General features: G+C 71.8%; 50 protein-coding genes (2 of these 50 running past the window's edge). 21 read left to right on the top strand and 29 right to left on the bottom strand.

All coding sequences use genetic code 11. From position 1 onward, the window contains the following. Positions 1-338, bottom strand: partial view of a helix-turn-helix transcriptional regulator gene (locus ACMATS_RS29095; RefSeq protein WP_390777482.1) — the 5' portion only. It extends 466 nt beyond the left edge of the window; 338 of the gene's 804 nt are visible here — the first part of the coding sequence; the start codon lies at positions 336-338; its stop codon lies beyond the left edge, outside the window. Between the two features lie 171 nt (positions 339-509). On the opposite strand from ACMATS_RS29095, the gene ACMATS_RS29090 reads away from it, so the two are divergent. The 3 genes from ACMATS_RS29090 to ACMATS_RS29080 all read left to right on the top strand — a co-directional run bounded on the left by ACMATS_RS29090 (position 510) and on the right by ACMATS_RS29080 (position 3,288). Next, positions 510-1,445 carry an ABC transporter ATP-binding protein gene (locus tag ACMATS_RS29090; protein WP_414169572.1) on the top strand — a complete coding sequence of 312 codons (936 nt, stop codon included), beginning with the start codon at positions 510-512 and terminating at the stop codon, positions 1,443-1,445. Continuing rightward, entirely contained in the window at positions 1,442-2,209 is a 768-nt protein-coding gene (locus ACMATS_RS29085) for an ABC transporter permease (protein WP_414169571.1), read from the top strand. The genes ACMATS_RS29090 and ACMATS_RS29085 overlap by 4 nt, the downstream gene beginning before the upstream one ends. A gap of 80 nt (positions 2,210-2,289) precedes the next feature. Beyond that, positions 2,290-3,288: a COX15/CtaA family protein gene (locus tag ACMATS_RS29080; RefSeq protein ID WP_390777485.1), complete on the top strand. Its 999-nt coding sequence runs from the start codon at positions 2,290-2,292 to the stop codon at positions 3,286-3,288. Here the strand turns inward: ACMATS_RS29080 and ACMATS_RS29075 are convergent. The 3 genes from ACMATS_RS29075 to ACMATS_RS29065 all read right to left on the bottom strand — a co-directional run bounded on the left by ACMATS_RS29075 (position 3,261) and on the right by ACMATS_RS29065 (position 5,727). Beyond that, positions 3,261-4,307, bottom strand: coding sequence for an amidohydrolase (locus tag ACMATS_RS29075; RefSeq protein ID WP_390777486.1), 1,047 nt, complete (start codon positions 4,305-4,307; stop codon positions 3,261-3,263). The two genes, ACMATS_RS29080 and ACMATS_RS29075, sit on opposite strands and share 28 nt — an antisense overlap. Positions 4,308-4,351: 44 nt before the next feature. Continuing rightward, complete coding sequence (locus ACMATS_RS29070) at positions 4,352-4,666, bottom strand: hypothetical protein (RefSeq protein WP_390777487.1); 315 nt, start codon at positions 4,664-4,666, stop codon at positions 4,352-4,354. A 119-nt stretch (positions 4,667-4,785) separates the two neighbouring features. Further along, complete coding sequence (locus tag ACMATS_RS29065) at positions 4,786-5,727, bottom strand: heme o synthase (protein WP_390777488.1); 942 nt, start codon at positions 5,725-5,727, stop codon at positions 4,786-4,788. Between the two features lie 385 nt (positions 5,728-6,112). Between ACMATS_RS29065 and tkt the strand changes: the two genes are divergently transcribed. The 5 genes from tkt to pgl are packed head-to-tail and all read left to right on the top strand — an operon-like array spanning position 6,113 to position 12,671. Then, positions 6,113-8,194 (top strand): transketolase, encoded by a 2,082-nt coding sequence (gene tkt / locus ACMATS_RS29060; RefSeq protein WP_414169569.1) that lies wholly within the window; start codon positions 6,113-6,115, stop codon positions 8,192-8,194. Positions 8,195-8,229: 35 nt separating this feature from the next. Then, the gene (gene tal, locus ACMATS_RS29055) at positions 8,230-9,345 is read left to right on the top strand and encodes a transaldolase (protein ID WP_390777490.1); all 1,116 of its coding nucleotides are present in this window, start codon (positions 8,230-8,232) and stop codon (positions 9,343-9,345) included. 1 nt (position 9,346) lies between these two features. Next, positions 9,347-10,870 carry a glucose-6-phosphate dehydrogenase gene (gene zwf, locus ACMATS_RS29050; RefSeq protein WP_414169568.1) on the top strand — a complete coding sequence of 508 codons (1,524 nt, stop codon included), beginning with the start codon at positions 9,347-9,349 and terminating at the stop codon, positions 10,868-10,870. Next, the gene (gene opcA / locus ACMATS_RS29045; RefSeq protein WP_390777492.1) at positions 10,867-11,892 is read left to right on the top strand and encodes a glucose-6-phosphate dehydrogenase assembly protein OpcA; all 1,026 of its coding nucleotides are present in this window, start codon (positions 10,867-10,869) and stop codon (positions 11,890-11,892) included. The genes zwf and opcA overlap by 4 nt, the downstream gene beginning before the upstream one ends. Then, the gene (gene pgl / locus ACMATS_RS29040; protein ID WP_390777493.1) at positions 11,889-12,671 is read left to right on the top strand and encodes a 6-phosphogluconolactonase; all 783 of its coding nucleotides are present in this window, start codon (positions 11,889-11,891) and stop codon (positions 12,669-12,671) included. The genes opcA and pgl overlap by 4 nt, the downstream gene beginning before the upstream one ends. 211 nt (positions 12,672-12,882) lie before the next feature. On the opposite strand, the gene pgi is transcribed toward pgl, so the two are convergent. The 12 genes from pgi to ACMATS_RS28980 all read right to left on the bottom strand — a co-directional run bounded on the left by pgi (position 12,883) and on the right by ACMATS_RS28980 (position 25,504). Continuing rightward, a complete protein-coding gene (pgi, locus tag ACMATS_RS29035; protein WP_391155437.1) occupies positions 12,883-14,517 on the bottom strand; it encodes a glucose-6-phosphate isomerase in 1,635 nt (544 codons plus the stop codon). A 130-nt stretch (positions 14,518-14,647) separates the two neighbouring features. Next, complete coding sequence (locus tag ACMATS_RS29030) at positions 14,648-14,983, bottom strand: RNA polymerase-binding protein RbpA (protein WP_079110552.1); 336 nt, start codon at positions 14,981-14,983, stop codon at positions 14,648-14,650. 159 nt (positions 14,984-15,142) lie between these two features. Beyond that, a complete protein-coding gene (gene secG / locus ACMATS_RS29025; RefSeq protein WP_336412438.1) occupies positions 15,143-15,379 on the bottom strand; it encodes a preprotein translocase subunit SecG in 237 nt (78 codons plus the stop codon). A 119-nt stretch (positions 15,380-15,498) separates the two neighbouring features. Continuing rightward, positions 15,499-16,275, bottom strand: a complete 777-nt coding sequence (gene tpiA, locus ACMATS_RS29020) for a triose-phosphate isomerase (protein WP_414169567.1) — start codon at positions 16,273-16,275, stop codon at positions 15,499-15,501. Positions 16,276-16,281: 6 nt separating this feature from the next. Beyond that, entirely contained in the window at positions 16,282-17,493 is a 1,212-nt protein-coding gene (locus ACMATS_RS29015; RefSeq protein ID WP_391155434.1) for a phosphoglycerate kinase, read from the bottom strand. 98 nt (positions 17,494-17,591) lie between these two features. Next, positions 17,592-18,596 (bottom strand): type I glyceraldehyde-3-phosphate dehydrogenase, encoded by a 1,005-nt coding sequence (gene gap, locus ACMATS_RS29010; RefSeq protein WP_414169566.1) that lies wholly within the window; start codon positions 18,594-18,596, stop codon positions 17,592-17,594. Positions 18,597-18,920: 324 nt separating this feature from the next. Beyond that, positions 18,921-19,919, bottom strand: coding sequence for a DNA-binding protein WhiA (whiA, locus tag ACMATS_RS29005; protein ID WP_171080226.1), 999 nt, complete (start codon positions 19,917-19,919; stop codon positions 18,921-18,923). After that, the gene (locus ACMATS_RS29000) at positions 19,910-20,938 is read right to left on the bottom strand and encodes a gluconeogenesis factor YvcK family protein (RefSeq protein ID WP_414169565.1); all 1,029 of its coding nucleotides are present in this window, start codon (positions 20,936-20,938) and stop codon (positions 19,910-19,912) included. The genes whiA and ACMATS_RS29000 overlap by 10 nt, the downstream gene beginning before the upstream one ends. Further along, positions 20,935-21,867, bottom strand: coding sequence for an RNase adapter RapZ (rapZ, locus tag ACMATS_RS28995; protein ID WP_390777498.1), 933 nt, complete (start codon positions 21,865-21,867; stop codon positions 20,935-20,937). Before rapZ ends, ACMATS_RS29000 begins: the two co-directional genes overlap by 4 nt. A 100-nt stretch (positions 21,868-21,967) precedes the next feature. Next, positions 21,968-23,953, bottom strand: coding sequence for an excinuclease ABC subunit UvrC (uvrC, locus tag ACMATS_RS28990; RefSeq protein WP_390777499.1), 1,986 nt, complete (start codon positions 23,951-23,953; stop codon positions 21,968-21,970). 103 nt (positions 23,954-24,056) lie between these two features. Then, on the bottom strand, positions 24,057-24,866 hold the full coding sequence (locus ACMATS_RS28985; RefSeq protein ID WP_414169564.1) for a hypothetical protein: 810 nt from the start codon (positions 24,864-24,866) through the stop codon (positions 24,057-24,059). A 5-nt stretch (positions 24,867-24,871) separates the two neighbouring features. Further along, positions 24,872-25,504, bottom strand: a complete 633-nt coding sequence (locus tag ACMATS_RS28980) for a papain-like cysteine protease family protein (RefSeq protein ID WP_414169563.1) — start codon at positions 25,502-25,504, stop codon at positions 24,872-24,874. A gap of 227 nt (positions 25,505-25,731) precedes the next feature. On the opposite strand from ACMATS_RS28980, the gene ACMATS_RS28975 reads away from it, so the two are divergent. Further along, positions 25,732-26,676 (top strand): hypothetical protein, encoded by a 945-nt coding sequence (locus tag ACMATS_RS28975; protein WP_414169562.1) that lies wholly within the window; start codon positions 25,732-25,734, stop codon positions 26,674-26,676. Positions 26,677-26,679: 3 nt separating this feature from the next. On the opposite strand, the gene ACMATS_RS28970 is transcribed toward ACMATS_RS28975, so the two are convergent. Further along, positions 26,680-27,108 carry a Rieske (2Fe-2S) protein gene (locus ACMATS_RS28970; protein WP_390777503.1) on the bottom strand — a complete coding sequence of 143 codons (429 nt, stop codon included), beginning with the start codon at positions 27,106-27,108 and terminating at the stop codon, positions 26,680-26,682. Positions 27,109-27,187: 79 nt separating this feature from the next. Here ACMATS_RS28970 and ACMATS_RS28965 point away from each other — a divergent pair, with 79 nt between their 5' ends. Further along, entirely contained in the window at positions 27,188-28,084 is an 897-nt protein-coding gene (locus ACMATS_RS28965) for a carbohydrate kinase family protein (RefSeq protein WP_390777504.1), read from the top strand. A 256-nt stretch (positions 28,085-28,340) separates the two neighbouring features. Here the strand turns inward: ACMATS_RS28965 and uvrA are convergent, their stop codons facing one another. Then, complete coding sequence (gene uvrA / locus ACMATS_RS28960) at positions 28,341-31,361, bottom strand: excinuclease ABC subunit UvrA (RefSeq protein WP_414169561.1); 3,021 nt, start codon at positions 31,359-31,361, stop codon at positions 28,341-28,343. A gap of 200 nt (positions 31,362-31,561) precedes the next feature. Here uvrA and ACMATS_RS28955 point away from each other — a divergent pair, with 200 nt between their 5' ends. The 3 genes from ACMATS_RS28955 (at position 31,562) to ACMATS_RS28945 (ending at position 34,351) form a co-directional block, all read left to right on the top strand. Next, entirely contained in the window at positions 31,562-32,248 is a 687-nt protein-coding gene (locus ACMATS_RS28955) for a maleylpyruvate isomerase family mycothiol-dependent enzyme (protein ID WP_391155419.1), read from the top strand. 10 nt (positions 32,249-32,258) lie between these two features. Next, entirely contained in the window at positions 32,259-32,915 is a 657-nt protein-coding gene (locus tag ACMATS_RS28950; protein WP_336412452.1) for an MBL fold metallo-hydrolase, read from the top strand. A 149-nt stretch (positions 32,916-33,064) separates the two neighbouring features. Continuing rightward, the gene (locus ACMATS_RS28945; RefSeq protein WP_391155567.1) at positions 33,065-34,351 is read left to right on the top strand and encodes an MFS transporter; all 1,287 of its coding nucleotides are present in this window, start codon (positions 33,065-33,067) and stop codon (positions 34,349-34,351) included. A 36-nt stretch (positions 34,352-34,387) separates the two neighbouring features. Here the strand turns inward: ACMATS_RS28945 and ACMATS_RS28940 are convergent, their stop codons facing one another. From ACMATS_RS28940 to uvrB, 3 genes are all read right to left on the bottom strand, one after another. Beyond that, the gene (locus tag ACMATS_RS28940; protein ID WP_336412453.1) at positions 34,388-35,392 is read right to left on the bottom strand and encodes a TerC family protein; all 1,005 of its coding nucleotides are present in this window, start codon (positions 35,390-35,392) and stop codon (positions 34,388-34,390) included. A 111-nt stretch (positions 35,393-35,503) separates the two neighbouring features. Next, positions 35,504-36,085 carry a TerD family protein gene (locus ACMATS_RS28935; protein ID WP_390777508.1) on the bottom strand — a complete coding sequence of 194 codons (582 nt, stop codon included), beginning with the start codon at positions 36,083-36,085 and terminating at the stop codon, positions 35,504-35,506. Positions 36,086-36,258: 173 nt separating this feature from the next. Further along, complete coding sequence (gene uvrB / locus ACMATS_RS28930; protein ID WP_390777509.1) at positions 36,259-38,373, bottom strand: excinuclease ABC subunit UvrB; 2,115 nt, start codon at positions 38,371-38,373, stop codon at positions 36,259-36,261. A 320-nt stretch (positions 38,374-38,693) separates the two neighbouring features. On the opposite strand from uvrB, the gene ACMATS_RS28925 reads away from it, so the two are divergent. From ACMATS_RS28925 to ACMATS_RS28915, 3 genes are all read left to right on the top strand, one after another. Continuing rightward, a complete protein-coding gene (locus ACMATS_RS28925; RefSeq protein WP_414169560.1) occupies positions 38,694-39,623 on the top strand; it encodes a glycerophosphodiester phosphodiesterase in 930 nt (309 codons plus the stop codon). Between the two features lie 209 nt (positions 39,624-39,832). Beyond that, positions 39,833-40,375 (top strand): methylated-DNA--[protein]-cysteine S-methyltransferase, encoded by a 543-nt coding sequence (locus ACMATS_RS28920; RefSeq protein WP_391155413.1) that lies wholly within the window; start codon positions 39,833-39,835, stop codon positions 40,373-40,375. Positions 40,376-40,432: 57 nt separating this feature from the next. Next, positions 40,433-40,705, top strand: coding sequence for a DUF6343 family protein (locus tag ACMATS_RS28915; RefSeq protein ID WP_390777949.1), 273 nt, complete (start codon positions 40,433-40,435; stop codon positions 40,703-40,705). Positions 40,706-40,756: 51 nt separating this feature from the next. Here ACMATS_RS28915 and ACMATS_RS28910 read toward each other — a convergent pair whose 3' ends face one another. The 4 genes from ACMATS_RS28910 to rpsA all read right to left on the bottom strand — a co-directional run bounded on the left by ACMATS_RS28910 (position 40,757) and on the right by rpsA (position 44,435). Then, positions 40,757-41,122 (bottom strand): tetratricopeptide repeat protein, encoded by a 366-nt coding sequence (locus ACMATS_RS28910; RefSeq protein ID WP_336412458.1) that lies wholly within the window; start codon positions 41,120-41,122, stop codon positions 40,757-40,759. 68 nt (positions 41,123-41,190) lie between these two features. Then, a complete protein-coding gene (gene coaE / locus ACMATS_RS28905) occupies positions 41,191-41,814 on the bottom strand; it encodes a dephospho-CoA kinase (protein ID WP_390777512.1) in 624 nt (207 codons plus the stop codon). Between the two features lie 25 nt (positions 41,815-41,839). Then, entirely contained in the window at positions 41,840-42,784 is a 945-nt protein-coding gene (locus ACMATS_RS28900) for a PAC2 family protein (RefSeq protein ID WP_414169559.1), read from the bottom strand. A 160-nt stretch (positions 42,785-42,944) separates the two neighbouring features. Further along, a complete protein-coding gene (rpsA, locus tag ACMATS_RS28895) occupies positions 42,945-44,435 on the bottom strand; it encodes a 30S ribosomal protein S1 (protein ID WP_171080203.1) in 1,491 nt (496 codons plus the stop codon). A gap of 367 nt (positions 44,436-44,802) precedes the next feature. Between rpsA and ACMATS_RS28890 the strand changes: the two genes are divergently transcribed. Together ACMATS_RS28890 and hrpB are read left to right on the top strand one after the other, a co-directional pair. Then, positions 44,803-45,618, top strand: coding sequence for a class I SAM-dependent methyltransferase (locus tag ACMATS_RS28890; protein WP_390777514.1), 816 nt, complete (start codon positions 44,803-44,805; stop codon positions 45,616-45,618). A gap of 59 nt (positions 45,619-45,677) precedes the next feature. Then, a complete protein-coding gene (gene hrpB, locus ACMATS_RS28885) occupies positions 45,678-48,224 on the top strand; it encodes an ATP-dependent helicase HrpB (protein ID WP_414169558.1) in 2,547 nt (848 codons plus the stop codon). A gap of 208 nt (positions 48,225-48,432) precedes the next feature. Here the strand turns inward: hrpB and ACMATS_RS28880 are convergent, their stop codons facing one another. The 4 genes from ACMATS_RS28880 to polA all read right to left on the bottom strand — a co-directional run bounded on the left by ACMATS_RS28880 (position 48,433) and on the right by polA (position 52,669). Further along, the gene (locus ACMATS_RS28880; protein WP_390777516.1) at positions 48,433-48,624 is read right to left on the bottom strand and encodes a hypothetical protein; all 192 of its coding nucleotides are present in this window, start codon (positions 48,622-48,624) and stop codon (positions 48,433-48,435) included. A gap of 16 nt (positions 48,625-48,640) precedes the next feature. Further along, the gene (locus tag ACMATS_RS28875) at positions 48,641-49,645 is read right to left on the bottom strand and encodes a DUF3068 domain-containing protein (protein ID WP_414169557.1); all 1,005 of its coding nucleotides are present in this window, start codon (positions 49,643-49,645) and stop codon (positions 48,641-48,643) included. Between the two features lie 17 nt (positions 49,646-49,662). After that, positions 49,663-49,797, bottom strand: a complete 135-nt coding sequence (locus tag ACMATS_RS28870) for an SPW_0924 family protein (RefSeq protein WP_390777518.1) — start codon at positions 49,795-49,797, stop codon at positions 49,663-49,665. Between the two features lie 157 nt (positions 49,798-49,954). Further along, positions 49,955-52,669 carry a DNA polymerase I gene (gene polA, locus ACMATS_RS28865; protein WP_390777519.1) on the bottom strand — a complete coding sequence of 905 codons (2,715 nt, stop codon included), beginning with the start codon at positions 52,667-52,669 and terminating at the stop codon, positions 49,955-49,957. A 161-nt stretch (positions 52,670-52,830) separates the two neighbouring features. Here polA and ACMATS_RS28860 point away from each other — a divergent pair, with 161 nt between their 5' ends. From ACMATS_RS28860 to ACMATS_RS28850, 3 genes are all read left to right on the top strand, one after another. Then, the gene (locus tag ACMATS_RS28860; RefSeq protein WP_414169556.1) at positions 52,831-55,143 is read left to right on the top strand and encodes an FdhF/YdeP family oxidoreductase; all 2,313 of its coding nucleotides are present in this window, start codon (positions 52,831-52,833) and stop codon (positions 55,141-55,143) included. 72 nt (positions 55,144-55,215) lie between these two features. After that, the gene (locus tag ACMATS_RS28855) at positions 55,216-55,689 is read left to right on the top strand and encodes a PaaI family thioesterase (protein WP_390777521.1); all 474 of its coding nucleotides are present in this window, start codon (positions 55,216-55,218) and stop codon (positions 55,687-55,689) included. A 420-nt stretch (positions 55,690-56,109) separates the two neighbouring features. Continuing rightward, a protein-coding gene (locus ACMATS_RS28850; protein WP_414169555.1) for a branched-chain amino acid ABC transporter substrate-binding protein crosses the window boundary here: on the top strand, positions 56,110-56,963 show its 5' portion. 382 nt of this gene lie beyond the right edge of the window; the window shows 854 of its 1,236 coding nt (coding positions 1-854); the start codon lies at positions 56,110-56,112; its stop codon lies off the right edge, out of view.

The raw sequence follows: 56,963 nt of genomic DNA, 5'->3' as shown, positions 1-56,963 counted from the left end.
GCGTCGCGCCCGCAGTCGGTGAGCGCGAAGACCTTGGCGGGACGGCCGCGGCCGCGCGCTCCGTAGACCCGCTTCTCCCGGGCCTCGACGACGCCCTCGGCCAAAAGGGTGTCGAGGTGGCGGCGGACGGCCGCGGAGGTGAGCTCCAGGCGCAGGGCCAGCTCGGCCGCGGTCGACGGGCCGTGGTCGAGGATGGAGCGGGCGACGCGGTTGCGCGTGCCGCGCTGCTCGTCGTGGGCGCGGTGCTCCTCCCGCGCGGGCACGGGCGTGCCGCGCCCGGCGGCCCGGCCTCCCGGCCCGGCCACGGGGCCCTGTGGAGCCTCGCCCGCGTATTTCACAACACCATTGTTGCGTAATTGCCGGGAAGGCGACAAGCCTCGTCCGGGGGACCCGGCGGTGGTTTCGATCACTTAGGGTCACCTAACCGCCACCGGTGTGGATCATCGCGGGGCGGGTTCCGCACACCCCGGCGGGGTCCGCGGCGGCTTTGGGTTCGTAGACTTCCCGCCATGCGCAGCGCCAGTTCAGAGCCCGCCGTCGAGGTCCGCGGCCTCGTCAAGCGGTACGGGACGAAGACCGCGGTGGACGGGCTCGACCTGACCGTCGCGGCCGGCGGCCTGACCGCCGTCCTCGGCCCCAACGGGGCCGGGAAGACCACCACCATCGAGACCTGCGAGGGCTACCGCCGCCCCGACGCCGGCACCGTCCGCGTCCTGGGCCTCGACCCCGTCGCCGACGCGGCCGCCCTGCGCCCCCGCGTGGGCGTGATGCTGCAGAGCGGCGGGATCTACGCGGGCGCCCGCGCGGAGGAGATGCTGCGGCACATGGCGTCGCTGCACGCCCACCCGCTGGACGTGGACGCCCTGGCCGACCGCCTGGGCCTCGGCTCCTGCGGCCGCACCCCCTACCGGCGGCTGTCCGGCGGACAGCAGCAGCGCCTCTCCCTCGCCATGGCCGTCGTCGGCCGGCCCGAGCTGGTCTTCTTCGACGAGCCGACCGCGGGCCTGGACCCGCAGGCCCGGCACGCCACCTGGGACCTGGTGCGCGACCTGTGCGCCGACGGGGTGACGGTCGTGCTGACCACGCACCACATGGACGAGGCCGAGGCGCTGGCCCGGGACGTCGCGATCATCGACGGCGGCCGGGTCGTCGCCCAGGGCAGCCCCGAGGAGCTGTGCCGCGGCGGCGCCGAGAACACCCTGCGCTTCAACGGCCGCCCCGGCCTGGACCTCGCCGGCCTCCTCAAGGCCCTGCCCGCCGAGTCCGCCGCCGTGGAACTGACCCCCGGCAGCTACCGCGTCAGCGGCGAGGTCGGCCCCCAGCTCCTGGCGACCGTGACCACGTGGTGCGCCCAGCACGGCGTCATGCCGGACCGCATAACGGTGGAACGGCACACGCTGGAGGACGTTTTTCTGGAGCTGACCGGTAAGGAGCTGCGGGCATGACCGCCACCGGAACCTTCACCCCGAAGCCCGGCGCCGCCCCGCTCCCCCGGATGATCCGGGCGCAGGCCGCGCTGGAGACGCGGATGCTGCTGCGCAACGGCGAGCAGCTGCTGCTCACCGTCGTCATCCCCACCCTGCTGCTGGTGCTCTTCAGCACCGTCGACGTCATCGACACGGGCAAGGGCAAATCCGTCGACTTCCTCGCCCCCGGCATCCTGGCGCTGGCCGTGATGTCCACCGCCTTCACCGGCCAGGCCATCGCGACCGGCTTCGAGCGGCGGTACGGCGTGCTCAAGCGGCTCGGCGCCTCGCCGCTGCCGCGCTGGGCGCTGATGACGGCGAAGACCTGCTCGGTGCTGGTCACCGAGGTCCTGCAGATCGTCCTGCTGACCGTGATCGCCTTCGCCCTCGGCTGGTCGCCGCACGGCAACCCGCTGGCCGTCCTGCTGCTGCTCGTCCTCGGCACGGCCGCGTTCTCCGGGCTCGGGCTGCTGATGGCCGGCACGCTCAAGGCCGAGGCGACACTGGCCGCGGCGAACCTGGTCTTCCTGCTGCTGCTCGTCGGCGGCGGGGTGATCGTGCCGCTGGAGAAGTTCGGCGCCGCCCAGGAGGTGCTCCGGCTGCTGCCGGTCTCGGCCCTGTCCGGCGGGCTGCGGGACGTGCTGCGCGACGGCGCGGGCATGCCGTGGGCCGACCTCGGGATCCTCGCGGGCTGGGCCGTCCTGGGCCTGGGTGCGGCGGGACGGCTCTTCCGCTGGGAGTGACGGCCGGCAGCGACGGCACAGCGGGGGCGCAACGGGGGGCCTCGTGAATCCGTGCACAAGCGGGCCTCTACGATGAGCCCGTGCCGAACATGCCGAATCCCCTCCAGATCGTCGCCGACCGCTGGCAGCCCTCCGCGCGCTTCGTCCGGCGGGCCGCACTGGCCTCCGTCGTGATGGCCGTGATCATCGTCGTGACGGGCGGCGCCGTCCGGCTGACCCAGTCCGGGCTCGGCTGCCCGACCTGGCCGACGTGCACGGACCAGAGCCTCACGCCGACCCCGGCGATGGGCATCAACGGCATGATCGAGTTCGGCAACCGCATGCTGACGTACGTGCTGTGCGCGGTCGTCGGCCTGGTGATCGTCGCGGCACGCGCGCGTACCCCGTGGCGCCGCTCCCTCACCCGGCTCGGCTGGGCGCAGTTCTGGGTCGTCATGGGCAACGCCGTGGTCGGCGGCATCACGGTGCTGACGGGTCTCAACCCGTACATCGTCAGCGCGCACTTCCTGCTGTCGACCGCCCTGCTGACGGTGTCCGTGGTGACCTGGCAGCGCACCTGCGAGGGCGACGACGAGCCGCGCGACCTGGTGAGCCGTCCGGTGCGGGAGCTCGGCCGGGTGCTGCTGGCCGCCACCCTGCTGCTGATCGTGGTCGGCACCGTGGTCACCGGCGCGGGCAAGCACGCGGGCGACGCCTCCGCCGGTGTGCGCCGCATCCCGCTGGACTGGCACGAAATCACCCAGCTGCACGTGGACTTCGTCTACATCGTGATCGGCCTGACGGTCGCCCTGTGGTTCACCCTGCGCGCCGTGCAGGCGCCCGAGGGCCCGCGCCGCCGCGTGGTGGAACTGTTCGCGGTGCTGATGCTGCAGGGCCTCGTCGGCTACGTGCAGTACTTCAACGACTCGCCCGAAGTCGTCGTCGGCGTCCACATGTTCGGCTCCTGCCTGGTCTGGATCGCCGTGCTGCGCGTCGCCCTGTCGCTGCGCGAGCGCGGCGAGGCGGCCGCGGTGCCGGCGCCGTCCGAGCCCGTGGCGGACACGGGCGCCGGTCAGCCCGCGGCTGCGTCCAACCGGTAGACCCGGCGCGCGGTTCCGGCCGCGACGAGCGAGACGATCCGCCCCGCCTCGGCCAGCCGGCACCAGCCGTCCGCGACCCAGTCGCCCATCAGCTTCTCCATGGCCCGCACGAACAGCCGCGCGGCCACCACGTAGAGCTCGGCCAGCGCCCGGGCCCCGGTGGAGAACAGCAGCTTGCCGAACGGCGCTTCGCGCAGAGTCTCCTCGGGGCACGTGCCCACGTCCGCGTAGACGTGCGGGAAAACGGCGGCCAGTCGAGCGGCCTGGCGGTGCCGCCAGGGGTCGGGCAGCAGCACCAGGTCCGTACCCGTGCCCGCGGTCGCCCGCAGGAAGCCGGTCAGCCGCTGCGGGTCCGGACAGTGCAACTGGACGGGCAGCCCCGTGGCCACCGCGCTCCACAGCAGGTGCCGGGCCAGGACCGGGGCGGCCGGCGGCGTGCCCCTGCGGCGCGTCCGCAGCCAGTTCCCCGCCGCCTCGCGCACCTCGGCGGCACCGGGCGGGCTCCCGTCGCAGCCGGCCGCGCCGGAGGCGAACGCGGTGGCGGTGCGGGCGGCCTCGTACAGCGCCTCGGCCGTACGGGCGAGAAAGGTGCCGGCGCCCTCGCAGGAGTCAGCGATCCGCGCGGCCAGCTGTTCGAGCCGGACGACCTCGTGGGCGCGGCCCTCGGCGGCGCAGGCGAGCTCGGCGGGCGAGGTGAGTTCACCCGGACGGCCGGACTCCAGCAGGAACGTGCCGATCCCGGCACCGCGCAGCAGCAGCTGCCCGGCCCGGTACGCGCCCAGCTCGCGGCGCCGGGCGAGGTAGTGGACGGGCGGGCAGTTGGGCTCCAGGCCCAGCAGCGGAGGGCACCAGCGGCGCACGGCGAGGCCGGCGCGGCTGTCGAAGAAGCTGGTGCCCGGCGGGGCCGGTCCGGTGGATCCGGCGGCCTCCGCCAGGTGCCGCTCGAACACCCCGATCCCCAGTTCGCCATGGACGGCACCACGGCTGTACTGGTCCACGAGCGGCGGTATGCCGTCCATGCGCGCCCTCCCCTCCCGTCGGTTCTAACGGGTGAAGGGCGGCGTCAGTTATTGGCGGGACCGCCGAGCTGGATGCCGGCCATCCGGGACCACTCGTACGGGCCGGTGCGGACCTTGGCGGCGAGCTCGCCGTCGAAGGTGTCCTGCAGCGTCAGCCCGGCGGCCTCGGCGGCCTCCTGTGCGGTGGTGTAGGAGCGGGCGACGAGGGTGCCCCACGTGCCGTCGGCGCCGACGAGCGCGATCCGGGTGGTGCCCCGCCCTATGTGCGCCAGCTGCCCCTCCGCGCTCCCGCCGTGGGCCTTGGCGAACGCCGTGATCTGCTTCGCCAGACGGGCGGCCTGCTTGGTGGTGTCTGCCATGAGCAGGATGCTACCGACGAGTAGTCAAGATGGCGAGGGGCGCCCCGAACGCAAAACCGCGCCCCGTAAGGGGCGCGGGGAACTGCGCGACAAGCCACAACGGACCGGCAGCCGAAGAGCTACCGCAAGAACGGATCGATCGCCACCGCAGTGAAAAGCAGCGACACGTAAGTGATCGACCAGTGAAAGAGCCGCATTTCCTTCAGCTTCGCCCCGGTGATCCCGGCCTTGGCGCGAGCCTGCAACGCATGCGCCTCCTTCAGCCAGAACCCGCCGCACAGCACCGCAACGGCCGTGTAGAACCAACCCGTGTAGCCCAGCGGCTGGAGCAGCAGGGACACGCCCACCATCACCCAGCTGTAGAGGACGATCTGCCGGGCGACGGCCTTGTTGCCGGCGACCACGGGGAGCATCGGCACGTTCGCCCGCTCGTAGTCCTCCTTCACCTTCATCGACAGCGGCCAGTAGTGCGGCGGCGTCCAGAAGAAGATGACCAGGAAGAGGATCAGGGAGGCCCAGGAGACCTCGTTCCGCACCGCGGACCAGCCGATGATGACCGGCAGGCAGCCCGCGATGCCGCCCCACACGATGTTCTGCGCGGTGCGGCGCTTGAGGATCATCGTGTAGACGACGGTGTAGAAGAGCGACGCACCGAGGGAGAGCATCGCCGACAGCGGGTTGACCAGGTACCAGAACCACACGGTCGACCCGACGGTGAGCGCCGCGGCGAAGACCAGACACTCGCGTGGCGAGATCAGGCCGGTGACGAGCGGACGCTGGGACGTCCGGTCCATCATGGCGTCGATGTCGCGGTCGTAGTACATGTTGAACGCGCCCGCGCCGCCGGCCGAGAGGTAACCGCCGATGCACGTGGCCAGGACCAGACCGAGGTCCGGAACGCCCTGTGCGGCGAGGAACATCACCGGCACCGTCGTCATCAGCAGCAGCTCGATGACGCGTGGCTTCGTCAGTGCCACGAAGCCCTTGACGCGAGCCCCGAAGGGCCTGCGCACCGGGCTCTCGGCGAGGACCCCCGCAGGACGGGATTCGACGGCCGTCACGCACACCCCTGACAGAGATAAGGCCAGCAAGCACATCCGGGCAGGAAACCCCGGTAAAGACTTGCGCGTACCACGCCACTTTAGACGCAGGCGATACCGCGGCCTCCTCCGGGGTGGGCTCGTGTTGGCGGGGCGGCGGAACATGACAGAACGGTCTCGTTCGGGAGGCGGGCCCGTCACGCACCCGGCAGGCTGGAAACAGTGGACGGTCTCGCCGTGACGGGAATGTCCGCCCGCGTCATCCGGTTGCCGGGAGCGAGTGCCGGGCAGCCGACTGCACGTCGAAAAGATGCGCGTCCCGACGGGGGTAGGCTCGGCAACGCCGCGTCGTGGCGGAATACCGCCCCCGGCAAACAGAACATGTGGAGAGGAGCCCTGACCGAGGGTGAGCAACAAGCCGACCACCACAGACCTCGAATGGACCGAACTGGACCAGCGGGCCGTCGATACCGCCCGCGTCCTGGCCATGGACTCCGTGCAGAAGGTCGGCAACGGCCATCCGGGCACGGCCATGAGCCTCGCTCCGGCCGCCTACCTTCTGTTCCAGAAGATGATGCGGCACGACCCGAACGACGCCGGCTGGGTCGGCCGTGACCGGTTCGTCCTCTCCCCCGGCCACACCAGCCTGACGCTGTACGTCCAGTTGTTCATGGCGGGCTACGGCCTGGAGCTGGCGGACCTCAAGGCGTTCCGCACCTGGGACAGCAAGACCCCCGGCCACCCCGAGCACGGCCACACCCGCGGCGTGGAGACCACCACCGGCCCGCTGGGCCAGGGCATCGCCAACGCGGTGGGCATGGCCATGGCCGCCCGCTACGAGCGCGGCCTGTTCGACCCGGAGGCCCCGCAGGGCGAGTCGCCCTTCGACCACACCATCTGGGCGATCGTCTCCGACGGCGACCTGGAGGAGGGCATCTCCGCCGAGGCGTCCTCGCTCGCCGGCCACCAGAAGCTGGGCAACATCGTCGCGCTGTACGACGACAACCACATCTCGATCGAGGGCGACACCGAGACGGCGTTCTCCGAGGACGTCCTGGGGCGCTACGAGGCCTACGGCTGGCACGTCCAGCGCATCGAGCAGGCCCCCAACGGCGACTTCGACATCCACGCCCTGTACGCGGCGCTGAAGGCCGCCCAGGAGGAGACCGAGCGTCCGTCGATCATCGCGGCCCGCACGATCATCGCCTGGCCCGCCCCGAACGCGCAGAACACCGAGGCCTCGCACGGCTCGGCGCTGGGCGCGGAGGAGGTCGCCGCGACCAAGAAGGTCATGGGCTTCGACCCCGAGCAGCACTTCCAGGTCGAGGACGAGGTCTTCGCGCACGTCCGCAAGGTCGTCGACCGCGGCCGCGAGGCCCACGCGAACTGGGACAAGCGCGTCCTGCAGTGGCGCGAGGCCAACGCCGAGCGCGCCGCCGAGTTCGACCGCATCGTCGCGGGCGAGCTGCCCGACGGCTGGGAGAAGTCCGTTCCGGTCTTCCCGGCGGGCAAGGACGTCGCGACCCGCAAGGCCTCCGGTGAGGTCCTCAAGGCGCTGGGCGGCGTGATCCCCGAGCTGTGGGGCGGCTCCGCCGACCTGGCCGGCTCGAACAACACCACGATCGACGCGTCGTCGTCCTTCCTGCCGAAGGGCAACCCGCTGCCGGAGGCCAACCCCTACGGCCGCACCATCCACTTCGGCATCCGCGAGCACGCCATGGGCTCGACCATGAACGGCATCGCACTGCACGGCAACACCCGTGTCTACGGCGGCACCTTCCTGGTGTTCTCCGACTACATGCGCCCGGCCGTGCGCCTGGCCGCGCTGATGAAGCTGCCGGTCACCTACGTGTGGACGCACGACTCCATCGGCCTCGGCGAGGACGGCCCGACGCACCAGCCGGTCGAGCACATGGCCGCGCTGCGCGCCATCCCGGGCCTGAACATGGTCCGCCCGGCCGACGCCAACGAGACCGCCATCGCCTGGCGCGAGATCACCAAGCGCCACACGGCCAAGCCCGCGCCGCACGGTCTGGCCCTCACCCGCCAGAACGTCCCGACGTACGAGGCCAACGAGGGCGTGGCCAAGGGCGGTTACGTCCTGTTCGAGGCCGAGGGCGGCCGTCCGCAGGTGATCCTGATCGGCACCGGCTCCGAGGTCCAGCTGGCCGTCGAGGCCCGCGAGGCGCTGCAGGCCGAGGGCATCCCGACCCGCGTGGTCTCCATGCCCTCCGTCGAGTGGTTCGAGGAGCAGGACCAGGCCTACCGCGACGGCGTGCTGCTGCCCGACGTCAAGGCCCGCGTCGCGGTCGAGGCCGGCATCGGCCTGACCTGGCACCGCTACGTCGGCGAGGCCGGCCGCATCGTCTCGCTGGAGCACTTCGGCGCCTCCGCCGACTACAAGGTGCTCTACCGCGAGTTCGGCCTGACCTCCGAGGCCGTCATCGAGGCCGCCCGCGAGTCGATCGCCGACGCCGCCCGCCGCTGACGCCCCTTTATCTATCTGTAGGAGATGCAAGACCCATGACAGACGCACTCAAGCGCCTCTCCGACGAAGGCGTCGCGATCTGGCTGGACGACCTGTCCCGCAAGCGCATCACGTCCGGCAACCTGGCCGAGCTGATCGACCAGAGCCACGTCGTGGGCGTCACGACGAACCCGTCGATCTTCCAGAAGGCGATCTCCGGCGGCGAGGGCTACCAGCAGCAGCTCGCCGACCTCGCGGCCCGCAAGGTCACCGTCGACGAGGCCATCCGCATGATCACCACGGCGGACGTCCGTGACGCGGCCGACATCCTGCGCCCGGTCTTCGACGCCACCGACGGCCAGGACGGCCGGGTCTCCATCGAGGTCGACCCGCGCCTGGCCCACAACACCACCGCCACGGTCGCCGAGGCCAAGCAGCTGGCGTGGCTGGTGGACCGCCCCAACACGCTGATCAAGATCCCGGCGACGAAGGCGGGCCTGCCGGCCATCGCCGAGGTGATCGGCAAGGGCATCAGCGTCAACGTCACGCTGATCTTCTCCCTCGAGCGCTACCGCGCCGTGATGGACGCCTACCTGACCGGTCTGGAGAAGGCCAAGGCCGCGGGCCTGGACCTGTCCCTGGTCCACTCGGTCGCGTCCTTCTTCGTGTCCCGCGTGGACACCGAGATCGACAAGCGGCTGGACGCCCTGGGCACCGAGGAGGCCAAGGCGCTGCGCGGCAAGGCCGCCCTCGCCAACGCGCGCCTGGCGTACCAGGCGTACGAGGAGGTCTTCTCCTCGGACCGCTGGCTGGCCCTGGAGAAGGCCGGCGCCAACAAGCAGCGTCCGCTGTGGGCCTCGACCGGCGTCAAGGACCCGGCCTACAAGGACACCCTGTACGTGGACGACCTGGTCGCCCCGAACACGGTGAACACCATGCCGGAGGCCACCCTGGAGGCCACCGCGGACCACGGGCAGATCACCGGTGACACCGTGCGCGGCACCTACGAGCAGGCCAAGGCCGAGCTCGACGCCATCGCCAAGGTGGGGATCTCCTACGACGACGTCGTCCAGCTGCTCGAGGACGAGGGCGTCGACAAGTTCGAGCAGTCGTGGAACGACCTGCTCAAGTCCACGGAGGCGGAGCTCAAGCGCCTCGCACCGGAGGCGTGAGTTGAGCAGCAGCAATCCGCTGCGTGACGCATCGGACCGACGGCTCCCGCGCATCGCGGGGCCGTCGGGCCTGGTGATCTTCGGCGTCACGGGCGATTTGTCACGGAAGAAGCTGATGCCGGCGGTCTACGACCTCGCCAACCGGGGTCTGCTGCCGCCGGGCTTCTCGCTCATCGGGTTCGCCCGCCGCGACTGGGAGAACGAGGACTTCGCGCAGATAGTGCACGACGCGGTCAAGGAGCACGCGCGCACGCCGTTCCGCGAGGAGGTCTGGCAGCAGCTGGTGCAGGGCTGCCGGTTCGTCCAGGGCGACTTCGGCGACGACGAGGCCTTCGAGACCCTCAAGGGCACCATCGAGGAGCTCGACAAGGCCCAAGGCACGGGCGGCAACTTCGCCTTCTACCTGTCGGTGCCGCCGAAGTTCTTCCCCACCGTCGTCCAGCAGCTGAAGAAGCACGGCCTGGCCGACCAGACCGAGGGCTCCTGGCGGCGCGCCGTCATCGAGAAGCCCTTCGGCCACAACCTGAAGAGCGCTCAGGAGCTCAACGGGATCGTCCACGAGGTCTTCCCGGCCAACGAGGTCTTCCGGATCGACCACTACCTGGGCAAGGAGACGGTCCAGAACATCCTGGCGCTGCGCTTCGCCAACCAGATGTTCGAGCCGCTCTGGAACCGGTCGTACGTCGACCACGTGCAGATCACGATGGCCGAGGACATCGGCATCGGCGGCCGCGCCGGCTACTACGACGGCATCGGCGCCGCGCGCGACGTCATCCAGAACCACCTGCTCCAGCTGCTCGCGCTGACCGCCATGGAGGAGCCCGCCTCCTTCGACGCGGACGCGGTGGCGGCCGAGAAGACCAAGGTGCTGGGCGCCGTCCGGCTGCCCAAGGACCTCGGCAAGGAGACCGTGCGCGCCCAGTACGCGCACGGCTGGCAGGGCGGCGAGGAGGTCGTCGGCTACCTCGAGGAAGAGGGCATCGACCCCAAGTCGAAGACCGACACCTACGCCGCGGTCAAGCTGGAGATCGACAACCGCCGCTGGGCGGGCGTCCCCTTCTACCTGCGCACCGGCAAGCGGCTCGGCCGCCGCGTCACCGAGATCGCGGTCGTCTTCCAGCGCGCCCCGCACTCGCCCTTCGACCACACCGCCACCGAGGAGCTGGGGCAGAACGCCCTGGTCATCCGGGTGCAGCCGGACGAAGGCATCACCGTGCGGTTCGGCTCCAAGGTGCCCGGCACCTCGATGGAGGTCCGGGACGTGTCGATGGACTTCGCCTACGGCGAGTCCTTCACCGAGTCGAGCCCCGAGGCGTACGAGCGGCTCATCCTCGACGTGCTGCTCGGCGAGTCGAACCTCTTCCCCCGCCTCAAGGAGGTCGAGCTCTCCTGGGAGATCCTCGACCCGATCGAGGAGTACTGGGACAAGCACGGCAAGCCCGCGCAGTACCAGGCCGGCACCTGGGGCCCGGCCGAGGCTGACGCGATGCTGGCACGAGACGGACGGAGCTGGCGCCGGCCATGAAGATCGATCTCACGGACACCACGGCGAGCAGGATCAACAACGCCCTGGTCCAGGGGCGCCGGGCGCTCGGCGCCCCCGCCGTCGGCATGGTCCTCACCCTGGTCATCGTCACCGACGAGGAGCACGCCTACGACGCGCTCAAGGCGGCGGACGACGCCTCCCGCGAGCACCCCTCGCGCAAGCTCGTCGTCATCAAGCGGGTCAGCCGCTCGCCCCGCGACCGCGCCAAGGCCCGCCTGGACGCCGAGGTCCGCGTCGGCGGCGACGCGGGCACCGGCGAGACCGTGGTGCTGCGGCTGCACGGCGAGGTCATAGACCACGCCCAGTCGGTGGTGCTGCCGCTGCTGCTGCCGGACGCCCCCGTGGTCGTCTGGTGGCCGGTGGCCGCCCCCGCCGACCCGGCCAAGGACCCGCTGGGCGCCCTCGCGCAGCGCCGCGTCACCGACACCTACGCCTGCGAGGACCCGGTCGCCGAACTCGACCGGCGCGCGGCCACCTACGCCCCCGGCGACACCGACATGGCGTGGACCCGCATCACCCCCTGGCGCTCGATGCTGGCGGCGGCGCTGGACCAGCAGCCGGGCGTGCAGATCACCGCGGCCGAGGTCGCGGGCGAGGCCTACAACCCGAGCGCCGAGCTGCTCGCCATGTGGCTCGCCGACCGCCTCGGGGTGCCGGTGACGCGCTCGGTCTCGGGCGGCCCCGGCCTGACGGCCGTCCGCCTGGAGACCCAGAACGGGCCCATCACGCTCGACCGCGTCGACGGCTCGCTGGCCACGCTCACCATGCAGGGCCAGCCGGACCGTGCGGTCGCGCTCAAGCGCCGCGACACCTCGGAGCTGATGGCCGAGGAGCTGCGCCGGCTCGACCCGGACGACACGTACGCGTCCGCGCTGAAGTACGGGGTGGACCGGCTGGGCACGCCGGGTGCGGCGGTTCCGGCCGCCGAGGAGAAGGCCGGGGAGAAGCCGGCCCCGGCGAAGAAGGCCGCGGCCCCCGCCAAGAAGGCAGCGGCCAAGTGAGCACTCCGCAGGTCGTCGTCCACCGGGACAAGGAGCTGATGGCCCAGGCCGCGGCCGCCCGGCTGATCACCCGGATCGTGGACGCGCAGGCCGCCCGTGGCTCGGCCTCGGTGGTGCTCACCGGCGGACGCAACGGCAACGGCCTGCTCGCGGCCCTGGCCACGGCTCCCGCGCGGGACGCCGTCGACTGGTCGCGGCTCGACCTGTGGTGGGGTGACGAGCGGTTCCTGCCGGAGGGTCACCCCGACCGCAACGAGACGCAGGCCCGTGAGGCCCTGCTGGACGCGGTGGACCTGGACCCCGCGCGGGTCCATGCGATGCCGCCCTCGGGCGGGGCGTACGGCAACGACGCGGATGCGGCGGCCGAGGCCTACGCGGCCGAACTGGCCGCCGCGGCCCGGCCCGAGGACCACGGTCCCGTGCCGTCCTTCGACGTCCTGATGCTGGGCGTCGGCCCCGACACGCACGTGGCCTCGCTCTTCCCCGAGCTGCCGGGCGTGCGGGAGACCGAGCGCACGGTCGTCGGCGTGCACGGCGCGCCGAAGCCGCCGCCGACCAGGGTCTCGCTGACCCTGCCGGCGATCCGGGCGGCCCAGGAGGTCTGGCTCCTCGCCGCGGGCTCGGACAAGGCGAATGCCGTTGCACTCGCGCTCGGGGGTGCCGGGGAGATCCAGGCCCCGGCCGCCGGGGCGTACGGCCGCCGGCGCACCCTGTGGCTGCTGGACCAGAGCGCTGCCGCGCAGCTGCCGCGGGGGCTGTACCCGCCGGCTTCGGCCTGACGGCACACCAACGGCAATGGCCCGGTTCCCGACGGGACCGGGCCATTGGCACAAGGGGCCGCCACGACGCCCCGTCAGGGGCGCGGGGAACTGCGCGACCAGCCACGACGCTCCCGCAGATGACCTGCCGTGCCGAGGTGGCGTGTCGGCTGCAGGCTGACTTCGGCTGATCGCGCAGTTCCCCGCGCCCCTATCGGGGCGCGGATCGGGTCTAGCGCCCCCGCAGCTCCCGGTAGCGGCGCACGAGCGCAGCGGTGGACGCATCCAGACCCGGCACCTCGGCACCTTCGGTGAGCGCAGGCTCGACCCTCTTCGCGAGGACCTTCCCCAGCTCGACGCCCCACTGGTCGAACGAGTCGATGTTCCACACCGCTCCCTGGACGAACACCTTGTGCTCGTACAGTGCGATCAACTGCCCCAGCACGGACGGCGAGAGCTCACTCGCCAGGATCGTCGTCGTCGGGTGGTTGCCGCGGAACGTCTTGTGCGGGATCAGCTCCTGCGGGACGCCCTCCGCCGCGACCTCCTCCGGGGTCTTGCCGAAGGCCAGCGCCTGGCCCTGGGCGAACAGATTGGCCATCAGCAGGTCGTGCTGGGCCGCCATGCCCGGCTCCAGCTCCTCGACCGGCCGGGCGAAGCCGAGCAGGTCCGCCGGGATCAGCTTGGTGCCCTGGTGGATCAACTGGTAGTACGCGTGCTGCCCGTTCGTGCCGGGCGTGCCCCAGACCACCGGGCCGGTCTGCCAGTTGACGCGGTTGCCGTCGCGGTCGACCGACTTGCCGTTGGACTCCATGTCCAGCTGCTGCAGGTACGCCGCGAACTTCGACAGGTAGTGGCTGTAGGGCAGCACCGCGTGCGACTGCGCGTCGTGGAAGTTGCCGTACCAGATGCCCAGCAGGCCCAGCAGCAGCGGGACGTTCTCCTCCGGCGGGGCCGTGCGGAAGTGCTCGTCGACCAGGTGGAAGCCGGCCAGCATCTCGCGGAAGCGGTCCGGGCCGACGGCGACCATCAGGGAGAGGCCGATGGCCGAGTCGTAGGAGTAGCGGCCGCCGACCCAGTCCCAGAACTCGAACATGTTGGCCGTGTCGATGCCGAACTCGGCGACCTTCTCGTCGTTCGTCGACAGGGCGACGAAGTGCCGCGCGACGGCCTCCTCGCCGGCCCCCAGACCGGCCAGCAGCCAGTTCCGCGCCGACGTGGCGTTGGTGATGGTCTCGATCGTCGTGAACGTCTTCGAGGCGATGATGAACAGCGTCTCGGCCGGGTCCAGGTCGCGCACGGCCTCGTGCAGGTCCGCACCGTCGACGTTGGAGACGAAACGGAACGTCAGTTCGCGGTGGGTATAGGCGCGCAGCGCCTCGTACGCCATCGCCGGGCCGAGGTCGGAGCCGCCGATACCGATGTTGACGATGTTGCGGATGCGCTTGCCGGTGTGGCCCTTCCAATCACCCGAACGGACGCGGTCGGCGAAGACCTGCATCTTCCGCAGCACGGCGTGCACGGCGGGGACGACGTTCTCCCCGTCGACCTCGACGACGGCCGACTCGGGGGCGCGCAGCGCGGTGTGCAGCACGGCGCGGCCCTCGGTGGTGTTGATCTTCTCGCCACGGAACATGGCGTCGCGCAGCTCCGCCACGCCCCGGGCCGCCGCGAGGTCGCGCAGCAGGCGCAGGGTCTCGTCGGTCACGAGGTGCTTGGAGTAGTCGAGATGCAGGTCGCCGACGGAGAGCGTGTACTTCTCGGCCCGGCGCGGGTCGTCGGCGAAGAGCCCGCGCAGCTGCACCTCCCCCAGCTCGTCCCGGTGCTTGGCCAGCGCATTCCACTCAGGCATCTGATCGACGTTCATCTCAGCCCATTTCTCCTTGTCGCTGCGGTATGCACCAACCTAGCCGACCAATGCGAGCGGCCCGTCCGCACACCCCCGCAAGGGGGGGTACGGACGGGCCGTTCGTCAAGAGGTCCGGAAGGTGTCCGGCTCAGATCTCGCCGCGCAGCTTGGCGAGCGCCTCGGCGAGGATCGCCTCGCCGTCCGCGTCGCTGCGCCGTTCGCGGACGTACGCCAGGTGCGTCTTGTACGGCTCGGTGCGCGGGGGGTCCGGCGGGCTGTCCCGGTCCTGACCGGCCGGGAAGCCGCAGCGCGGGCAGTCCCAGGTGTCCGGGACCTGTGCGTCGCTGGCGAAGCTCGGCTGTGTTTCGTGCCCGTTCGAGCACCAGAAGGAGATGCGGAGACGCGGCGCGGACTCGCCCCGCTCGGCCTCCCCCATCGGCCCCGCCCCGACCCGGCTTCCCCGGATCGCGTTGCCACTTGCCACGGTCGTAACTCCCTGCGTGATGGTGCCGCGGAGCGTGACAGTCCGCTCCGCTGCGGGCGCCCCAGTCTACGTAAGGCCCAACGCGCGTCCAGTGGCAGGAGTTACAGCCCGGCCGCGAAGACGCGAGTCTCCATCATAGGCCGCTGATACGACGGTACGTCAGCTCTTGAGCTTCATCAGGATGCCGAGCGCGACGATGCACGCGAACCACAGCAGACCGATCACGATGGTGATCCGGTCGAGGTTGCGCTCGGCGACCGAGGAGCCGCCGACGGAGGACTGCATGCCGCCACCGAACATGTCGGACAGGCCGCCGCCCTTCCCCTTGTGCATGAGCACCAGCATCATCAGCAGCAGGCTGAAGACGATGAGGGCGATCGAGAACCCGATGACCACGGCTGGACCAACTCTCTCGGACTGTTGACGAACGGGGGCCGGACCCGGCGAAAACGCCGGTCCCGGCCCCGACAGGGTACGACGGGCGGTGCCCGTCGTCATAGCTGCTGCCGCGCGGCCTACTGGTCGCCGAAGCGGACGATCTTCACGAACTCGTCCGCGTCGAGTGCGGCGCCGCCGACCAGCGCGCCGTCCACGTCGGGCTGCGCCATGATCGCCGCGATGTTGCCGGACTTGACGGAGCCGCCGTACTGGATGCGGACCTTGTCGGCCAGCTCCTGGCCGTAGAGCTCGGCCAGGCGGCCGCGGATGGCCCCGCAGACCTCCTGGGCGTCCTCGGGGGTGGCGACCTCGCCGGTGCCGATGGCCCAGACGGGCTCGTAGGCGATCACGATGGACTCGGCCTGCTCGGCCGGGACGTCCTTCAGGCCGCCGTCGACCTGGGCCAGGGTGTGCGCGACCTGGTTGCCCGCCTTGCGGACGTCCAGGCCCTCGCCGACGCACAGGATCGGCGTGATGCCGTGCTGGAAGGCGGCCTTGACCTTGGCGTTGCAGAGCTCGTCCGACTCGCCGTGGTACTGGCGGCGCTCGGAGTGGCCGACGGCCACGTAGCTGCACTTGAGCTTGGCCAGCATCGAGCCGGAGATCTCGCCGGTGTAGGCGCCGGAGTCGTGCGCCGAGATGTCCTGGGCACCGTACTTGATCTTGAGCTTGTCGCCGTCGACCAGCGTCTGCACCGAGCGCAGGTCGGTGAACGGGGGCAGGACCGCGACCTCGACGGCCTCGAAGTCCTTGTCGGCGAGCGCGAAGGCGAGCTTCTGGACGTGTGCGATGGCCTCGAGGTGGTTGAGGTTCATCTTCCAGTTGCCCGCCATCAGCGGGGTGCGTGCAGTCACGGTGGTTCAGTCCTCCAGTGCGGCGAGGCCGGGGAGCGTCTTGCCCTCGAGGTACTCGAGGCTCGCGCCGCCGCCGGTCGAAATGTGGCCGAAGGCGTTCTCGTCGAAGCCCAGGATGCGCACGGCGGCGGCCGAGTCGCCACCGCCCACGACGGTGAAGCCGGGCGAGTCCAGCAGGCCCTGGGCCACGGCCTTGGTGCCGTTGGCGTAGTCGGGGTGCTCGAAGACGCCCATCGGGCCGTTCCAGAAGACGGTTCCGGCGTCGGCGAGCTTCGAGGCGTACAGCTCCCGCGTCTTCGGGCCGATGTCCAGACCCTCCTTGTCCGCCGGGATGGCGTCCGAGGCGACGAGCTCGGGGTTGGCCGGAGCCTTGGTCTTCAGGTCCGGGAAGTCGGCCGAGACCAGGACGTCGACGGGGAGCAGGAACTCCACGCCGCGCGCCTCGGCCCGGGCCAGGTACTCCTGGCAGACCGGGATCTGGTCCTTTTGCAGCAGCGAGATGCCGACCTCGTGGCCCTTGGCGGCCAGGAAGGTGTAGGACATGCCGCCGCCGATGAGGATGCGGTCGGCCTTCTCCAGCAGGTTGTCGATGACACCCAGCTTGTCGGAGACCTTGGCACCGCCCAGGACCACCACGTACGGGCGCTTGACGTCGTCGGTCAGCTTCTTCAGCACGCCGACCTCGGTGGCGATCAGGTCGCCGGCGGCGTGCGGGAGCCGCTTCGGGAGGTCGAAGACCGAGGCGTGCTTGCGGTGCACCGCACCGAAGCCGTCGCCCACGTACAGGTCGGCCAGCGACGCGAGGGCATCGGCGAACGCACCGCGCTCCGCGTCGTCCTTGCTCGTCTCGCCCGCGTTGAAACGGAGGTTCTCCAGCAGCGTGACCTCGCCGTTCGCCAGAGCGGCGACGGTGGCCTTCGCACTGTCGCCGACCGTGTCGGCGGCGAACGAGACGTTCCTGCCCAGGATCTCGCCGAGCCGCCGAGCGACCGGCGCCAGGGAGAACTGCGGGTCCGGGGCGCCCTTGGGACGGCCCAGGTGCGAGGCGACGATCACCTTGGCGCCCGCCTCGGCGAGCTTGGCGATCGTCGGCGCGACGGCGCGGATGCGGCCGTCGTCCGTGATGGTGGTGCCCTCGAGCGGCACGTTCAGGTCGGCGCGGACGAAGACCCGCCGGCCCTCCACGCCGTCCTGGATGAGTTCGTCGATCGTCTTCATACGGTGACTCCGGTGACTTCCGTGAGTAACAGCCATGCGACGGGGCCCGTACCGCGCGCCAGTGCGCTGTACGAGCCCCGTCCTTTACATCGCTCGGATCAGAGCTGGCCGCCGACGAAGACGGTCAGGTCCACGAGGCGGTTCGAGTAGCCCCACTCGTTGTCGTACCAGCCGACGACCTTGACCTGCTTGCCCTGAACCATCGTCAGCTGCGAGTCGAAGGTGCAGGAGGCCGGCCAGTTGACGATGTCGGAGGAGACGATCGGGTCCTCGGTGTACTCGAGGATGCCCTTGAGCTGACCCTCGGCGGCCTTCTGGAAGGCGCCGTTGATCTCGTCCTTGGTGACCTCGCGGTCGAGCTCGAGGACCAGGTCGGTGACCGAGCCGGTCGGGACCGGGACGCGCATGGCGATGCCGTCCAGCTTGCCCTTGAGCTGCGGGAGGACCAGGGCGGTGGCCTTGGCGGCACCGGTCGAGGTCGGGATGATGTTCTCCGCGGCGGCGCGGGCGCGGCGCAGGTCGGAGTGCGGGAAGTCCAGGATGCGCTGGTCGTTGGTGTACGCGTGGACCGTGGTCATCATGCCCTTGACGATGCCGAAGTTCTCGTCGAGAACCTTGGCCATCGGCGCCACGCAGTTGGTGGTGCAGGAGGCGTTGGAGATGACGTGGTGGTTGGCCGCGTCGTACTTGTCCTGGTTGACACCCATCACGATGGTGATGTCCTCGCCCTTGGCGGGCGCGGAGATCAGGACCTTCTTGGCGCCGACGGCGATGTGCTTGGCCGCGTCCTCGCGCTTGGTGAAGATGCCGGTGGACTCGATGACGATGTCGGCGCCGAGCTCGCCCCACGGGAGGGCGGCCGGGTCGCGCTCGGCCATCGTCTTGAAGGTCATGTCACCGACGGTGATCGTGTCGTCGGTGTGGCTGACCTCCTGCTGCAGACGGCCCAGGATCGAGTCGTACTTCAGCAGGTGCACCAGGGTGGCGTTGTCGGTCAGGTCGTTGACACCGACGATCTCGATGTCCGCACCCTGCTCCAGGAGCGCGCGGAAATAGTTACGACCGATACGGCCAAAGCCGTTGATGCCTACGCGGATCGTCACGAACCGATCTCCTCGTTGGTGTGCCGGGCTGTCCGCCGGCGGCTGTATTGGGATGTCCCCGACCACCACCGACCCTACCTCCAACAGGGCGGTGACGTGACATTGGCATCGCTCGGCCCGTAACCCTTGACAAAGCGGAATCCAGCCCGTTTGTGCACGGTTCCGCTCACTCGCGCGGGGCGGGCGGAACGGCGCTTCGTCACACACGGTGACGACTTCGGCGCACCGCCGCCCGGCGTACCCCAACACCCTTGCCGGCGGCCGGTATTGGAGCGCCCCCGCCCGGGCGGACCGGTGCGGGGGCGGAAGGGGAAACGGGGAGGGTCAGCCGACCATGCCCTCGGCCATCTCCTCGGTCAGCTCGGCCAGGTTCGACTCGGTGCCCGGAATGCCCAGGTCCTGGGCACGCTTGTCCGCCATGGCGAGCAGGCGGCGGATCCGGCCGGCCACCGCGTCCTTGGTCAGCGGCGGGTCGGCGAGGGCGCCCAGCTCCTCCAGGGAGGCCTGCTTGTGCTCCATGCGCAGCCGCCCGGCGGCCGCGAGGTGCTCGGGGACCTCCTCGCCGAGGATCTCCAGCGCGCGCTGCACCCGCGCGCCCGCGGCGACGGCCGCCCGCGCCGAGCGGCGCAGGTTGGCGTCGTCGAAGTTGGCCAGGCGGTTGGCGGTGGCCCGCACCTCACGGCGCATCCGCCGCTCCTCCCAGGCCAGCACGGACTCGTGCGCGCCGAGCCGGGTCAGCAGGGCGCCGATCGCATCGCCGTCGCGGACGACCACCCGGTCCACCCCGCGCACCTCGCGCGCCTTGGCCGCGATCTGCAGCCTGCGGGCCGCGCCGACCAGGGCGAGGGCCGCCTCCGGGCCCGGGCATGTCACCTCCAGGGAGGAGGAGCGGCCGGGCTCGGTGAGGGAGCCGTGGGCCAGGAAGGCGCCTCGCCAGGCGGCCTCCGCATCGCAGGTGGCGCCGGAGACGACCTGCGGGGGCAGCCCGCGGATCGGCCGGCCGCGGCCGTCGACCAGGCCGGTCTGGCGCGCCAGCTGGTCACCGCCCGCCACCACCCGCACCACGTACCGGCTGCCGCGGCGCAGCCCGCCGGGGGCCATCACCACCAGGTCGGAAGCGTGTCCGAAGATCTCCAGGATGTCCTTGCGGAGCCGCCGGGCGGCGATCCCCGTGTCCAGCTCGGCCTCGATCACGATGCGGCCGCTGACCAGGTGCAGCCCGCCGGCGAACCGCAGGATGGCCGAGACCTCCGCTTTCCGGCAGCAGGTCCGGGTGACGGGGAGCCGGGAGATTTCGTCCTTCACCGCTGCCGTCATCGCCATGGGCCGATCCTTCCATGCATCCGAAAAATACGGTCGTACGCGGCGGCCAGCAGCTCGGGGTCGTGTACCGCCGAACTGCCGGGCGCGGCGACCGCCGCCAGCTCCACCGCGGCGCCGAGCCGCTTGGCGGCGTCGGTCAGGCTCTCGCGGTCGGGCACGGCGGCCTCGTCGGCCAGCACCACGTCCAGGGCGAGTTTAGGGGCGTGTCGGGCCAAAACCTCCAAATGACGCTGCGGTGAGAAGCCATCGGTTTCCCCGGGCTGCGGCGCGAGGTTCAGCGAGAGCACGCGCCGGGCCTTGGTCTCCTGCAGGGCCTGCAGCAGCTCGGGCACGAGCAGGTGCGGGATGACCGAGGAGAACCAGGAGCCGGGGCCGAGCACCACCCAGTCGGCGTCGAGCACGGCCTCGACGACCTCGGGCACCGCGGGCGGATCCTCGGGGACGACGTGCACCGACTGCACCTCGCCCGGGGTGAGCGCCACGGTGGCCTGGCCGCACACGGTGCTGACGGTGTCGGGCTCTGCCAGGTCGTGGCCCTTGACCAGGGCCTGGAGCTCCAGCGGGACCGCGGACATGGGCAGCACCCGGCCGTGCGCGCCGAGCAGCCTGCCGACCAGGTCCAGGGCCTGGACGTGGTCGCCGAGCTGCTCCCAGAGGGCGACGATCAGCAGATTGCCGACGGCGTGGCCGTGCAGGTCTCCGCGGCTCTCGAAGCGGTGCTGGATGACCCGGGCCCAGGTCTGGCCCCAGTCGTCGTCGCCGCAGAGGGCGGCGAGGGCCTTGCGCAGGTCGCCGGGGGGCAGCACGCCCAGCTCGTCGCGCAGCCGGCCGCTGGAGCCGCCGTCGTCGGCGACGGTGACCACGGCCGTCAGGTCGCCGGTGATCCGGCGGAGGGCGGCCAGGGAGGCGGACAGCCCGTGGCCGCCGCCGAGGGCGACGACCTTGGGCTGTGCGCCGGAGCGGCCGCGGGGCCGGCCGGGGACCCGTACGCGGCGCAGCCGGAAGGTGCGGCCGGTCACTCGCGCCCCATGTCGCGGTGCACGACGACGGTCTCGACGCCCTCGGAGACCAGGCGGTGGGCGAGCTTCTCGGACATGGCGACGGAGCGGTGCTTGCCGCCGGTGCAGCCGACCGCGATGGTCACGTAGCGCTTGCCCTCGCGGCGGTAGCCCGCGGCGATGAGCTGGAGCAGCTCGGTGTAGCGGTCGAGGAACTCCTTGGCGCCCGGCTGGTTGAAGACGTAGCCGGAGACCTCCTCGTTGAGCCCGGTGAAGGGGCGCAGCTCGGGGACCCAGTGCGGGTTGGGCAGGAAGCGGCAGTCGACGACGAGGTCGGCGTCGACGGGCAGGCCGTACTTGAACCCGAAGGACATGACGGTGGCCCGCAGCTCCGGCTCCTCCTCGCCGGCGAACTGGGCGTCCAGCTTGGCGCGCAGCTCGTGGACGTTGAGGCTGGAGGTGTCGATGACCAGGTCGGCGTCGCCGCGCAGCTCGCGCAGCAGGTCGCGCTCGGCGGCGATGCCGTCGACGATGCGGCCCGAGCCCTGCAGGGGGTGGGGGCGGCGCACGGACTCGAAGCGGCGCACCAGGGCGTCGTCGGAGGCCTCCAGGAAGATCACCCGCCGCTTGACCTTCTTCGACTCCAGGTCCGCGAGGGACTCGCGGAGGTTGTCGAAGAAGCGCCGGCCGCGGACGTCCACGACGACGGCGATGCGGGCGACGTTGCCCTGCGAGCGGGCGCCCAGGTCCACCATGGTGGGGATCAGGGCGGGCGGCAGGTTGTCGACGACGAACCAGCCGAGGTCCTCCAGGCACTTGGCGGCGGTGCTGCGGCCCGCCCCCGACATACCGGAGATGATCACCAGCTCGGGGATGCCCGCTGCCTCGGCAGTCGCATCCGCCGTCGTGCCCGTACTCACCTGTGCTCCGTCCCGTTCGGTGTCGTTCATGCCGTCTTCCCCCGTTTCCCTGACGCGCCGCAGGTGCGGTCACGTCTTCCATACTGCGGTCTCGTGGCGCGCGCGGCATGGACCACGTGCGCCACGCCCATCATTCCTCTGCCTCGTCCATGATTTCGCCAGTGGCGGTGTTGACCGCGGGGGCGGGCGCCGGAGCCGTCGCCAGGGCGGCGGCGATCGTCTCGGCCGTCCTGCGGCCGATGCCGGGCGCGGCGCAGAGCTCCTCGACCGTGGCGGCGCGCAGCTTCTTCACCGAGCCGAAGTGCTTGAGCAGCGCCTTCCTGCGGGTCTCCCCCAGGCCGGGGACCGCGTCCAGCGGGCCGGCCTTCATCGTCTTCGAGCGCTTGCTGCGCTGGTAGGAGATGGCGAAGCGGTGGGCCTCGTCACGGACGCGCTGCAGGAGGTAGAGGCCCTCGCTGGTGCGGGGCAGGACGACCGGGTCGTCCTCGCCGGGCAGCCAGACCTCCTCCAGGCGCTTGGCGAGGCCGCACACGGCCACGTCGTCCACCCCGAGCTCGTCCAGCGCGCGCCGGGCGGCCGCCACCTGCGGCTGTCCGCCGTCGACGACGACGAGCTGCGGGGGGTAGGCGAAGCGCTTGGGGCGGCCGTCGTCGTCGAGGCGGCTCTCCCCGTCCGCGTCCTCGACGGCGCTCTCCTCGGACCACTCCCCCGCCTTCTGCTTCTCCTGCAGATAGCGGCGGAAGCGGCGGCCGACGACCTCGTGCATCGAGCGGACGTCGTCCTGGCCCTCGAAGCTCTTGATCTGGAAGCGCCGGTACTCGCTCTTGCGGGCCAGGCCGTCCTCGAAGACGACCATCGACGCCACCACGTCCTGCCCCTGGAGGTGGGAGATGTCGAAGCACTCGATGCGCAGCGGCGCCGAGTCCAGGCCGAGGGCCTCGGCGATCTCCTCCAGGGCGCGCGAACGGGTCGTCAGGTCGGAGGCGCGCCTGGTCTTGTGGAGCGCGAGGGCCTGCTGGGCGTTGCGCTGGACCGTGCCCATCAGGTCCTTCTTGTCGCCGCGCTGCGGGATGCGCAGGCTGACGGCGGCGCCGCGGCGCTCCGTGAGCCACTGCTGTACGGGCTCGACGGGCTCGGGCAGGGCGGGGACGAGGACCTCCTTGGGCACCGCGTCGCCCTTCTCCTCGCCGTAGAGCTGCTGCAGGGCGTGCTCGACGAGGCCCGCGGTGTCGACGGCCTCGACCTTGTCCGTGACCCAGCCGCGCTGGCCGCGCACCCGGCCGCCGCGGACGTGGAAGATCTGCACGGCCGCCTCGAGTTCGTCCTCGGCGACCGCGATCAGGTCGGCGTCGGTGGCGTCGGCGAGGACGACGGCGTTCTTCTCCATGGCGCGCTTGAGCGCCTCTATGTCGTCGCGCAGCCGGGCGGCCTTCTCGTACTCCATCTCCTCGGCCGCATCGTGCATCTGCCGTTCCAGGCGGCGGATGTACGCACCGGTACGCCCGGCCATGAAGTCGCAGAATTCCTCGGCGAGTTCGCGGTGCTCCTCGGGGGTGACGCGGCCGACGCAGGGGGCGGAGCACTTGCCGATGTAGCCGAGGAGGCAGGGGCGGCCGATCTGGTGCGAGCGCTTGAACACCCCTGCGGAGCAGGTGCGGACGGGGAAGACCCGCAGCATCAGGTCGACGGTCTCGCGGATCGCCCAGGCGTGGGCGTAGGGGCCGAAGTAGCGCACGCCCTTCTTCTTGGGGCCGCGCATGACCTGCACGCGCGGGAACTCCTCGCCCAGCGTGACCGCCAGGGAGGGGTAGCTCTTGTCGTCGCGGTACTTGACGTTGAACCGGGGGTCGTACTCCTTGATCCAGGAGTACTCCAGCTGCAGCGCCTCGACCTCGGTGGAGACCACGGTCCACTCGACGGAGGCGGCCGTGGTGACCATGGTGCGGGTGCGCGGGTGCAGGCCCGCGAGGTCCTGGAAGTACGAGGAGAGCCGCTGGCGCAGGCTCTTCGCCTTCCCGACGTAGATCACGCGGCCGTGCTCGTCCCGGAATCTGTAGACCCCCGGCGAGTCGGGGATCTGTCCCGGCTTGGGTCGGTAGCTGCTGGGGTCGGCCATGCCACAACCCTACTTGCGGGCACCGACAATCGGAGTGCCGGTTTCCCCGCGCCCGAAGGGGGCGCGGGGAACTGCGCGATCAGCCACAAACGACCCGCACGTCTCAGCCGGCCGTCCGGCGCCGGAGCCTGCGCACCGTCACGACGCCGAGCCCGAGCGCCAGAGCCGCCCCGCCGGCCGTCGCGGCGGGAGCGAGGCCCGACGACGAGGAACCGCCCCGCGGCCCCGGCTCGTCGTACCCGCCCGCAAGCCCCTTCTCCGCGTAAGCGGAACCCGGCAGCTTGTCGCCGTAGGCCTTGTGGACCCGGTCGCGATAGGCGGCCACCGTGGTACCGCCCGCGCCGACGGCGCGCACCGCGTCCTGGTCGAGCGGCAGCACCCGGTCGCCGCGCTGGACGTACCAGGCGTTGATCTGGGGCTCGCGGAAGACCGTGCCGCCGCCGAGCTTCTTCGCTCCCTCGGCCGCGTACCGCGTCTCGTCGTCGCCGGTGGCGATGTTGACGACCTTCCAGCTGTCGCCGACGTGTGCCGCCCACACCGAGGCCTTCTGCCCGTCAGGCGACACGGCCGTGGTGGCGAGGAAGTCAAGTTTGGCCACCGGCGCATTCGCCTTGCCCGCCACGAACTCCGGGGAGAGCGTGTAGACGGGCACGGTGGCGCCCTCGATCCTCGGCTGCGCCGCGCTCCTGGCGATGGCACCGTCGCGGGCGAAGAAGCGGGAGAGCGTGCCGAGCGTCGAGGGTGTCTCGGCGGCGTGGTGCGCGGCGGCGATCCCGGAAGCCGGCGGCGGGGCCGGGACGGCCGGGGTCTGTGCGGCCTGGGCGAGGGGGGCCAGGCAGAGCAGCCCGGCGGTGAGGGCCCCGGCGGCCGCTGCGCGGGTGACGTTCCTGCGGGTGTACGCGCGGTCGGTCATCGCCCTCACGCTCCGATCCGGTAGAGCGAGTGGGTCCAGGAGAACTGGTCGTTGTTGACGTACCAGTCGTGCGAGGCCCAGTTGTAGCGGTCGTTGGACGGCCACGGGTCGCCCCAGTAGACCCAGCTGTTGCTGTCGTCGTAGCCGTAGAGGACGTGCATGTGCCCGCCGCCCGAGGACCACTGGATGCGCGTCTCGATCGGACGGTTGTTGTCGATCTCCGTCTGCACGGTCGAGTAGCGCAGCCAGCCGCTCACGTACGAGCCGGAGTTGATGCCGGCCCAGTCGAGGGCGTTCTGCACGTTGCCCAGCGTGGCCTGGCTGTTGGGGCACGTGGTGTCCTGCTGCCGGTTGAAGGCGGCGTTGCAGAACTGGTTCTGGCTGTAGGTGCGCCCGAACCAGGTCGCGATGGTGTTGCCGGAGCCTGCCCAGCACCAGTTGCTCTTCTGCTGTGCCTGCATGGTGATGTTGAGCTGCTTGGACGCGCGCAGAGCGGGCCGGCCGTCGTTCGCGGCGCTCGCCGTGGTGGGGACGGCGAGCAGCGCGGAGGCGATCAGGGCCGCGACGGACAGTCTTCTGCCGCGTATCCGGGATCTGGAGTGCTGTGCTGACGGTGCCGATGCCGAGGCACGGGTCATGGCGTTCCTCCCGTGGCGGGGGGTTGTGGTGGAGGAGCGCGTCCGGACGCTGCTGAGGAGCATCAAGTGTTGTCGGGTGTCGGTCAACAGGCTTCAATGCTCTGTGAAACCGCGGTGTGAACAGACGGCGTTGCCTGTGAACAGCCTGTGCCCGCCCAGGAGGAATGCGGCGCTCCTGTCCGCCGGCTCCGCTGCCACCGTTGTGAATATTCACAGAGGAGCGGCGGATGGCACGTACACCCACCGGCACCGGGTCCGCCGAGGCCGAACTGGCCCAGGCCCTGCGGACGGGACCGTTCCACCTCGCGCTGCGCACCGCCCTGTCGGCGCGCGGGCTGGCCCTGCACCGGGTCCAGCACCGGCTGGCCCAGCGGGGCGTCAAGGTCGGGGTGACGAGCCTGAGTTACTGGCAGCAGGGGGCCAGGCGGCCGCGGCGGCCCGAGTCGCTCAGGGCGGTGCGGATGCTGGAGGAGGTCCTGGAGCTGCCAGCGCAGGCGCTGACCCGGCTGCTCGAACCCGTGCCGCGGGCGGAGACGGCCCGCCCCGCCGGGCGCTCGTACCGCCTGCTGGTGGAGGAGTCGCGCGCCCTCGAACGGCTGCTGGCCGAGCTGGAGTCACCGGCCGACGGCGGGCTGCACACCGTCTGCCACCTGGAGCACGTCCACATCGGCGCGGGCCGCGAGCTGCGCGGGCGCGCCTCGCACCACGTGGTGCGGGCGCACCGCGACGGGGTGGACCGCTATCTGGCCATCCACCGCGGGGACCCGGGCTGCGATCCGGGGCGGGTGACCGTCCGGGCGGACGAGAACTGCCGGGTGGGGCGCGTCCGTTGGCAGTCCGCGGCAGGGGTGCTCGTCGCCGAGCTGCTCTTCGACGTGCGGCTGCGCGCCGGGGAGACCCATGTCTTCGGCTACGGCTTCGAGGACGGCACCGCGGGGCCGAGCACCGAGTACGTGCGCGGCTTCAGCTTCGCGGCCGGGCAGTACGTGCTGCAGGTCCGCTTCGACGAGGCCGCGCTGCCGGTGCGCTGTCGCCGCTTCGTCCAGGCGTCGGCGGCCGCGCCGCGCACCGGGCAGCAGGAGCTGACGCTCTCGGGGCGGCACCACGGGGTGCACCTGGCGGAACAGCCGGTGCGCCCGGGGATCCTGGGGATCGCGTGGGACTGGTCGTGACGGTCAGGCGTCCGGGCCGGCGACGAGCTTGCCGCCGGACTCCTTGACCGGGACGGCCGGCAGCGGTGCGCCCGCCGGGCCCTGGAGGACCTTGCCGGTCTGCGCGTCGAACTTGCTGCCGTGGCACGGGCAGCTGACCTTGCCGTTCTCGACCTTGTCGACCACGCAGCCCGCGTGCGTGCACACCGCGCTGAACGCCTTGTACTCCCCCTTGGCGGGCTGCGCCACGACCAGCTTCTGCTCGCGGTAGAGCTTGGCCCCGCCGACCGGCACGTCGCCCGCCGCCCCGAGGTCCACGGGCGCGGTCGGCGTGGCGGGCCCCTTGGCCGCCGAGCCGGCGGCGTCGCAGCCGGTGACGCCGAGCCCCGCGGCCCCGGCCAGTGCCGCTCCGCTCAGGAGCACGGTGCGACGGGATGCGGACTGGCTGGTCATGCGGGCTCCAGGGGGAACGGCGGTGCTTGTCGCACCGACGATACTGGGAACTCCCCCCAGCGGAAGGGACGACCCCCTGGTGATCGTCGTAGCCGGAGAAGCCCTGATCGACCTCGTGGCCGACGGCGCCGGAGGGGACGGCGGGCTGCCCGCCCTGCTGCCCCGCCACGGCGGCGGGCCGTACAACACCGCTGTCGCGCTGGGGCGGTTGGGGGCGGCGGCGGCCTTCTGCTCCCGGGTGTCGTCGGACGCCTTCGGGGAGTCCCTGCTGGCCGGGCTGCGGGCGGCAGGGGTGGACATCTCACTCGTTCAGCGCGGCCCGGAGCCGACGACACTGGCGGTCGCGGCCGTCGGCGCGGACGGCTCAGCCGGTTACGGCTTCTACGCGGGCGGCACCGCCGACCGGCTGTTCACGCTGCCCGGTGCGCTGCCCGAGGCGGCGAGCGCGCTGTGCGTGGGCACGTGTTCGCTGGTGCTGGAGCCGGGCGCGACCGCCTACGAGGCGCTGCTGCGCCGCGAGGCGGAGCGCGGGCTGTTCACCCTGCTCGACCCCAACATCCGCCCGGGCCTCGTCCCGGACCCCGACGCCTACCGGGCCCGCTTCCGGTCCTGGCTGCCGTACGTCTCGCTGCTGAAACTGTCGGAGGAGGACGCGCAGTGGCTGGGCGGCACCCCGGAGGACTGGCTGGCGGAGGGCCCGCAGGCCGTGGTGCTCACGCACGGCGGGCGGGGCCTGTCGGTACGGACGCGGTCGGGGGTGGCGTGTGCGGTGCGGGCCGATCGTGTCGAGGTGGTCGACACGATCGGAGCCGGCGACACGGTGAACGCTGCGCTCTTGCTCAGGCTGGCAGGGATGCCGGGCACGCCGGACGAGTCCACCTGGCGCGACACGTTGTCGTTCGCGGCCCGGGCCGCGGCCGTGACCTGCTCCCGCGCAGGGGCCGAGCCGCCGTACGCGGCGGAGCTGGGTGCCTAGGTTTTGCGCCCCGAAGGGGCGCGGGGCTGTTGCTCCCCCAGCTACCGCTGGGAGGTACCCCCAGCGGCTCCGCCGCGTGGGCGCGACCAGCCACGACGCGCCCGCAGTCGATGTTCTCGGGGCTGCGCCCCGGACCCCTGGGCTGCAGCGTCGGCTGCGGGCCGGCGGTGGCTGATCGCGCAGTTCCCCGCGCCCCTTCGGGGCGCCGTGGCTCCACCACGGCGCCCACCGGCTCCCGCCGCAACCCGCAGTGCGGTCAGGCGCGGCGCGCCCGCGCCGTCTTCTTCACCGGTGCCGCCTTCTTGGCGGCACCCGTCTTCGCGGAAACGGCCTTCTTGGCCGGCGCCGCCTTGGCGGCAACCGTCTTGGCGGCAACCGTCTTGGCGGCAACCGCCTTCTTCCGACGCGCAGGCGCAGCCGTCACCGCATCGCTGACGCGGCCCCCGAGCATCTCCCGCAGGAACTTGCCCGTGTGGCTCGCGGGGACGGCGGCCACCTCCTCCGGGGTGCCCTCGGCGATGACCAGGCCGCCGCCGTTGCCGCCTTCCGGGCCCATGTCGATGACCCAGTCCGCCGTCTTGATCACATCGAGGTTGTGCTCGATGACGATCACGCTGTTGCCCTTGTCGACCAGGCCGGACAGCACCGAGATCAGCTTGCTGATGTCCTCGAAGTGCAGGCCCGTCGTCGGCTCGTCGAGGACGTACACCGTGCGGCCCGTCGAGCGCTTCTGCAGCTCGCTCGCGAGCTTGACGCGCTGCGCCTCGCCGCCGGACAGCGTGGGCGCGGACTGGCCGAGCCGCACGTACCCCAGGCCCACCTCGTGGAGCGTGCGCAGGTGGCGCGCGATCGTCGGCACGGCCTCGAAGAACTGGAGCGCCTCCTCGATCGGCATGTCCAGCACCTCGGCGATGGACTTGCCCTTGTAGTGCACTTCCAGCGTCTCGCGGTTGTAGCGCGCGCCGTGGCAGACCTCGCACGGGACGTACACGTCCGGCAGGAAGTTCATCTCGATCTTGATGGTGCCGTCGCCGGAGCAGTTCTCGCAGCGGCCGCCCTTGACGTTGAAGGAGAAGCGGCCGGGCAGGTAGCCGCGGACCTTCGCCTCCATCGTCTCCGCGAAGAGCTTGCGGACGTGGTCGAAGACACCGGTGTACGTGGCCGGGTTGGAGCGCGGCGTGCGGCCGATGGGCGACTGGTCGACGTGGACGACCTTGTCGACCAGGTCGTCGCCGTCGACGCGGGTGTGCCGGCCGGGGACGGCGCGGGCGCCGTTCAGCTCGCGGGCCAGGTGCGTGTAGAGGATGTCGTTGACCAGGGTCGACTTGCCGGAGCCCGAGACGCCCGTGACGGCCGTGAGCACGCCGAGCGGGAAGGACACGTCGATGTCCTGCAGATTGTTCTCCCGGGCACCGCGCACGGTCAGGCGGCGCTTGGGGTCCGCGGGGCGGCGCTGCTCCGGGAGGGCGATGGACTTCTTGCCGGAGAGGTACTGGCCGGTCATCGAGGCCTCGGTGCTCAGCAGCTCGGCGAGGGGGCCGCTGTGGACGACCTTGCCGCCGTGCTCGCCGGCTCCGGGACCGATGTCGACGACCCAGTCGGCGACCTTGATGGTGTCCTCGTCGTGCTCGACGACGATGAGGGTGTTACCCATGTCGCGCAGGCGGACGAGGGTCTCGATGAGGCGGTGGTTGTCGCGCTGGTGCAGGCCGATGGAGGGCTCGTCGAGCACGTAGAGCACGCCGACCAGGCCGGAGCCGATCTGGGTGGCGAGCCGGATGCGCTGGGCCTCGCCGCCGGAGAGGGTGCCGGCGGCGCGGTTGAGCGAGAGGTAGTCCAGGCCGACGTCGACCAGGAACTTCAGGCGCTCGTTGACCTCCTTGAGCACCCGCTCGGCGATCTTCTTCTCGCGGCCGGTGAGCTTCATGCCGCGCAGGAAGTCGGCGCACTCGCTGATCGACATCGCGGAGACCTCCGCGATGGAGCGGCCCTGCACGGTGACGGCGAGGACGATCGGCTTGAGGCGCGTGCCCTCGCAGGTCGGGCACGGCACTTCGCGCATGTAGCCCTCGAAGCGCTCACGGCTGGAGTCGCTCTCCGCCTCGGAGTGGCGCCGCTTGACGAAGGGCACCGCGCCCTCGAAGGCGGTGGTGTAGGCGCGCTCGCGGCCGTAGCGGTTGCGGTAGCGCACCTCGATCTGCGTCTTGTGGCCGTTCAGCAGGGCCTTTCTGGCGCGCTGCGGGAGGCCGGCCCAGGGGATGTCCGTGCGGAAGCCGAGCTCGTCGGCCAGGGCGCCGACGAGGCGGCCGAAGTAGTCCTTGGTGTGGCCGTGCGACCAGGGGCTGATCGCGCCCTCGTCCAGCGACTTGTCCGGGTCGGGGACGATCAGCTCGGGGTCGACCTCCATGCGCGTGCCGATGCCGGTGCAGTCGGGGCAGGCGCCGAAGGGCGAGTTGAAGGAGAAGGAGCGCGGCTCCAGCTCCTCGAAGGACAGGTCGTCGTACGGGCAGTAGAGGTGCTCGGAGAACATCCGCTCGCGCTCGGGGTCGTCCTCGGCGAGGTCGACGAAGTCGAGGATGACCATGCCGCCGGAGAGGCCAAGGGCCGTCTCGACGGAGTCGGTGAGCCGGCGCTTGGCGCTGTCCTTGACGGTGAGGCGGTCGACGACCACCTCGATGGTGTGCTTCTCCTGCTTCTTCAGCTTGGGCGGGTCGGTGAGCTGGATCGTCGCCCCGTCGACCCGGGCCCGGCTGTAGCCCTTGGTCTGCAGGTCGGAGAAGAGGTCGACGAACTCGCCCTTGCGCTCGCGCACCAGCGGGGAGAGCACCTGGAAGCGGCTGCCCTCGGGGAGCTCCAGCACCCGGTCCACGATGGCCTGCGGCGACTGCCGGGAGATCGGGCGGGCGCACTCGGGGCAGTGCGGCTTGCCGATGCGGGCGAAGAGGAGGCGGAGGTAGTCGTAGACCTCGGTGATGGTGCCCACCGTCGAGCGGGGGTTGCGCGAGGTGGACTTCTGGTCGATGGAGACGGCCGGGGAGAGGCCCTCGATGAAGTCCACGTCGGGCTTGTCCATCTGGCCCAGGAACTGCCGCGCGTAGGAGGAGAGCGACTCCACGTAACGGCGCTGCCCCTCCGCGAAGATCGTGTCGAACGCGAGGGACGACTTGCCCGACCCCGAGAGCCCGGTGAAGACGATGAGGGAGTCGCGCGGGAGGTCGAGCGAGACGTTCTTGAGGTTGTGCTCGCGTGCGCCACGGACGATGAGACGGTCTGCCACGCCGGTCGGCACCTTTCTTGAGAGTCGGCTCCGGACGGAGCTGCGGGGGTGCGCCGCGCCCCACCGACCCAGGGTACGGGGAGCGTCTGACACACGGACGTCGTCGGCGATGCCACCCCCGACGATATAGCACGCACATTCGATTTAGGGCGTGAGTCCACATCCTTCACCCGAAGGAGTGGCGGCGCTATGGTCGGGCCATGATCGATCATGTGCACGACCTGGCCTCCGTGCGGGACGCGACACAGCGCCTGCTCGCCGCGGCCGCCCGACTGGACAACGCCGCCGTGGCCGCGCCGTCACGGCTCCCCGGCTGGAGCCGCGGCCACGTCCTGGCCCACGTCTCCCGCAACGCGGACGCCCTGGTGAACGTCCTGGCCGGCCGCCCCATGTACGCGAGCGCCGAGCTCCGCGACGCGGACATCGAGCGCGATGCGCCCCGCCCCCTGGACGTCCAGCTCAGGGACCTGGAGGAGAGCACGGCCCGGTTCCTGGAGCAGGCCGCCGTCCCCGCCGACTGGTCCCGCACGATCACCATGCGCAACGGCGTGACCGACAGCGCCTCCCGCGTTCCCTTCCGGCGGCTCATCGAGGTCGAGCTGCACCACGTCGACCTCGGCATCGGCTACGAACTCGAGGACCTCTCGGACGAGTTCACCGCCCGCGAGATCGACTTCCTCGCCCGGCGGTTCACCGGCCACCCCGACGTCCCCGCGCTCACCCTGACCGCCACCGGGGGCGGCCAGTGGTCCACCGGCCGCACCGAGGGCACCCCGATCGCCGTCACCGGCCCCGCCCCGGCCCTCCTCGGCTGGCTCGCCGGCCGCCGCGACGGCACCGGACTCCACGCCGGTGCCGAACCGCTGCCCGCCCTGCCCCCGCTATAGGGTTGACGGCATGACATACAGCGGAGTGGTCGAGGTCGGCGGACCTGCAGACGTACACGAGTTGACCGATCTGATGATCTCGAAGGTCGCCGTCGGCCCGATGAACAACAACGCCTATCTGCTGCGGTGCCGGGCGACCGACGAGCAGCTGCTGATCGACGCCGCCGCCGAGCCGAGGACGCTGCTCACCCTGATCGGCGACAGCGGGATCGCCTCCGTGGTGACCACCCACCGGCACGCCGACCACTGGGGCGCGCTGAGCGAGGTCGTGGACGTCACCGGCGCCCGCACCTACGCGGGGCGGTACGACGCCGAGGGCATCCCCGTCTCGACGGACGTGCCCGTCGAGGACGGGGACGTCATCCGCGTCGGACGCGTCGAGCTGACCGCCCGTCACCTGGTCGGCCACACCCCGGGCAGCATCGCCCTGGTCTACGACGACCCGCACGGGCACCCCCATGTGTTCACCGGCGACTGCCTCTTCCCCGGTGGCGTGGGCAACACCCACAACGACCCGAAGGCCTTCGCCAGCCTGATCGACGACGTCGAGACCAAGATCTTCGGGCAACTGCCCGACGAGACCTGGGTCTACCCCGGCCACGGCAACGACACCACCCTCGGTGCCGAGCGGCCGCACGTCGCGGAGTGGCGCGAGCGCGGCTGGTGAGGCCCCGGGGGGAGCCCGCCGTCCGCACACCCGGCGGACGGCGCGGTGCCGCCGCGCCCCCGGCAACGCCCCCGTACGCCCCGGAGCTCCCGTTGCCCGGGGCGCCGAGGGAAGTTGGGCACTACATGAACCGCGCCCGTCCCCCGTCCATGATCCGCCTGGCGGCCGCCTCCATGGCCGGCACCGCCATCGAGTTCTACGACTTCTTCAGCTACGGCACCGCGGCGGCGCTCGTCCTCGGCCCGCTCTTCTTCCCCACTGTCTCCCCTCTCGTCGGCACCCTCGCGGCCTTCGGCACCTTCGGCGTCGGCTTCGTCGCCCGTCCCGTGGGCTCCGTGCTGTTCGGGCACATCGGCGACCGGCACGGGCGCAAGCCCGTCCTCATCGCCTCCCTGCTGCTGACCGGCGTCGCCACCGTGGGCGTCGGCCTCGCGCCCACCTATGCCGACATCGGCCTCGCCGCTCCCCTGCTCCTCCTCGTCCTGCGCTTCCTGCAGGGCCTGGGGCTCGGCGGGGAGTGGGGAGGCGCCGTCCTGCTCACCGCCGAGCACGCCCCCGCCCACCGCCGCGTCCTGTGGACGAGCCTTCCGCAGACCGGCCCCTCGGTGGGCTTCGTCCTCGCGAACGGCATCACCCTGGCCCTGTCGGCCACCCTCTCCGACGAGGAGTTCCTCGCGTGGGGCTGGCGGGTGCCGTTCTGGGCGGCCGGAATCCTGGCCGTGGCCGGGCTGCTGCTGCGCGCCCAGGTCGCCGAGACCCCGGAATTCCTCGGCCTGGCCGAGCGCGAGCAGCAGGCCTCCCTGCCGCTGGCCGAGGTCGTGCGCGGCGGCCACTGGCGCCTCGTGCTGCTCACCGCCGGCGGGCTGTCCGTCGGCTACGCCGTCTTCTACACGGTCACCACCTGGTCCCTGTCCTACGCGACCGAGCAGCTGGGAGTGGACCGCACCGTCATGCTCGGCTGCATCATGACGGCCGTCGCGGCCTCCGGGGTGGCCACCCCGCTGATCGCCCTCCTCGGCGACCGCCGGGGGCGCCGCCCCTTGTGCCTCCTCGGCTGCACGGCCCTGGTGCTGTGGATGTTTCCGCTGGTCGCCCTGCTGCGCACCGGGCGCCCGGCGCTGATCCTGCTGGGCTTCGTCGTGGCGATGCTGGCCTTCGTGCTCGCCTTCGCCGTCATCGGCGCGTACCTCCCCGAGCTCTACGAGCCCGAGGTGCGCTGCACCGGCGCCACCGTCGGCTACAACCTGGGAGGCGTGCTGGGCGGCGCCGTCACCCCGCTGGTGGCGACGGCCCTGGCCCGGGGCGACAGGCCGCCGTGGGCCGTCGCCGTCTATCTGACCGGGGTCGCCCTGCTCAGCCTGGCCTGCTTCTTCCTGCTGCCCGAAACCCGCCCCACGGCCGCCGCCCGCGCCGCCGCCGACCCGGCGCCCGCCTGACGCCGCCCCCGCCCCGGCGGCGACGGCCTCCAAGGCTCAGGCGCGGACGCCCTCGCGCTCCTCCGCCGGGGCGGCGGCTGCCGCCGCCTCGGCCTGCTCCTGCTTCCTGGACGCCCGCAGGCTGGTGACCGTGGTGACGGCCAGCACGGCGCAGATGACGCCGAGCGAGACCGGGATGCTGATCTCGGGGACGTTCACCCCGCCCTCGTGCAGGGCGTGCAGGACGAGCTTGACGCCGATGAAGCCGAGGATGACCGACAGGCCGTAGGAGAGGTGGACCAGCTTCTTCAGCAGGCCGCCTATGAGGAAGTACAGCTGCCGCAGCCCCATCAGGGCGAAGGCGTTGGCGGTGAAGACGATGTACGGGTCCTGGGTCAGGCCGAAGATCGCGGGGATGGAGTCGAGCGCGAAGAGCACGTCGGTCGTGCCGATGGCCAGCATCACGATCAGCATCGGCGTCATCAGCCGCTTGCCGTTCTCCACGATGAACAGCCGGGTGCCGTGATAGCGGTCCGTGGACGGGAAGCGGCGCTCGACCGCCTTGAGAAAGCGGTTCTCCTCGAACTCCTCCTCTTCCTCGCCCGCGCGCGCTTCCTGGATGAGCTTCCAGGCGGTCCAGATGAGGAACGCCCCGAAGAGGTAGAAGATCCAGGAGAAGTTGGCGATGATCGCCGCGCCCGCGCCGATGAAGACGGCCCGCAGCACCAGGGCGATGAGGACGCCGACCATGAGCACCCGCTGCTGGAACACCGGGGGCACCGCGAACTTCGCCATGATCAGGACGAAGACGAAGAGGTTGTCGACGCTCAGCGACTTCTCCGTGATGAAGCCCGCGAAGAACTCGCCGGCGGGCCTGCCGCCGGCGAAGAGCAGCAGCCCGAGCCCGAAGAGCGCGGCCAGGGCGACCCAGACCGCCGTCCAGATGCCGGCCTCCTTGACGGAGACCTCGTGCGGCTTGCGGCCACCGATGAAGAAGTCCGCGGCGACGAGGGCGCACAGACCGGCGATGGTCAGCACCCACATGGTCAGGGAAACGTCCACCGGTCCTCCGGCTTCTCGTACGGCTACGGCGGCAGCGGCGACACTCGTCACCGCCACGACAACGGTACAAGAAAACCCAAGGAAAGGTAAAGGGAATACCAAGAAGCCTCTCTACAGCACCGCCTGGATCTGCACCAGCAGGTCCTGGAACGTGCGGCCGTCGGCCGGGGTGCCGATGGCCGTCATCTGCCAGCCGCCGCCGTTCCGGTGCACCTTGGCCATGATCTGGGCGGTGTACGGGCCGCCGCCGTCGAGGGTGTAGCGGGCCAGCTCCCGGCCGGTGTTCTCGTCGACCAGGCGGCAGAACGCATTGCGCACCTCGGCGAAGGTCTGGCCGGTGAAGGAGTTCACCGTGAAGACGATCTGGTCGATGTGCGCGGGGACGCGCTGCAGGTCGACGAGGATGGACTCGTCGTCGTCCCCCTGGCCCGCGCCGCCCACGAGGTTGTCGCCGGTGTGCCGCACCGAGCCGTCCTTGCTGACCAGCTGCTGGAAGAAGGCCACGTCGACCGGCTGCCCGTCGGCGAAGAGCACGGCCGACGCGTCGAGGTCGATCTCCCTGGTGCGCGAGCCGAACAGCCCGCGGCGGCGGGGGGCCGCCTGCCAGCCCAGCCCCATCCGCACCGCGGTCAGGCTTCCCCCGTCGGCCTTCTGCAGGCTGATTCCCTGGCCCTTGGACAAGTTGACCGTCACGCGCAGTCCCTCCTCAGTTCGCCCCCGCGGCCGCGCAGGTGCGCGGCCCCCGGCAACGACCCTATGCACCGGCACCGCGGACGGGCGCCCGGGGAGGGCGGTTTGTGGCGGTCCTGCAACATGCCCGGGCCGCAGCCCCGCCGGGGAGGCGGGGCACCCGGCCGGGCCGGCCGTCAGGCGAGGCCCGCCTCCTTCATCTGCCGCAGCTCCTTCTTCAGTTCGCTCACCTCGTCGCGCAGCCTGGCCGCCACCTCGAACTGCAGCTCCGCGGCCGCGGCCCGCATGCGGTCGGTCATCTCCTCGATCTGCTGGGCGAGTTCGGCGGCAGGACGGTCCGTCGGAACGGCCGCCGCCTTGGCCTTGCCCCTGGCCTTCGCGGGCGTGGGGGCCTTGCCCTTCTTGCCCTTGTCGGCGCCCTGGCGGTAACCCGTGCCCAGCAGCTCCTCGGTGTCCATCTCCTCGCGGGCGAGCGTGGCGACGATGTCACCGATCTTCTTGCGCAGCGGCTGGGGGTCGATCCCCCGCTCCTTGTTGTAGGCGATCTGCTTCGCCCGGCGGCGGTTGGTCTCCTCGATGGCCTTCTCCATCGCCGGGGTGACCTTGTCCGCGTACATGTGGACCTGGCCGGAGACGTTGCGCGCTGCGCGCCCGATGGTCTGGATCAGCGACGTGCCGGAGCGCAGGAAGCCCTCCTTGTCTGCGTCGAGGATGGCGACGAGCGACACCTCGGGCAGGTCGAGGCCCTCGCGCAGCAGGTTGATGCCGACCAGCACGTCGTACTCGCCCGCCCGCAGCTCGCGCAGCAGCTCGATGCGGCGCAGCGTGTCGACGTCGCTGTGCAGATAGCGCACCTGGATGCCCAGTTCCAGGAAGTAGTCCGTGAGGTCCTCGGCCATCTTCTTGGTCAGCGTGGTGACCAGGACGCGCTCGTCCTTCTCGGCGCGCTTGCGGATCTCGTGCACCAGGTCGTCGATCTGCCCCTCGGTCGGCTTGACCACGACCTCCGGGTCGACCAGGCCGGTGGGCCGGATGATCTGCTCCACGAAGCCGTCGCCACGGGAGAGTTCGTACTTCCCAGGGGTCGCCGAGAGGTAGACCGTCTGCCCGATGCGCTCGGTGAACTCCTCCCACTTCAGCGGCCTGTTGTCCATGGCCGACGGCAGCCGGAAGCCGTGCTCGACGAGGGTGCGCTTGCGGGAGGCGTCGCCCTCGTACATGGCGCCGATCTGCGGGACGGTGACGTGCGACTCGTCGATGACGAGCAGGAAGTCGTCGGGGAAGAAGTCCAGCAGGGTGTTGGGCGGGGAGCCGGGCTCGCGGTCGTCCATGTGCAGCGAGTAGTTCTCGATGCCGGAGCAGGAGCCGACCTGGCGCATCATCTCGATGTCGTAGGTGGTGCGCATGCGCAGCCGCTGCGCCTCCAGCAGCTTGCCCTGCTTCTCCAGGGTGGCCAGCCGCGCCTCCAGCTCGGCCTCGATGCCCTTGACCGCCTTCTCCATCCGCTCCGGGCCCGCGACGTAGTGGCTGGCGGGGAAGACGTAGAGCTCCTGGTCCTCGGAGATGACCTCGCCGGTGAGCGGGTGGAGCGTGGAGAGGGCCTCGATCTCGTCGCCGAACATCTCGATGCGGACGGCCAGTTCCTCGTAGACCGGGAAGATCTCGATGGTGTCGCCGCGCACCCGGAACGTGCCGCGGGTGAAGGCCAGGTCGTTGCGCGTGTACTGGATCTCGACGAAGCGGCGCAGCAGCTGGTCGCGGTCGATCTCCTCGCCGACCTTAAGGGGCACCATGCGGTCCACGTACTCCTGCGGCGTGCCCAGGCCGTAGATGCAGGACACCGAGGCGACCACGACCACGTCGCGCCGGGTGAGCAGCGAGTTCGTGGCGGAGTGGCGCAGGCGCTCGACCTCCTCGTTGATCGAGGAGTCCTTCTCGATGTAGGTGTCCGACTGCGGGACGTAGGCCTCGGGCTGGTAGTAGTCGTAGTACGAGACGAAGTACTCGACGGCGTTGTTGGGCAGGAGCTCGCGGAACTCGTTGGCGAGCTGGGCGGCGAGGGTCTTGTTCGGCGCCATGACGAGCGTGGGCCGCTGGAGCTTCTCGATCATCCATGCCGTGGTGGCCGACTTGCCGGTGCCGGTCGCGCCGAGCAGGACGACGTCCTTCTCGCCTGCGCGGATGCGCCGCTCCAGCTCCGCGATGGCCGCCGGCTGGTCACCGCTGGGCTGGAAGGGGCTGACGACCTCGAAGGGCGCCACCTTGCGTTCGATCTTGGAAACGGGCCGCATGAGACCACCGTACGGCCCACCACCGACAGTGGGCCGCCCGCCCGGTTCCCGCCCCGGGGTTCCCGGGCGCAGGACCGCCTGAGGGACCCCCGGGCAGGGCGCCCCGGCGTGCCGGACCGGCCCGCATCGCGTACGTGTGATGTGTGCGGAGGCGTGTCCCGTGTCCTCCCTCCACCGATCCCTCCACCGATCCCTCCACCGATCCCCCACCGATCCCGCCGCCGACCCTCGGTACTCAGGTCGTCACGACTCTCGTACACAGGACCGGACACCGCCGGGCCCCCGGCCCGGACGCCGCGACCGCCCGCGAGGAGCCCCCGATGCGCATCCGCCCCGTCCCCTCCGTGACCGGCGCCCTGCTCGGCCTGTCCCTCGCCCTGCCCGCGCTCGGCACGCCCCCCGCGCACGCCCTCGGGCGCCAGGAGCTCCCGGTCGCCATCGGCCACCGCGGGGTGCCGGCCCAGGCGCCGGAGAACACGCTGGCCTCGATCGACAGGGCGGCGAGCCTGGGTATCCGGTGGGTCGAGAACGACGTCCAGCGCACCCGGGACGGACAGCTGGTCGTCCTGCACGACACCACCCTGGAGCGCACCACGGACGCCCGGCAGCGCTTTCCGGGGCGCGCCCCCTGGAAGGTCGGCGACTTCACGCTCGCCGAGATCGAGACGCTTGACGCGGGCAGCTGGTACGACCGCCGCTTCGCCGGCGAGCGGGTGCCCACCCTGAGCGGCTACCTGCGCCGCATCGACCACAACCACCAGCACCTGCTGCTGGAGATGAAGGCGCCCGAGCTCTACCCCGGTGTCGAGCAGCAGACGGTGGACGAGCTGCGGCGGGCCGGCTGGCTGGACCGGCGGCACGTCAAGGACAGGCTGGTCGTGCAGAGCTTCAACGCGACGTCGCTGCGCACGCTCCACCGCCTGCGCCCGGACCTCAAGAAGGGTTTCCTGGGCGCCCCGAAGGCCGCCGACCTGCGCTCGTACGCCGCCTTCGCCGACCAGATCAACCCCGACCACGGGAACGTCACCGCCGACTGGGTGCGCGCCGTGCACGCGCTGAACGGTCCCCACGGGCGCCGCCTGGAGATCGCCGCGTGGACCGTCGACGACCCCGCGCGGGCCGTCCGGCTCGGCCGCCTGGGCGTGGACGCCATCATCAGCAACGCGCCGCACGTCATCGAGGCCGCGCTCGCCGAGGAGTCCGGCGAGGACCCCTTCGCGGGCATCCCGCCCGAGCCGGCCGCCCTGTGACCGGGCGGGCCTTCGCCCCGTAAGGGGCGCGGGGAACCGCGCGACCAGCCCCCGCCGGCCTGCAGCCGACGCCCCCAGGGGTCCGGGGCGAAGCCCCTGGGGGTACCTCCCAGCGGTAGCTGGGGGAGAACCTCGACTGCGGGAGCGTCGTGGCTGGTCGCGCAGTTCCCCGCGCCCCTTACGGGGCGCCACGCCCTACGCTGGGCCCCGTGACGGATGCACCCGAACGGCCCTGGTCCTGGACCACACTCGGCACGCCCATAGGCCCGCTCGGCCTCGCCGCGACGCGGGAAGGCCTGGTCGGCGTCGTCTTCGGCGCCGACGCGCAGGTCTCGGCGCGCGCCGTCGAGCGCCTGGCCGGCCGGCTGGGCTCCGCCCCAGGGGCCCCGGACGCCCTCCTCGCCGAGGCCTCCGCCCAGCTGGAGGCGTACTTCGCGGGCCGGCTGCAGCGCTTCTCCCTCCCCCTGGACTGGTCCCTGACCTCGGGCTTCAACCGCCGTGCCCTGCGCGAGCTGCACTCCGGTGTCCCCTACGGCACCGTCGTCGCCTACCAGGACCTCGCCGACCGCCTCGGCGAACCCGGCGCCGCCCGGGCCGTGGGCATGGCCATGGGCAGCAACCCGCTCCCGGTCGTCGTGCCGTGCCACCGCGTCGTCGAGGCCGGCGGCGGGCTGGGCGGCTTCGGCGGCGGGACGGAGACCAAGCGGGCGCTGCTGGCCCTGGAGGGGATCCTTCCGGAACCGTTGTTCTGAGCCCTGTCCCGGACCGCCCCGCAGAGGGATCCTGGCAGCAGGAGATGGTGCGCCATGATGCGTACGGGCAACGAACCCATGACCGCCCGCAGTCCCCTGCGCCTCAGGTGCGGACTCGCCGCCTGGGGAACGCTCGTCACCGCGGCCGGCACCGCCGCCTTCGCCCTCGCGGGGCGCCCCGGCTGGGCCGTGGCCTGTGGGCTGCTGATGCTGGTGACCCTGGTGGACCTCACCATGATCATCCGGCATATCCGGCAGGGCCCGCACTATCAGCCGGGGCGGGACATACCGCCGTACGAGCCCGTCGACGAACGCCGCCGCGGCCCCTAGCCGGGACATGCCCGATGACGCCTCACCCGGAAGGATGAACCGCCGCGGGCCTCACTTCTCCCCGAAGCGCGCCGCCTCCACGAAGTCCGGCCGCGGGTCGAGAGCCGCCGCGAGGCGGAAGTGCCGGAGGGCCTCGGCGTGCCGGGCGGCCCGCTGGAGCGTGCGGCCCAGGGCGAAGTGGGCGAACGCGTTGTCGGGCTCGCGCTCGATGACGAGCTGGAACTCGAGCTCGGCGGGCCGGAGTTGGGCCGCGTCGAAGAACGCGCGGGCCCGCAGCAGCCGGGCCGCGGTGTTCTCCGGGTGGGCGGTGATGACCGAGTCGAGGAGCTTGATCGCACCCCTCGGGTCCTTCACGGCCAGCAGCTGCTCCGCCGCCCGGAAGTCGATCACGTGGGTCTCGGGCGCCTGCTCGGACACGTCCGCGTTCCTTTCCTCGGTACAGCACGTGCGTGCGACACCGCCTCGGAACGTCGCCGGGCGACGTCCTATTCCTGCCCGCCCTCCCGCGCGCCATGTGCGGCCCGGCGGCACAGTTCCGCCCACACCTCGCGCACCCGGGGTTCCAGGGCGGCGAGCGGGCCGTCGTTGTCGATGACGAGGTCGGCCACGGCCAGCCGCTCCTCGCGGGTCGCCTGAGCGGCCATCCGGGCACGGGCCTCGTCGGCGGTCATGCCACGCAGCCGGACGAGCCGGTCGAGCCGGGTCGCGTCCGCCGCGTCCACGACGACGACCAGGTCGTACAGCGGGGCCAGCCCGTTCTCGGCCAGCAGGGGCACGTCGTTGACGACGACCGCGTCGGGGCCCGCGGCCGCCTCCAGTTCGGCGGAGCGGGCCCGGACCAGGGGGTGCACGATGGCGTTGAGGGCGGCCAGGCGCTTCTCGTCGGCGAAGACGATCGCGCCGAGCCGCGGCCGGTCCAGGCTGCCGTCCGGAGTGAGGATCTCCGGCCCGAACTCCGCGACGACCGCGGCCAGTCCGGGGGTGCCGGGTTCGACCACTTCGCGCGCGATCCGGTCGGCGTCGACGAGCACCGCTCCGTAGGAGGCGAGCAGCCGCGACACCTCGCTCTTGCCCGCGCCGATTCCGCCTGTGAGGCCCACTGTCAGCATGGGCCCCACGCTATCCGCCGGGCGGTCAGCGCCCGCCGTCGCCCTCCCGGTCGGCGAGGAACCGCTCGAATTCTGCGCCCAGTTCGTCGGCCGAGGGCAGGTCGACGGGCTCGGCGACCAGGTTGCCACGGGTCTCGGCGCCGGCCACCGCGTCGTACTGGTGCTCCAGTCCCCGTACGAGCGCGACGAGTTCCTCGTCGCCCTCGGCGATCTGGCGCTCGATCTGCTCCTGCGTGCGCAGCGCCGCGGCCCGCAGGCCGTGCGCGGCGTCCGGCAGGACCAGCCCGGTGGCGGCGGTGACCGCCTCCAGGGCGATCAGCGCGGCGTCGGGGTAGGCGGACCGGGCCAGGTAGTGCGGGACGTGGGCGGCGACGCCCAGGACGTCGTGGCCCGCCTCGGCCAGCCGGAACTCGACGAGCGCCTCGGCGCTGCCGGGCACCTGGGCCTCGTCGAAGTAGCGGCGGTGACCGGGCATGAGGTCGACGCGGTTGCCGTGCGGGGTGATGCCGACGGGGCGGGTGTGGGGGACGCCCATGGGGATGCCGTGGAAGTTGACCGACAGCCGCACCCCGAGCCGCTCCACCAACTGCCGTACGGCCGCCGCGAAGAGCTCCCACTCCACGTCCGGCTCGGGGCCGGCGAGCAGCAGGAAGGGGGCGCCGGTGGCGTCCTGCACCAGGTGCAGCTCGATCGCCGGGGGCTCGTAGCCGCTCCAGTGGTCGCGCCGGAAGGTCAGCAGGGGCCGGCGGGCGCGGTAGTCGACGAGCCGGTCGTGGTCGAAGCGGGCGACCACCTGGTGCGGCAGCCCGTCCAGGAGCCGCTCGACGATCTGCGCACCGGTTTCGCCGGCGTCGATGTAGCCGTCGAAGTGGTAGAGCATGACCAGACCGGCCGTGTCCTGGGCGAGAGCCAGGTCGGCCACGGCGAGCCCCTTGGGCTCCCATTCGTACAAACCCTGCGGATCCAACACGGTGACCGCTCCTCCTCATGTTCCGTACAGGGGAACGCCCTTGGCAGGCGCGGCCATTCCCTCGGGAGGGGAGAACAAAAGACAAGGCCCGCTCCCCTTGAGGGGGAACGGGCCCTTCTTCAGTCAGCTGTCAGCAGCTGCGGTCCCGAAGGACCACGGCTCACTGGCCGCCGGCGAGCTTCTCGCGCAGGGCGGCGAGAGCCTCGTCCGACGCCAGGGCGCCGGAGTTGTCGGCCGACTCCGAGGAGTACGAGCCACCCGAGACCGGGGCCTGCGCAGCGGCCTGGTCGCCGGCGGCGGCAGCCTCGGCGTCCGCCTCGCGGGACTTGATGACCTGCTGCTGGTGCTGCTCGAAGCGGGCCTGCGCCTCGGCGTACTGGCGCTCCCACTCCTCGCGCTGCTTCTCGTAGCCCGGCAGCCAGTCGTTGGCCTCGGGGTCGAAGCCCTCGGGGTAGATGTAGTTGCCCTGGTCGTCGTAGGACGCGGCCATGCCGTACAGGGTCGGGTCGAACTCGACCACGGACGGGTCGGCACCGAAGGACTCGTTGGCCTGCTTCAGCGAGAGGCTGATGCGACGGCGCTCGAGGTCGATGTCGATGACCTTGACGAAGATCTCGTCGTTGACCTGGACGACCTGCTCCGGGATCTCCACGTGGCGCTCGGCCAGCTCGGAGATGTGGACCAGGCCCTCGATGCCCTCGTCGACGCGGACGAACGCACCGAACGGAACGAGCTTGGTGACCTTACCCGGGACGACCTGACCGATCTGGTGGGTCCGGGCGAACTGCTGCCACGGGTCTTCCTGGGTCGCCTTGAGCGACAGGGAGACGCGCTCGCGGTCCATGTCGACGTCCAGGACCTCGACCGTGACCTCCTGGCCGACCTCGACGACCTCGGACGGGTGGTCGATGTGCTTCCAGGACAGCTCGGAGACGTGGACGAGACCGTCGACGCCGCCCAGGTCCACGAAGGCACCGAAGTTGACGATGGAGGAGACGACGCCGGAGCGCACCTGACCCTTCTGGAGGGTGGTGAGGAAGGTCTGGCGGACCTCGCTCTGGGTCTGCTCCAGCCAGGCACGGCGGGACAGGACCACGTTGTTGCGGTTCTTGTCCAGCTCGATGATCTTGGCCTCGAGCTCCTTGCCCACGTAGGGCTGGAGGTCGCGGACGCGGCGCATCTCGACCAGGGAGGCCGGGAGGAAGCCACGGAGGCCGATGTCGAGGATGAGACCACCCTTGACGACCTCGATGACGGTACCGGTGACGATCCCGTCCTCTTCCTTGATCTTCTCGATGGTGCCCCAGGCGCGCTCGTACTGGGCGCGCTTCTTCGAGAGGATCAGGCGGCCTTCCTTGTCCTCCTTCTGGAGAACCAGGGCCTCGATCTCGTCGCCGACCTTGACGACCTCGTTCGGGTCGACGTCGTGCTTGATCGAGAGCTCGCGGGAGGGGATGACACCCTCGGTCTTGTAACCGATGTCGAGCAGGACCTCGTCCCGGTCGACCTTCACGATGACGCCGTCGACGATGTCGCCGTCGTTGAAGTACTTGATCGTCTCGTCGATCGCGGCGAGGAAGGCTTCCTCGTTACCGATGTCGTTGACCGCAACCTGCGGGGTGGTGGCGGTGGTCTCGGTGCTGCTCGTCATGTGGGAAAGGGCTCCGGTACGGACATTGAAGTCGTAGGTACTGCTACGCCGAGAGCCCGTATCGCACCGCCGAAGCCGGACAGCCTTGGAAGCGCACTTTCCGTGAGCCCGGGGGCCGGCGGAAGCGCCTCTACAACCGAGGGGACATACAACAAGTGCGAGCGCGGCCTGCTCCGTCTGAGGCGCGCAGGCCCGCAGCGCAACTTGTAGCATACGGGGGCAGCGGGAGACGGTCAATGCGCGAAGGCGCACACCCGGTACGAATCGCCACATATCCGGCACAACTCGGGTTGTGCGAGGCCACGGGGGCCCCGGAGGCACACACCCGCGGGCCGTTCCGGGCCCGGATGCGAGCGAAGATTACGCCATGATCCAAGAATTCGAGTCCGGTCCGGAACCGGAGGCCACCCGGCGGGACAGCGGCGTCACCGAGAGCAGCCGGGCCAGCCGCGGCTGGTGGGACCGCAACGCCGACGAGTACCAGCAGGAGCACGGCGGCTTCCTGGGCGACGACCGCTTCGTGTGGGGCCCCGAGGGCCTCGACGAGGCCGAGGCCGGGCTGCTCGGCCCGGCGGCCGGGCTCGCGGGGCTGCGCGTCCTGGAGATCGGCGCCGGCGCGGCCCAGTGCTCGCGCTGGCTGGCCGCCCAGGGGGCGCACCCCGTCGCCCTGGACCTCTCCCACCGGCAGCTGCAGCACGCGCTGCGGATCGGCGCGGACTTCCCGCTGGTGGAGGCGGACGCGGGCGCCCTGCCCTTCGCCGACGGCTCCTTCGACCTGGCGTGCTCGGCCTACGGGGCCATTCCCTTCGTCGCCGACCCGGTGCTCGTGATGCGCGAGGTGCACCGGGTGCTGCGGCCCGGCGGGCGCTGGGTCTTCTCGGTCACCCACCCCGTCCGCTGGGCGTTCCCCGACGAGCCGGGCCCCGAGGGCCTGTCCGTCGCCGCCTCCTACTTCGACCGCACGCCGTACGTGGAACAGGACGAGACGGGCCGGGCCGTCTACGTGGAGCACCACCGCACGATCGGCGACCGGGTGCGCGACGTGGTGGCGGGCGGCTTCCGGCTGCTCGACCTGGTCGAGCCGGAGTGGCCCGACTGGAACCGGCAGGAGTGGGGCGGCTGGTCCCCGCTGCGCGGGCACCTGATCCCGGGCACGGCGGTCTTCGTGTGCGAGCGGGACTGAGCGCTCCGCGGGTGGTGGTACGGCACCGGGCTTCGCCGGGCCTGGGCGAGACTGGGGCCGTGATCCGCACCGAATCGCTGCAGCAGCTGCCCGTCCACGCCGCGCTCCCCGCCCTCGGGGAGGCGCTGGACGAGCGGGGCGTGGCAGTGCTCAGCGCGCCGCCCGGCACGGGCAAGACGACCCTGGTGCCGCTCGCCCTGGCCGGGCTCGTCCCGGGGTGTGGCGGCGGCGCACCGCGCCGCGTGCTCGTCGCCGAACCCCGGCGGATGGCCGCGCGGGCCGCGGCCCGGCGCATGGCGTGGCTGCTCGGCGAGGAGCCGGGCGGCCCGGTCGGCTTCACCGTGCGCGGCGAGCGGCGCGTCGGCCCCGGCACCCGGGTCGAGGTGGTGACCACGGGCGTCCTCCTGCAGCGGATCCAGCGGGACCCGGAGCTCACCGGCGTCGACGTGGTGCTGATGGACGAGTGCCACGAGCGGCACCTGGACGCCGACACCGCGATGGCCTTCCTCGTGGACGTCCGGGCCACCCTGCGGCCGGACCTGCGGATCGTCGCGGCCTCCGCGACCTCGGACACCGCGGCGTGGTCGCAGCTGCTGACCGTGCTGGACGGTTCGGGCCCGGCGCCGGTGGTCCACGGCGGAGGCGGCGGGCACATGGTCCGCGTCCTCTTCGCCGCGCCGCCTGCGGGCATCCGCCCGCCGCACGGCACCCGGGTGGACCCGGCGCACCTGGCCCACGTGGCGGCCACGGTGCGGCGCGCGCTGACCCTGCGGGACGGGGACGTGCTGTGCTTCCTGCCCGGCGTGGGCGAGATCGGCCGGGTGGCCGGGCTGCTCGCGGGCGTGGACGCGGAGGTGCTCCAGCTCCACGGGCGGGCCCCGGCCACCGTGCAGGACGCGGTGCTGCGCGGTCCCGGCGAGCGGCGGCGGGTGATCCTCGCGACGTCCGTGGCGGAGTCCAGCCTGACGGTGCCCGGGGTGCGCATCGTCGTGGACTCGGGCCTGGCGCGCGAGCCGCGCATGGATCATGCCCGGGGTCTCGGTTCGCTGACGACCGTGCGGGTCTCCGAGGCGGCCGCGACCCAGCGGACGGGCCGGGCGGGCCGCGAGGCCCCGGGGCTCGTCCTGCGCTGCTGGGCCGAGGCGGAGGACGGCGGGCGGGCGCGGTTCCCGGCGCCGGAGATCGCCGTCGCGGACCTGGCGGCGTTCGCCCTGCAGGCCGCCTGCTGGGGCGATCCGGAGGCGTCCGGGCTGGCCCTGCTGGACCCACCGCCCGCGGGTGCCCTGGCGGCGGCCCGGGCGGTGCTGGAAGCGACCGGTGCCGTGGATGCGTCGGGGCGTCCGACGGAGCGCGGCCGGGCGATGGCGCGCCTGGGCGTGCATCCGCGCCTGGCGCGCGCCCTGCTGGACGGCGCGCATGAGGTCGGCGCGCGCCGGGCGGCCGGGGTCGTGGCCCTGCTGAGCGAGGAGCCGCCGCGCGAGTACGGGGACGACCTGGCGGCGGCCTGGCGCGCCGCCCGGCGCGGCAACGACGCGTACGGGGCGCGGTGGCGCAAGGAGGCGCGCAGGCTGGAGAACGCGCTGCAGGGCGAGGGGCACGGCGGCGACGGCTCCCACCACCTCACGGACGACGCCGCGGCCGGGCTCGTCGCCGCCCTCGCGTTCCCCGAACGGGTGGCGCGGGCGCGGGGCGAGGGCTCGTACCTGATGGCCTCGGGGACGCGGGCCGAGGTCGGGGACGGCACACAGCTGCGCGGTGCGCCGTGGGTGGCCGTGGCCGTGGCGGACCGCCCCGTGGCGGCCGCGTCGGCGCGGGTGCGGCTCGGTGCGGTGATCGACGAGGACACCGCCCGCGCGGCCGCCGGGGCCCTGCTGGTGCAGGGCGAGGAGGTGCACTGGTCCGAGGAGCGGCGCGACGTGGTGGCCCGGCGCGTGGAGCGGCTGGGCGCGGTGGAGCTGGGTTCCGGCACCCTGGCCGCCCCGGATCCGGACCTGGTGCGGGCCGCGCTGCTGGAGGGGCTGCGGCGCGAGGGGCTCGGGCTGCTGCGCTGGCCGGCGGAGGCCGCCGGGCTGCGGCGGCGGATGGCGTTCCTGCACCGGGAGCTGGGCGGGCCGTGGCCGGACGTGTCGGACGCGGCGCTGCTGGACGGGGCGGAGGACTGGCTCGGCTGGGAGCTCGGGCAGGCCCGCAGGCGGGCCGACCTGGAGCGGCTGGACGCGGGCAGGGCGCTGGAGCGGCTGCTGCCGTGGGCGTCCGGGGACGCCGCGCGCTTGGACGAGCTGGCCCCCGAGCGGATCGAGGTCCCGAGCGGGTCGCGGATCCGTGTGGAGTACGGGGACGGGCAGCCCGTGCTGGCCGTCAAGCTGCAGGAGCTGTTCGGGCTGCGGGAGACCCCGCGGGTGGCGGGCGGACGGGTGCCGGTGCTGGTGCACCTGCTGTCGCCGGCCGGGCGGCCGGCCGCCGTGACGGCCGACCTGGAGTCCTTCTGGCGGGAGGGGTACCGGGCGGTGCGGGCCGAGCTGCGGGGGCGGTATCCGCGGCACCCGTGGCCGGAGGATCCGGCCGCCGCGGTGGCGACGCGGCGGGTCAACCCGCGGCGAGGCTGACGCACCCGTCAGGGGCGCGGGAAACTGCGCGATCAACCACGACGCGCCCGCAGTCGAGTCCCCCAGCTACCGCTGGGAGGTGCCCCCAGAAGGCTCCGCCCCGGACCCCTGGGTAGTACCTCGGCTGCAGGCCGTCGGTGGCTGGTCGCGCCCACGCGGCGGAGCCGCATATGTGAACAGCCCCGCGCCCCTGACGGGGCGCAAAGCCTTACGGCAGGTACCGCTCCAGTGCTGCCGCGCCCTTTTCCTCGATGTGCCGCCTGGCCAGTTCGACCCGCTCCGGGGTCACGTCATGGCCCGACGCCATGACCAGGTCCTCCGGGTCGAACGGGCGCTCGCCGCCGGTGTACAGCCGGCTCGGCCCGGACGCGGCGCTCTTGTCCTCGGGTGTCTCCTTCACGGCGAGCCTCCTCTGCTCAGCGGCCCTCCGGGGCCGGCCGTGCGGGTTTCCCTCCATCGTGTGACAGGTCGCCCGGAATTGCACGCCGGTCCCGGCCACGGATCTCCAGCACCAGGGCGAGGGCAAGCAGCGCGGCGCCGAGGACCGGCAGGCCCCACGGGAGGTAGCTCGTGAGCAGCAGGACGAGCTGCCGCTGCGACGTCACGAGGGCGACGGTGGAGTCGACGTAGTCCGGCCGCATCGCCACGTGTCCGGCGAAGGCGGTGATCGGCTGTTTCTCCGGGTGCCCGGTCCAGCGCAGCTCCTCGCGGTGGTCCTCCTCGCCGTCGACCGGGGCTCCGGTGACGGGGTCGACCCAGAACATGCGGGTGGTGGTGTACCAGCGCTCCAGGCCCAGCTGCCGGACGGTGTCGGGGGTGACGCCCAGCGGCAGCGTCCTGGGAAGGGGGACCCGGGTCCAGGGGATCGTCTGCTCGAAGTAGTAGACGTCCAGACCGTGGAAGGTGCGGGTGCCCCGGTAGTGGATGGGGGCGGAGGTGCGGGTCTGCATGTCGAAGTAGCGGTAGTCGTGCTTGCGGACCAGGAAGGGCCACTTGTACTCGATGCCGTCGCGGCGCACGGGCGTGCCGTCGACGCTCTCGCCGCCCGCGTGCAGGGGCTGCTGGGTGTGGGCGTCGAAGACGTAGCGCTCGGGGATGCGGGAGACCATGGCGCCGTCGGGTCCGGCGACATAGGTGAGGGTGTCCCAGACGACGGCGTCCCGCCCGGTCTCGGCCCTGACCCTGGCGGCCAGTTCGGTGTTGCCCTTCAGGGTCTCGATCATGGTGACCTTGGACACCCGCCGGGGCTGCAGGGTGCCGTAGTCGACGAGGGTGGCGTCCTTGGCCTCCATCACGACCGACTGGTAGCGCCCGGCGGGGACCTTCGCCAGCCGGGGGAAGGCGTACCAGCGCAGCAGCGGCGACAGGGCGGTGCAGAACACGGCGAGGGCGAGGAAGACCAGGCTCGCTCGGCGGCGCACGGCGCGCTCCCCCCGGCCTACGGATGCGCGGGCGGCGAGGTCAGCAGGGGCCGGGGGGAGGTGTGGCCGCGGGGCGGGCCGATGGCGGTGACCGTGGCGACGAGGGCGAGGGCGGCGGCCAGTCCGACGACCGCGGCGAGCAGTGCACGCATGGCTCGGTCTCCCTTGCTCCGGCGGTGAATTGACGGAGTGTCAGAAAAATGGGAGGGGGCACGCTAGCAACACGCGGCGGAGAAGGGAACAGGAGAGACAGCGCGCCCCTGCCCGCCCCGGCACCGGACGGGCGGGGGCGGGCAGGGGCGACGGTCGTCAGTGCGCCGCGGACTCCCAGTCGGCGCCGACGCCGACGGAGACGTCCAGCGGGGCGCGCAGCTCCACGGCCCCGGCCATCTCGCGCCGGACCAGCTCCTCGACCTGCTCCCGCTCGCCGGGGGCGATCTCCAGCACGATTTCGTCGTGCACCTGGAGCAGCATCCGCGAGGAGAGGCCCTCCGCCGTGATCGCCTCGCCCACGCGCAGCATGGCGATCTTGACGATGTCGGCGGCGGTGCCCTGGATCGGCGCGTTGAGCGCCATGCGCTCGGCCATCTCGCGGCGCTGGCGGTTGTCGCTGTTGAGGTCGGGCAGGTAGCGGCGGCGGCCGAGGATGGTCTCGGTGTAGCCGGTGGCCCGGGCCTCCTCGACGACGCGCTGCAGGTAGTCGCGGACGCCGCCGAAGCGCTCGAAGAAGGTGTCCATCAGCCTGCGCGCCTCGTCCGGCGCGATGTTCAGCTGCTGGGACAGGCCGAAGGCCGACAGCCCGTAGGCCAGGCCGTAGGACATGGCCTTGATCTTGCGGCGCATCTCCGGGTCGACCTCGGACTTGGCGACGCCGAAGACCTGGGAGGCGACGGTGGTGTGCAGGTCCTCGCCGGAGGCGAAGGCCTCGATCAGGCCCTCGTCCTCGGAGAGGTGGGCCATCACGCGCAGCTCGATCTGGCTGTAGTCGGCGGTCATCAGGGACTCGTAGCCCTCGCCGACGACGAAGCCGCGGCGGATGGCACGGCCCTCGTCCGTGCGCACCGGGATGTTCTGCAGATTGGGGTCGGTGGACGACAGCCGGCCGGTGGCCGCCACCGTCTGGTTGAAGGTGGTGTGGATGCGGCCGTCGGGGGCGATGGCCTTGATCAGGCCCTCGACCGTGGAGCGCAGCTTGGACTGCTCGCGGTGGCGCAGCATGATGACCGGCAGCTCGTTCTCCGTCTGGGAGGCGAGCCAGGCCAGGGCGTCGGCGTCGGTGGTGTAACCGGTCTTGGTCTTCTTCGTCCTGGGCAGGCCCAGCTCGCCGAAGAGCACCTCCTGCAGCTGCTTGGGCGAGCCCAGGTTGAACTCGCGGCCCGCGGCGGCGTGCGCCTCCTGCACGGCCTGCTGCACGGCGGCGGCGAACTGCTGCTCCATGCGTTCCAGCCAGCCGCGGTCGGCGGCGATGCCGGCCCGCTCCAGGTCGGCCAGCATGGCACTGGTGGGCAGCTCGACGTCGGTCAGCAGTCCGGCGGCGCCCACGTCCTTCAGGCGGGCGGCGAACGCCTCGCCGAGGTCCAGGACGGTGCGGGCGCGGCCCATCAGGGCGTCGGCCTCGGCCTGTTCGTCGGCGCCGAAGGCCAGCTGCCCGTCGCCCGCGGCGGCGGTGGCCAGCTCACGGCCCAGGTACTCCACGGAGAGGACGTCGAGCGCGAAGGAGCGGCGGCCGGGCTTGACCAGGTAGGCGGCGAGGGCCGTGTCCATGGTGACGCCCTCGACGCGCCAGCCGTGGTCGGCGAAGACGCGCATGGCGGCCTTGGCGTCGTGCAGCACCTTGGGGCGGGCGGCGTCCGCGCTCCAGGCGGCGAACGCCTGCTCGTCGGCCTCGTCCAGCTCGGCCGGGTCGAACCAGGCCGCCGGGCCCTCCGCCGTCGCCAGGGCGATCTCGGCGACCCGGCCGCTGCCCTGCGACCAGCTGTCGACGACGGCCACGCCCAGGGCGGCCGCGCCGTGCTCCGCGAGCCAGGGGGCCAGCCCGCCCGTGCCCAGCACCGTGCCGTCCACCTCGGCGCCGGCGGCCGGGGCGGGCTCCTCGGCGTCCTCGGCGCCCGGGTCGACGGCGAGCAGCCGGTCGCGCAGGCCCTGGTTGCGGATCTCCAGCTTCTCCAGGAGTGCCACCAGCGCCTGCCGGTCGTACGCGGCGCGGGCCAGGCCCTCGGGGCCGGCGGGCAGCTCCACGTCGCGCACCATCTCGGTGAGGCGGCGGTTGAGCTTGACCGCGTCCAGGTGGTCGCGGAGATTCTGCCCGGCCTTGCCCTTGACCTCCTCGACGCGCTCGACCAACTCGGCGAACGAACCGAACTGGTTGATCCACTTCGCGGCCGTCTTCTCGCCGACGCCGGGGATGCCGGGGAGGTTGTCCGAGGGGTCGCCGCGCAGCGCGGCGAAGTCCGGGTACTGCTGCGGCGACAGGCCGTACTTCTCCTGGACCTTTTCCGGGGTGAAGCGCGTCAGCTCCGAGACGCCCTTGGTCGGGTAGAGCACCGTGACGGCGTCCGTGACGAGCTGGAAGGAGTCGCGGTCGCCGGTGACGATCGCGACCTCGAAGCCCTCGGCCTCGGCCTGGGTGGCCAGCGTGGCGATCACGTCGTCGGCCTCGAAGCCGTCGACGGCGAAGCGCTGGACACCCATCGCATCCAGCATCTCGCCGATGAGCGCGACCTGGCCCTTGAACTCGTCGGGCGTCTTGGAGCGCGTCGCCTTGTACTCGGGGAACTCCTCCGAGCGCCACGTCTTGCGCGAGACGTCGAAGGCCACCGCGAAGTGCGTGGGCGCCTCGTCACGCAGGGTGTTGGCCAGCATCGAGGCGAAGCCGTACACCGCGTTCGTCGTCTGGCCGTCGGAGGTGGTGAAGTTCTCCGCGGGCAGCGCGAAGAATGCCCGATACGCCATGGAATGCCCGTCCATCAGGAGCAGGCGCGGACGGCCTCCCTCCGCCGCCTCGCTGCCGGTCGGTTCACTCATTGCGGTCCCGGATGTCGATGCCTTTGCTGCCACGTCCCCGATCCTGCCACGCCCCACCGACAATCACGGCCACCCGGCCTCGGCTCCCCCGCTGTCGGTGCCCCGTGACAGGATCGGCACCGTACGACACCGCGCACCACCGACCGCTCAAGGGGAGCGAGATGGCAGGCAAGCCGCCCACAGGCGATCCCGTACAGGACGCACCCGACGTCGCCGCCCCGCAGCACGCCGCCGCCGGGCTGCCCGCCATCGCCTACTCCCTGCGCCACGCCCACCGGCAGATGGGCGTCCGCCGCACCGCGCTCACGCTCCTCAAGGTCAACCAGAAGGACGGCTTCGACTGCCCCGGCTGCGCCTGGCCCGAGCCCGACAAGCGCCACGCCGCCGAGTTCTGCGAGAACGGCGCCAAGGCCGTCGCCGAGGAGGCCACGCTGCGCCGGGTCGCCCCGGCCTTCTTCGCCGAGCACTCCGTCGCCTCCCTCGCGCAGCGCAGCGGCTACTGGCTCGGCCAGCAGGGCCGGCTGACCCACCCCATGTACCTCGCGGACGGCGCCGAGCACTACGAGCCGGTCACCTGGGAGCGGGCGTTCGACATCGTCGGCGAGGAACTGGCCGCGCTGGACGGCCCCGACGAGGCCGTCTTCTACACCTCGGGCCGCACGAGCAACGAGGCCGCCTTCCTCTACCAGCTGTTCGCCCGCGAGTTCGGCACCAACAACCTGCCGGACTGCTCCAACATGTGCCACGAGTCCTCCGGATCGGCCCTGACGGAGACCATCGGCATCGGCAAGGGCAGCGTCCTGCTCGAAGACCTCTACAAGGCCGACCTGATCATCGTCGCCGGGCAGAACCCCGGCACCAACCACCCCCGCATGCTCAGCGCCCTGGAGAAGGCCAAGGCCGGCGGGGCGAGGATCATCACGGTCAACCCGCTGCCCGAGGCCGGCCTGGAGCGGTTCAAGAACCCGCAGAACGCCAAGGGCCTGGCCGGCGGCGGCACTCCGCTCACCGACCTCTTCCTGCAGATCCGCCTCGGCGGCGACCAGGCCCTCTTCCGCCTCCTCAACCGCCTGGTCCTGGAGACCGAGGGCGCCGTCGACGAGGCCTTCGTCCGCGAGCACACCCACGGCTTCGAGGAGTTCGCCGACGCCGCCCGCGCAGCCGACTGGGACGAGACCCTGCGCGCCACCGGCCTGCGCCGCGAGGAGATCGAGAGCGCCCTGCGCATGGTCCTCGCCTCCCGCCGCACCGTCGTCTGCTGGGCCATGGGCCTCACCCAGCACAAGCACGCGGTGCCCACCATCAGGGAGGTCGTCAACTTCCTCCTCCTGCGCGGCAACATCGGCCGCCCCGGCGCCGGCGTCTGCCCCGTCCGCGGGCACAGCAACGTCCAGGGCGACCGCACCATGGGCATCTTCGAGCGCCCCGCCCCCGCCTTCCTCGACGCCCTGGAGAAGGAGTTCGGCTTCGCCCCGCCCCGGCACCACGGCCTCGACGTCGTCCGTGCCATCCGCGCCCTGCGCGACGGAGAGGCCAAGGTCTTCTTCGCCATGGGCGGCAACTTCGTCTCCGCCACTCCCGACACCGACGTCACCGAGGCCGCGGTCCGCCGCGCCCGGCTCACCGTCCACGTCTCCACCAAGCTCAACCGCTCCCACGTGGTCACCGGCGCCCGCGCGCTGATCCTGCCCACCCTCGGCCGCACCGAGCGCGACCGTCAGGCGGGCGGCGAGCAGTTCGTCACGGTCGAGGACTCCATGGGCATGGTCCACGCCTCCCGCGGCCGCCTGGCCCCGGCGAGCGACCAGTTGCTCTCCGAGCCCGCCATCGTGTGCCGCCTGGCCCGCCGCGTCCTCGGCGCGCAGAGCAGCACCCCGTGGGAGGAGTTCGAGAAGGACTACGGCACCGTCCGCGACCGCATCGCCCGCGTGATCCCCGGCTTCGAGGACTTCAACGCCCGCGTCGCGCGGCCCGGGGGCTTCACCCTCCCGCACGCCCCGCGCGACAGCCGCACCTTCCCCACCGCCACGGGCAAGGCCAACTTCACCGCCGCGCCCGTCGAGTACCCCGGCGTCCCCGAAGGCCGCCTGCTGCTGCAGACATTGCGCTCGCACGACCAGTACAACACCACCATCTACGGCCTCGACGACCGCTACCGGGGCATCAAGAACGGCCGCCGCGTCGTCCTGGTCCACCCCGAGGACGCCCGCGAACTCGGCCTCGCCGACGGCTCGTACGCCGATCTCGTCGGCGAGTGGACGGACGGCACCGAGCGCCGCGCCCCCGGATTCCGCGTCGTCCACTACCCCACCGCGCGCGGCTGTGCCGCCGCCTACTACCCGGAGACCAACGTCCTGGTCCCCCTCGACCACACCGCCGACACCAGCAACACCCCCGCCAGCAAGTCGCTCGTCATCAGGCTGGAGAGCGCAGCACGGCCCGACCCGGCCGGAGAGGGCTCCGTCGCCACCTGATAGGACGGTCCGGCACAGGACGGTTCACCTCCGTACGACCCGTACGGCCAACGACGATCGGAGCCGCGACACATGGGCGAGCACAGCACCACCCACTTCCCGCAGGAGATCCTGGACCAGTGGGCGGACAGCGGGCTGGACCTTCCCACCCTGTTCTCCGCGGGACACCTCGGTGAGCGCATGAGCGTCCGCATCACCGAGGCGTCGCCCGAGCGCGTCGTCGGCACCATGCCCGTCGAGGGCAACACCCAGCCCTACGGCCTGCTGCACGGCGGCGCCTCCGCGGTGCTCGCCGAGACCCTCGGCTCGATCGGCGCCATGCTGCACGGCGGCCCCTCCCGCTTCGCCGTCGGCGTCGATCTCAACTGCACCCACCACCGCGGCGTGCGCTCCGGCCTGGTGACCGGCGTCGCCACGCCGGTCCACCGCGGGCGCACCAGCGCCGTCTACGAGATCGCCATCACCGACGAGCAGGGCAAGCGAGTCTGCTCCGCGCGGCTCACCTGCGTGGTACGCGACGCCGAGGCGGCCGACAAGGCCGTCTGACAGACGGAGGACGACAGCCGGACGTCCCTCTCCCGCGCCTCTTCTCCTGCCCGGCACGGCGCCGTAACGTTTCGTCATGACGGCCGGGCCCCCGCGGACACCGTCTCCGCCACCGCCTCGACGAGTGCAGCCACCCGAGCAGCCGCCGATCCCCACGGATACGGCGGCTGCTCTTCCGCGTCTCCGGGTCATTCCCAAGAGCCCCACTCTGCACAGATATCCGGAACGTGATCTCCGTCATAACAAGACAGTCACAGCATGGCCTGCACCACTGCCCGCCACCGCCGGGCACCCCCTAAAGTCACGGCCCATCACACCTCGCCGGGCGGTCAACACCCCAGCACCATCCCTTCCTTGCCGCATCCGGCCGGCGAACCGGCACCTCGGCACGAGGCCGCCGCGCGAGGGAAAGGAATCACCGTGCAACGCCGTTCCCTGCTCATCCTCACCACCGCACTCACCACCGGCGCCCTCACTCTGACCGCCTGCGGGTCACGCGACAGCACAAGCGGCACCGGCGGCGACGCCGGCAAGCAGACCACGGTCGTCATCGGCGTCGACGGCCCCATGACCGGATCGCTCTCCCCCGTGGGCCTGGGGATCAAGAACAGTGTCGATCTCGCCGTCCGTACCGCCAACAAGAACAAGGAAGTCAAGGGCGTCACGTTCAAGACCGAAGTCCTCGACGACCAGGCCGTTCCCGGCACCGGCCAGCAGAACGCCGCCAAACTCGTCGCCGACGGAGCCGTCCTGGGCGCCGTCGCGCCCCTCAACTCCGGGGTGTCCCAGTCCATGCAGGGCGTCTTCGCGAAAGCCGGCCTCGCCCAGATCTCGCCCGCGAACACCAATCCCGCGCTCAGCCAGGGCAACGGCTGGACCAAGGGCGAGAAGAAACGCCCCTTCGCCACCTACTTCCGCACCTGCACCACCGACATCATCCAGGGCCGCTTCGCCGCCCAGTACCTGTTCAAGGAGGCCCACAAGAAAAAGGTCTTCGTCGTCGACGACAAACAGGCCTACGGCGCAGGGCTCGCCACCATCTTCGCCGAGGAGTTCCGGAAACAGGGCGGCGAGGTCGCCGGAACCGACCATCTCACGGTCAAGGAGACCGACTTCTCCAGCATCGCCGAGAAGATCAAGAACTCGGGCGCCGACTCCGTCTACTTCGGCGGCCAGTTCCCCGAGGCCGGCCTGCTCTCCGGCCAGGTGAAGAAGGCGGGGGCGCACATTCCCCTCATGGGCGGCGACGCCATCTACGACCCCGGATTCATCAA

The sequence above is a fragment of the Streptoverticillium reticulum genome (genome assembly GCF_047456005.1).
GTDB classification, from domain to species: Bacteria; Actinomycetota; Actinomycetes; order Streptomycetales; family Streptomycetaceae; genus Streptomyces; species Streptomyces reticulum.
The sequence above is the reverse complement of the archived record's forward strand: the minus strand, read 5'-3'. Positions and strand labels throughout refer to the sequence as shown.

Excerpts from the sequence above, each read along its gene's own strand:
- ACMATS_RS29090 (WP_414169572.1), top strand. The coding sequence starts at position 510 with ATGCGCAGCGCCAGTTCAGAGCCCGCCGTCGAGGTCCGCGGCCTCGTC.
- ACMATS_RS29085 (WP_414169571.1), top strand. The coding sequence starts at position 1,442 with ATGACCGCCACCGGAACCTTCACCCCGAAGCCCGGCGCCGCCCCGCTC.
- ACMATS_RS29075 (WP_390777486.1), bottom strand. The coding sequence starts at position 4,307 with ATGGACGGCATACCGCCGCTCGTGGACCAGTACAGCCGTGGTGCCGTC.
- ACMATS_RS29070 (WP_390777487.1), bottom strand. The coding sequence starts at position 4,666 with ATGGCAGACACCACCAAGCAGGCCGCCCGTCTGGCGAAGCAGATCACG.
- tal (WP_390777490.1), top strand. The coding sequence starts at position 8,230 with ATGACAGACGCACTCAAGCGCCTCTCCGACGAAGGCGTCGCGATCTGG.
- opcA (WP_390777492.1), top strand. The coding sequence starts at position 10,867 with ATGAAGATCGATCTCACGGACACCACGGCGAGCAGGATCAACAACGCC.
- pgi (WP_391155437.1), bottom strand. The coding sequence starts at position 14,517 with ATGAACGTCGATCAGATGCCTGAGTGGAATGCGCTGGCCAAGCACCGG.
- ACMATS_RS29015 (WP_391155434.1), bottom strand. The coding sequence starts at position 17,493 with ATGAAGACGATCGACGAACTCATCCAGGACGGCGTGGAGGGCCGGCGG.
- whiA (WP_171080226.1), bottom strand. The coding sequence starts at position 19,919 with ATGGCGATGACGGCAGCGGTGAAGGACGAAATCTCCCGGCTCCCCGTC.
- rapZ (WP_390777498.1), bottom strand. The coding sequence starts at position 21,867 with ATGAACGACACCGAACGGGACGGAGCACAGGTGAGTACGGGCACGACG.
- uvrC (WP_390777499.1), bottom strand. The coding sequence starts at position 23,953 with ATGGCCGACCCCAGCAGCTACCGACCCAAGCCGGGACAGATCCCCGAC.
- ACMATS_RS28985 (WP_414169564.1), bottom strand. The coding sequence starts at position 24,866 with ATGACCGACCGCGCGTACACCCGCAGGAACGTCACCCGCGCAGCGGCC.
- ACMATS_RS28980 (WP_414169563.1), bottom strand. The coding sequence starts at position 25,504 with ATGACCCGTGCCTCGGCATCGGCACCGTCAGCACAGCACTCCAGATCC.
- ACMATS_RS28975 (WP_414169562.1), top strand. The coding sequence starts at position 25,732 with ATGGCACGTACACCCACCGGCACCGGGTCCGCCGAGGCCGAACTGGCC.
- ACMATS_RS28970 (WP_390777503.1), bottom strand. The coding sequence starts at position 27,108 with ATGACCAGCCAGTCCGCATCCCGTCGCACCGTGCTCCTGAGCGGAGCG.
- ACMATS_RS28955 (WP_391155419.1), top strand. The coding sequence starts at position 31,562 with ATGATCGATCATGTGCACGACCTGGCCTCCGTGCGGGACGCGACACAG.
- ACMATS_RS28950 (WP_336412452.1), top strand. The coding sequence starts at position 32,259 with ATGACATACAGCGGAGTGGTCGAGGTCGGCGGACCTGCAGACGTACAC.
- ACMATS_RS28945 (WP_391155567.1), top strand. The coding sequence starts at position 33,065 with ATGATCCGCCTGGCGGCCGCCTCCATGGCCGGCACCGCCATCGAGTTC.
- uvrB (WP_390777509.1), bottom strand. The coding sequence starts at position 38,373 with ATGCGGCCCGTTTCCAAGATCGAACGCAAGGTGGCGCCCTTCGAGGTC.
- ACMATS_RS28925 (WP_414169560.1), top strand. The coding sequence starts at position 38,694 with ATGCGCATCCGCCCCGTCCCCTCCGTGACCGGCGCCCTGCTCGGCCTG.
- ACMATS_RS28915 (WP_390777949.1), top strand. The coding sequence starts at position 40,433 with ATGCGTACGGGCAACGAACCCATGACCGCCCGCAGTCCCCTGCGCCTC.
- coaE (WP_390777512.1), bottom strand. The coding sequence starts at position 41,814 with ATGCTGACAGTGGGCCTCACAGGCGGAATCGGCGCGGGCAAGAGCGAG.
- rpsA (WP_171080203.1), bottom strand. The coding sequence starts at position 44,435 with ATGACGAGCAGCACCGAGACCACCGCCACCACCCCGCAGGTTGCGGTC.
- ACMATS_RS28890 (WP_390777514.1), top strand. The coding sequence starts at position 44,803 with ATGATCCAAGAATTCGAGTCCGGTCCGGAACCGGAGGCCACCCGGCGG.
- ACMATS_RS28870 (WP_390777518.1), bottom strand. The coding sequence starts at position 49,797 with ATGCGTGCACTGCTCGCCGCGGTCGTCGGACTGGCCGCCGCCCTCGCC.
- polA (WP_390777519.1), bottom strand. The coding sequence starts at position 52,669 with ATGAGTGAACCGACCGGCAGCGAGGCGGCGGAGGGAGGCCGTCCGCGC.
- ACMATS_RS28860 (WP_414169556.1), top strand. The coding sequence starts at position 52,831 with ATGGCAGGCAAGCCGCCCACAGGCGATCCCGTACAGGACGCACCCGAC.
- ACMATS_RS28855 (WP_390777521.1), top strand. The coding sequence starts at position 55,216 with ATGGGCGAGCACAGCACCACCCACTTCCCGCAGGAGATCCTGGACCAG.